Source organism: Variovorax sp. GW821-FHT09D05 (genome assembly GCF_059416325.1).
Genome location: NZ_JBWKOZ010000012.1, coordinates 111,280 through 166,938 on the forward strand (window position 1 = coordinate 111,280; position 55,659 = coordinate 166,938).

Annotated in this window: 49 protein-coding genes, 2 pseudogenes and 1 riboswitch (2 of these 52 cut by a window edge); of the genes and pseudogenes, 16 read left to right on the forward strand and 35 right to left on the reverse strand. The window is 67.1% G+C overall.

From position 1 onward, the window contains the following. Positions 1-912, forward strand: a pseudogene (locus AC07O3_RS29065) (DHA2 family efflux MFS transporter permease subunit); its annotated part reaches 654 nt to the left of the window's first position; the annotation flags it as partial. A gap of 56 nt (positions 913-968) precedes the next feature. Here the strand turns inward: AC07O3_RS29065 and AC07O3_RS29070 are convergent. Then, a complete protein-coding gene (locus tag AC07O3_RS29070) occupies positions 969-2,168 on the reverse strand; it encodes an AGE family epimerase/isomerase (protein WP_495340944.1) in 1,200 nt (399 codons plus the stop codon). Between the two features lie 256 nt (positions 2,169-2,424). Here AC07O3_RS29070 and AC07O3_RS29075 point away from each other — a divergent pair, with 256 nt between their 5' ends. The 6 genes from AC07O3_RS29075 to AC07O3_RS29100 all read left to right on the forward strand — a co-directional run bounded on the left by AC07O3_RS29075 (position 2,425) and on the right by AC07O3_RS29100 (position 8,330). Further along, positions 2,425-3,195: an ABC transporter ATP-binding protein gene (locus tag AC07O3_RS29075; protein ID WP_093079935.1), complete on the forward strand. Its 771-nt coding sequence runs from the start codon at positions 2,425-2,427 to the stop codon at positions 3,193-3,195. Then, positions 3,195-3,902, forward strand: coding sequence for an ABC transporter ATP-binding protein (locus AC07O3_RS29080; RefSeq protein ID WP_093177630.1), 708 nt, complete (start codon positions 3,195-3,197; stop codon positions 3,900-3,902). Before AC07O3_RS29075 ends, AC07O3_RS29080 begins: the two co-directional genes overlap by 1 nt. Before the next feature lie 113 nt (positions 3,903-4,015). Continuing rightward, positions 4,016-5,164, forward strand: coding sequence for an ABC transporter substrate-binding protein (locus AC07O3_RS29085; RefSeq protein WP_256216924.1), 1,149 nt, complete (start codon positions 4,016-4,018; stop codon positions 5,162-5,164). A gap of 54 nt (positions 5,165-5,218) precedes the next feature. After that, positions 5,219-6,415, forward strand: a complete 1,197-nt coding sequence (locus AC07O3_RS29090) for an ABC transporter substrate-binding protein (protein WP_093057829.1) — start codon at positions 5,219-5,221, stop codon at positions 6,413-6,415. Positions 6,416-6,457: 42 nt separating this feature from the next. Beyond that, a complete protein-coding gene (locus AC07O3_RS29095; RefSeq protein ID WP_093057828.1) occupies positions 6,458-7,333 on the forward strand; it encodes a branched-chain amino acid ABC transporter permease in 876 nt (291 codons plus the stop codon). Positions 7,334-7,343: 10 nt separating this feature from the next. Continuing rightward, on the forward strand, positions 7,344-8,330 hold the full coding sequence (locus tag AC07O3_RS29100; protein ID WP_176928912.1) for a branched-chain amino acid ABC transporter permease: 987 nt from the start codon (positions 7,344-7,346) through the stop codon (positions 8,328-8,330). 53 nt (positions 8,331-8,383) lie between these two features. Here AC07O3_RS29100 and AC07O3_RS29105 read toward each other — a convergent pair whose 3' ends face one another. From AC07O3_RS29105 to AC07O3_RS29115, 3 genes are all read right to left on the reverse strand, one after another. Continuing rightward, entirely contained in the window at positions 8,384-8,857 is a 474-nt protein-coding gene (locus AC07O3_RS29105; protein ID WP_093079945.1) for a YXWGXW repeat-containing protein, read from the reverse strand. 96 nt (positions 8,858-8,953) lie between these two features. Continuing rightward, positions 8,954-10,021: a lipocalin-like domain-containing protein gene (locus AC07O3_RS29110; protein WP_495340945.1), complete on the reverse strand. Its 1,068-nt coding sequence runs from the start codon at positions 10,019-10,021 to the stop codon at positions 8,954-8,956. Continuing rightward, the gene (locus AC07O3_RS29115) at positions 10,021-11,106 is read right to left on the reverse strand and encodes a PLP-dependent cysteine synthase family protein (protein WP_093177625.1); all 1,086 of its coding nucleotides are present in this window, start codon (positions 11,104-11,106) and stop codon (positions 10,021-10,023) included. The genes AC07O3_RS29110 and AC07O3_RS29115 overlap by 1 nt, the downstream gene beginning before the upstream one ends. A gap of 109 nt (positions 11,107-11,215) precedes the next feature. On the opposite strand from AC07O3_RS29115, the gene AC07O3_RS29120 reads away from it, so the two are divergent. Continuing rightward, a complete protein-coding gene (locus AC07O3_RS29120; protein ID WP_495340946.1) occupies positions 11,216-13,717 on the forward strand; it encodes a penicillin acylase family protein in 2,502 nt (833 codons plus the stop codon). A gap of 13 nt (positions 13,718-13,730) precedes the next feature. On the opposite strand, the gene AC07O3_RS29125 is transcribed toward AC07O3_RS29120, so the two are convergent. After that, positions 13,731-16,334 carry an FtsX-like permease family protein gene (locus AC07O3_RS29125; protein WP_495340947.1) on the reverse strand — a complete coding sequence of 868 codons (2,604 nt, stop codon included), beginning with the start codon at positions 16,332-16,334 and terminating at the stop codon, positions 13,731-13,733. A gap of 81 nt (positions 16,335-16,415) precedes the next feature. On the opposite strand from AC07O3_RS29125, the gene AC07O3_RS29130 reads away from it, so the two are divergent. After that, positions 16,416-17,840 (forward strand): serine hydrolase domain-containing protein, encoded by a 1,425-nt coding sequence (locus AC07O3_RS29130; RefSeq protein ID WP_495340948.1) that lies wholly within the window; start codon positions 16,416-16,418, stop codon positions 17,838-17,840. Between the two features lie 30 nt (positions 17,841-17,870). Here the strand turns inward: AC07O3_RS29130 and AC07O3_RS29135 are convergent, their stop codons facing one another. The 5 genes from AC07O3_RS29135 to AC07O3_RS29155 form a co-directional block, all read right to left on the reverse strand. Then, entirely contained in the window at positions 17,871-19,103 is a 1,233-nt protein-coding gene (locus tag AC07O3_RS29135; RefSeq protein ID WP_307617085.1) for an RNA polymerase sigma factor, read from the reverse strand. Beyond that, positions 19,100-19,462: a YciI family protein gene (locus AC07O3_RS29140; RefSeq protein ID WP_093057816.1), complete on the reverse strand. Its 363-nt coding sequence runs from the start codon at positions 19,460-19,462 to the stop codon at positions 19,100-19,102. The genes AC07O3_RS29135 and AC07O3_RS29140 overlap by 4 nt, the downstream gene beginning before the upstream one ends. A gap of 156 nt (positions 19,463-19,618) precedes the next feature. Further along, positions 19,619-20,980: an NAD(P)H-dependent oxidoreductase gene (locus AC07O3_RS29145; RefSeq protein ID WP_495340949.1), complete on the reverse strand. Its 1,362-nt coding sequence runs from the start codon at positions 20,978-20,980 to the stop codon at positions 19,619-19,621. Positions 20,981-20,984: 4 nt separating this feature from the next. Then, a complete protein-coding gene (locus AC07O3_RS29150) occupies positions 20,985-21,860 on the reverse strand; it encodes a phytanoyl-CoA dioxygenase family protein (protein ID WP_495340950.1) in 876 nt (291 codons plus the stop codon). After that, entirely contained in the window at positions 21,857-22,561 is a 705-nt protein-coding gene (locus AC07O3_RS29155) for a GntR family transcriptional regulator (protein ID WP_093177615.1), read from the reverse strand. Before AC07O3_RS29155 ends, AC07O3_RS29150 begins: the two co-directional genes overlap by 4 nt. A 115-nt stretch (positions 22,562-22,676) precedes the next feature. Between AC07O3_RS29155 and AC07O3_RS29160 the strand changes: the two genes are divergently transcribed. Continuing rightward, positions 22,677-23,642 (forward strand): threo-3-hydroxy-L-aspartate ammonia-lyase, encoded by a 966-nt coding sequence (locus AC07O3_RS29160; protein WP_495340951.1) that lies wholly within the window; start codon positions 22,677-22,679, stop codon positions 23,640-23,642. A gap of 4 nt (positions 23,643-23,646) precedes the next feature. Here AC07O3_RS29160 and AC07O3_RS29165 read toward each other — a convergent pair whose 3' ends face one another. From AC07O3_RS29165 to AC07O3_RS29180, 4 genes are all read right to left on the reverse strand, one after another. Further along, positions 23,647-24,987 (reverse strand): TIGR03118 family protein, encoded by a 1,341-nt coding sequence (locus AC07O3_RS29165; RefSeq protein ID WP_495340952.1) that lies wholly within the window; start codon positions 24,985-24,987, stop codon positions 23,647-23,649. Positions 24,988-25,214: 227 nt separating this feature from the next. After that, the gene (locus AC07O3_RS29170) at positions 25,215-25,868 is read right to left on the reverse strand and encodes an ABC transporter ATP-binding protein (RefSeq protein ID WP_495340953.1); all 654 of its coding nucleotides are present in this window, start codon (positions 25,866-25,868) and stop codon (positions 25,215-25,217) included. Continuing rightward, entirely contained in the window at positions 25,865-26,890 is a 1,026-nt protein-coding gene (gene miaA, locus AC07O3_RS29175; RefSeq protein WP_495340954.1) for a tRNA (adenosine(37)-N6)-dimethylallyltransferase MiaA, read from the reverse strand. The genes AC07O3_RS29170 and miaA overlap by 4 nt, the downstream gene beginning before the upstream one ends. A 52-nt stretch (positions 26,891-26,942) precedes the next feature. After that, complete coding sequence (locus tag AC07O3_RS29180) at positions 26,943-27,860, reverse strand: AraC family transcriptional regulator (RefSeq protein WP_495340955.1); 918 nt, start codon at positions 27,858-27,860, stop codon at positions 26,943-26,945. Between the two features lie 162 nt (positions 27,861-28,022). On the opposite strand from AC07O3_RS29180, the gene AC07O3_RS29185 reads away from it, so the two are divergent. From AC07O3_RS29185 to AC07O3_RS29200, 4 genes and pseudogenes are all read left to right on the forward strand, one after another. Beyond that, positions 28,023-28,874, forward strand: a complete 852-nt coding sequence (locus AC07O3_RS29185) for an SDR family oxidoreductase (RefSeq protein WP_495340956.1) — start codon at positions 28,023-28,025, stop codon at positions 28,872-28,874. Continuing rightward, positions 28,871-29,227, forward strand: coding sequence for a c-type cytochrome (locus tag AC07O3_RS29190; RefSeq protein ID WP_495340957.1), 357 nt, complete (start codon positions 28,871-28,873; stop codon positions 29,225-29,227). Before AC07O3_RS29185 ends, AC07O3_RS29190 begins: the two co-directional genes overlap by 4 nt. 35 nt (positions 29,228-29,262) lie before the next feature. Then, a complete protein-coding gene (locus tag AC07O3_RS29195) occupies positions 29,263-29,736 on the forward strand; it encodes a (2Fe-2S)-binding protein (RefSeq protein WP_093079993.1) in 474 nt (157 codons plus the stop codon). Positions 29,737-29,746: 10 nt separating this feature from the next. Beyond that, positions 29,747-32,003 (forward strand): annotated as a pseudogene (locus AC07O3_RS29200) (xanthine dehydrogenase family protein molybdopterin-binding subunit). 19 nt (positions 32,004-32,022) lie between these two features. Here the strand turns inward: AC07O3_RS29200 and AC07O3_RS29205 are convergent. The 4 genes from AC07O3_RS29205 to AC07O3_RS29220 form a co-directional block, all read right to left on the reverse strand. Beyond that, positions 32,023-33,000, reverse strand: coding sequence for an alpha/beta hydrolase (locus AC07O3_RS29205; protein ID WP_093079998.1), 978 nt, complete (start codon positions 32,998-33,000; stop codon positions 32,023-32,025). 187 nt (positions 33,001-33,187) lie between these two features. Then, positions 33,188-35,092 (reverse strand): DNA mismatch repair endonuclease MutL, encoded by a 1,905-nt coding sequence (gene mutL / locus AC07O3_RS29210; RefSeq protein WP_495340958.1) that lies wholly within the window; start codon positions 35,090-35,092, stop codon positions 33,188-33,190. A 27-nt stretch (positions 35,093-35,119) separates the two neighbouring features. Continuing rightward, entirely contained in the window at positions 35,120-36,337 is a 1,218-nt protein-coding gene (locus AC07O3_RS29215; RefSeq protein ID WP_495340959.1) for a dienelactone hydrolase family protein, read from the reverse strand. A gap of 31 nt (positions 36,338-36,368) precedes the next feature. Then, positions 36,369-36,866: a GNAT family N-acetyltransferase gene (locus tag AC07O3_RS29220; protein WP_093057802.1), complete on the reverse strand. Its 498-nt coding sequence runs from the start codon at positions 36,864-36,866 to the stop codon at positions 36,369-36,371. A gap of 47 nt (positions 36,867-36,913) precedes the next feature. Between AC07O3_RS29220 and AC07O3_RS29225 the strand changes: the two genes are divergently transcribed. Beyond that, a complete protein-coding gene (locus AC07O3_RS29225; protein ID WP_093057801.1) occupies positions 36,914-37,582 on the forward strand; it encodes a DedA family protein in 669 nt (222 codons plus the stop codon). 67 nt (positions 37,583-37,649) lie between these two features. Here AC07O3_RS29225 and AC07O3_RS29230 read toward each other — a convergent pair whose 3' ends face one another. The 3 genes from AC07O3_RS29230 to tsaE form a co-directional block, all read right to left on the reverse strand. Continuing rightward, the gene (locus AC07O3_RS29230; protein WP_093057920.1) at positions 37,650-37,937 is read right to left on the reverse strand and encodes a YMGG-like glycine zipper-containing protein; all 288 of its coding nucleotides are present in this window, start codon (positions 37,935-37,937) and stop codon (positions 37,650-37,652) included. A 151-nt stretch (positions 37,938-38,088) separates the two neighbouring features. Next, positions 38,089-39,555: an N-acetylmuramoyl-L-alanine amidase gene (locus AC07O3_RS29235; protein WP_093057800.1), complete on the reverse strand. Its 1,467-nt coding sequence runs from the start codon at positions 39,553-39,555 to the stop codon at positions 38,089-38,091. Continuing rightward, a complete protein-coding gene (gene tsaE, locus AC07O3_RS29240) occupies positions 39,552-40,058 on the reverse strand; it encodes a tRNA (adenosine(37)-N6)-threonylcarbamoyltransferase complex ATPase subunit type 1 TsaE (protein ID WP_495340960.1) in 507 nt (168 codons plus the stop codon). Before tsaE ends, AC07O3_RS29235 begins: the two co-directional genes overlap by 4 nt. Between tsaE and queG the strand changes: the two genes are divergently transcribed. Next, the gene (gene queG, locus AC07O3_RS29245; protein WP_495340961.1) at positions 40,044-41,117 is read left to right on the forward strand and encodes a tRNA epoxyqueuosine(34) reductase QueG; all 1,074 of its coding nucleotides are present in this window, start codon (positions 40,044-40,046) and stop codon (positions 41,115-41,117) included. The genes tsaE and queG overlap by 15 nt on opposite strands. 4 nt (positions 41,118-41,121) lie before the next feature. On the opposite strand, the gene arsC is transcribed toward queG, so the two are convergent. The 14 genes from arsC to AC07O3_RS29315 all read right to left on the reverse strand — a co-directional run. Continuing rightward, positions 41,122-41,502 carry an arsenate reductase (glutaredoxin) gene (gene arsC, locus AC07O3_RS29250; RefSeq protein ID WP_495340962.1) on the reverse strand — a complete coding sequence of 127 codons (381 nt, stop codon included), beginning with the start codon at positions 41,500-41,502 and terminating at the stop codon, positions 41,122-41,124. A gap of 24 nt (positions 41,503-41,526) precedes the next feature. Continuing rightward, on the reverse strand, positions 41,527-42,213 hold the full coding sequence (locus AC07O3_RS29255) for a glutathione S-transferase family protein (protein ID WP_495340963.1): 687 nt from the start codon (positions 42,211-42,213) through the stop codon (positions 41,527-41,529). A 32-nt stretch (positions 42,214-42,245) separates the two neighbouring features. After that, on the reverse strand, positions 42,246-42,761 hold the full coding sequence (locus tag AC07O3_RS29260) for a 6,7-dimethyl-8-ribityllumazine synthase (RefSeq protein ID WP_093180205.1): 516 nt from the start codon (positions 42,759-42,761) through the stop codon (positions 42,246-42,248). A 99-nt stretch (positions 42,762-42,860) separates the two neighbouring features. Continuing rightward, a riboswitch (FMN riboswitch) is annotated at positions 42,861-43,028 on the reverse strand. Positions 43,029-43,127: 99 nt separating this feature from the next. Further along, positions 43,128-45,314 carry a TonB-dependent siderophore receptor gene (locus AC07O3_RS29265; protein WP_495341003.1) on the reverse strand — a complete coding sequence of 729 codons (2,187 nt, stop codon included), beginning with the start codon at positions 45,312-45,314 and terminating at the stop codon, positions 43,128-43,130. Positions 45,315-45,578: 264 nt separating this feature from the next. Further along, positions 45,579-46,673, reverse strand: a complete 1,095-nt coding sequence (locus tag AC07O3_RS29270; RefSeq protein WP_495340964.1) for a DNA glycosylase AlkZ-like family protein — start codon at positions 46,671-46,673, stop codon at positions 45,579-45,581. 48 nt (positions 46,674-46,721) lie between these two features. Beyond that, complete coding sequence (locus tag AC07O3_RS29275) at positions 46,722-47,600, reverse strand: sugar phosphate isomerase/epimerase family protein (protein WP_495340965.1); 879 nt, start codon at positions 47,598-47,600, stop codon at positions 46,722-46,724. Between the two features lie 8 nt (positions 47,601-47,608). Beyond that, the gene (locus tag AC07O3_RS29280; RefSeq protein ID WP_495340966.1) at positions 47,609-48,796 is read right to left on the reverse strand and encodes a dihydrodipicolinate synthase family protein; all 1,188 of its coding nucleotides are present in this window, start codon (positions 48,794-48,796) and stop codon (positions 47,609-47,611) included. An 11-nt stretch (positions 48,797-48,807) separates the two neighbouring features. Then, positions 48,808-49,971, reverse strand: a complete 1,164-nt coding sequence (locus tag AC07O3_RS29285) for a Gfo/Idh/MocA family protein (RefSeq protein WP_495340967.1) — start codon at positions 49,969-49,971, stop codon at positions 48,808-48,810. A gap of 50 nt (positions 49,972-50,021) precedes the next feature. Next, positions 50,022-51,452: an enolase C-terminal domain-like protein gene (locus tag AC07O3_RS29290; RefSeq protein WP_495340968.1), complete on the reverse strand. Its 1,431-nt coding sequence runs from the start codon at positions 51,450-51,452 to the stop codon at positions 50,022-50,024. A gap of 11 nt (positions 51,453-51,463) precedes the next feature. Beyond that, positions 51,464-52,243, reverse strand: coding sequence for an ABC transporter ATP-binding protein (locus AC07O3_RS29295; protein WP_495340969.1), 780 nt, complete (start codon positions 52,241-52,243; stop codon positions 51,464-51,466). Positions 52,244-52,300: 57 nt separating this feature from the next. Beyond that, the gene (locus tag AC07O3_RS29300; protein ID WP_093053108.1) at positions 52,301-53,302 is read right to left on the reverse strand and encodes an ABC transporter substrate-binding protein; all 1,002 of its coding nucleotides are present in this window, start codon (positions 53,300-53,302) and stop codon (positions 52,301-52,303) included. Between the two features lie 52 nt (positions 53,303-53,354). Next, positions 53,355-54,128: an ABC transporter permease gene (locus AC07O3_RS29305; RefSeq protein ID WP_093053105.1), complete on the reverse strand. Its 774-nt coding sequence runs from the start codon at positions 54,126-54,128 to the stop codon at positions 53,355-53,357. Between the two features lie 34 nt (positions 54,129-54,162). Then, positions 54,163-55,155, reverse strand: a complete 993-nt coding sequence (locus AC07O3_RS29310; protein WP_093176431.1) for a tripartite tricarboxylate transporter substrate binding protein — start codon at positions 55,153-55,155, stop codon at positions 54,163-54,165. A gap of 145 nt (positions 55,156-55,300) precedes the next feature. Then, on the reverse strand, positions 55,301-55,659 hold the 3' portion of the coding sequence (locus tag AC07O3_RS29315) for a TetR/AcrR family transcriptional regulator (protein ID WP_093053100.1). It continues 307 nt past the right edge of the window; the window shows 359 of its 666 coding nt (coding positions 308-666); the start codon falls outside the window, past its right edge; the stop codon is at positions 55,301-55,303.

A 55,659-nucleotide genomic window follows, 5' to 3' on the forward strand; every position in this document is an offset into this window, starting at 1 on the left:
CTGTGGGTGGGCTCGCTGCAGCTGATGCTCGACAAGGGCAAGGAGCTCGACTGGTTCCACTCGGCGCAGATCGTCACGCTGGCGGTGGTGTCCGTGGTCGGCTTCGCGTTCTTCCTGGTCTGGGAGCTGACCGACAAGCACCCGGTGGTCGACCTGTCGCTGTTCAAGCGCCGCAACTTCTGGTCGGGCGCCGTGGCAACGGCCGTGGCCTACGGCCTGTTCTTCGGCAACGTGGTGCTGCTGCCGCTGTGGCTGCAGCAGTGGATGGGCTACACCGCCACGCAGGCGGGGATGATCATGGCGCCCGTGGGGCTGCTGGCGATCTTCTTCTCGCCGGTGGTGGGGCTCACGGTGGCCAAGATCGATCCGCGCCGCTACGCGACCTTCTCGTTCCTGGTGTTCGCACTGGTGCTGTGGATGCGGTCGAACTTCAACACGCAGGCCGACTTCGTCACCATCATCATCCCGACGGTGATCCAGGGCATCGCGATGGCGTTCTTCTTCATCCCGCTCGTGACCATCACGCTGTCGGGCCTCACGCCAGACCGGATCCCGGCCGCGTCGGGGCTGTCGAACTTCCTGCGGATCACGGCGGGTGCGATGGGCACGTCGATCACCACCACGCTGTGGGACAACCGTGCCACGCTGCACCATACGCAACTGGCCGAGACGATCAACCAGGGCAACAACGCAGCCACGAGCGCGATGTCCGGGCTCAACGCCAGCGGCTTCAGCGCTGACCAGGTGCTGGGGCAGATCAACCGCATCGTCGACCAGCAGGCCTACATGCTGGCCACGAACGACATCTTCTACGCGTCGGCGATCCTGTTCCTGCTGCTGATTCCGCTGGTGTGGCTGGCAAGGCCGCAGAAGGGCGGCGCCGGTGGCGACGCCGCAGCCGGAGCACACTGACCGCGCATCGTCCTCACACCAATCACCCCCAGCCTCCGCAAGGAGCCTGGGGGTTCTTATTTGCGCAGTGCCCTGAGCACGTTGTGGCACGCGCCCATGGTGTGATAGTCGGTCTTGCCGGCGGGGCTCTTCTCGTCGCTGATCTTCCGGTTCTGCGGCGTGAGGATGCGATACCACGCGCCGTGCCGGTGATCGACGAAGTGCTCCCAGCTATAGGCCCAGATGCTGTCGTACCAGTCCCAGTAGCTGGCCTCGCCGGTGCGCACCGCGAGCAGGGCGGCCGCCGCGAAGCTCTCGGCCTGTACCCAGAAGTACTTGTCGTCGTCGCACACTTTGCCGTCGGGGCCGAAGCCGTAGACCAGCCCGCCGTTGTCGGCGTCCCAGCCGCGGAACATGGCGGTGTCGAAGAAATGGCGCGCGCGCGGCACGATCCAGTCGGCCGTACGGTCCTTGGTGGCGAGATGGCCTTCGAGCTGCAGCAGCAGCTTGGCCCACTCGGTCAGGTGGCCGGTCTGGAAGCCCCAGGGCCTGAAGATGTTGCTCTTGTCTCCGCGGTTGTAGTCCCAGTCGACCGACCAGTCTTCGCGGTAGTGTTCCCAGACCAGTCCGTCAGCCAGCGCGGCCTGCTTGCCGGTCACTGATTCGGCCACAGCCAGCGCGCGGTCGAGGTAGCGCGTTTGCTGCGTGGCCTCGAATGCGGCCATGAGGGCCTCGCAGGCGTGCATGTTGGCGTTCTGTCCGCGATAGGCGCCGATGCGCCAGTCGGTGGTGGCCTCGTCGGCATAGAGCTGGTGCCGTGGCTCCCAGAAATGCTGTTCCATCAGTTGCCAGGTGTGCTCCAGCCCCGCATGCGCTTCCTCGATGCCGGCCATCAGCGCATGCGCTTGCGCGAGCAGCACGAAGTCCAGGCCGTAGCAGTGGTTGGTGCCGTCCTGCACGGTGGCGCGCTGCTGGTGCCAGTCGATCTGCCATGCATAGCCGCCACCCGGCTGCCGATGCGCATGCTCGACGAACGCAAGGCCGTGCCGCGCGGCTGCAAGATGCGCGGGAATGCCGAAGCGGCGATACGCCATCGCATGGTTGAACACGAAGCGCGTGCTGCTCACGAGATGGCGCGTACGCCGGTCGTACACCGTGCCGTCGTCCTTGAAGAAATGAAAGAAGCCGCCCGTGGCATCGAGGTCGCGCGGCTCGTAGAAAGCCAGCGTGTGCAGGATGTGGTCGGTCAGGAAGTCGGGAGAGCGGAAGTCCGGCATGTTGGTTGCAGTCTACGCAGACCCCTGCGCGCACCGGCTTGGGGTTTCCGATGCCGCCGGAGCTTTCTTTGTCGTCATAACGACAGTCCCCGATTCGAATGTGCGCCGGTCCGTGCAGGTTGCACTGCAGCATAGGCATTTGCCCCAGTATGCAAGCGGGGTAGGCCCACGAACAATCGGTCCGCGCTCGATGGTGGCGCATTGAGATGGACCGCATGACCGATATTCTTTTTCCGTACCCGGGCGACTTCGCGAGATGAGCGACGTCATTCTCGAAACACGCCAGCTCACCAAGGAATTCAAAGGGTTCACGGCGGTCAGCAAGGTCGACCTGTCGGTGGTGCGCGGATCCATCCACGCGCTCATCGGTCCGAACGGTGCCGGCAAGACGACCTGCTTCAACCTGCTCACCAAGTTCCTCGAACCGACCACCGGCACGATCCTGTTCAACGGGCAGGACATCACCGGCGAGCGGCCCGCGCAGATTGCGCGGCGCGGCATCATCCGCTCGTTCCAGATCTCGGCCGTGTTCCCGCACCTCACGCTGCTCGAGAACGTGCGGCTGGGCCTGCAAAGGCGCCTCGGCACCTCGTACCACTTCTGGAAGAGCGAGAAGTCGCTCAAGCCATTGGATGCCAGAGCCCGCGAGCTGCTGGCTGAAGTCGGCCTCGAAGAACTCGCCGACGAACAGACCGTGAACCTGCCCTACGGCCGCAAGCGCGCGCTCGAGATCGCGACCACGCTCGCAATGGAACCCGAGCTGATGCTGCTCGACGAACCTACGCAGGGCATGGGCCACGAAGACGTGCACCGCGTGGCTGAACTCATCAAGCGCGTGTCGGCTGGACGCACCATCCTGATGGTCGAACACAACATGAGCGTGGTCTCGACCATTGCCGACACCATCACCGTGCTGCAGCGCGGCGCCGTGCTGGCCGAAGGCCCGTACGCCGAAGTCTCGAAGAACCCGCAGGTGATGGAAGCCTACATGGGCACCACCGACGGCCAACTCCAAGGGGCCCACTGATGACCGCCGCATTGGAAATCAAGGGCCTTCAAGCCTGGTACGGCGAATCGCACGTGCTGCACGGCGTCGACATGGTCGTGCAGCCTGGCGAAGTCGTCACGCTGCTGGGCCGCAACGGCGCGGGCCGCACCACCACGCTGCGGGCCATCATGGGCCTGACCGGCGCACGCAAGGGCAGCATCGAGGTCAATGGCAAAGAGACCATCGGCATGCCGACGCACCGCATTGCGCACCTGGGCATTGGCTATTGCCCTGAAGAGCGCGGCATCTTCGCCAGCCTCTCGTGCGAGGAAAACCTTCTGCTGCCGCCCGAACTCAAAGGCGCGGGGCAGGGCATGTCGGTCGAAGAGATCTACACCATGTTCCCCAACCTGGCCGAGCGCCGCAACAGCCAGGGCACGCGCCTGTCGGGCGGCGAGCAGCAGATGCTGGCCGTGGCGCGCATCCTGCGTACGGGCGCCAAGCTGCTCTTGCTCGACGAGATTTCCGAAGGCCTCGCTCCCGTCATCGTGCAGGCGCTGGCCCGCATGATCACCACGCTGCGCTCCAAGGGCTACACCATCGTCATGGTGGAGCAGAACTTCCGCTTCGCCGCGCCGCTGGCCGACCGCTTCTACGTGATGGAGCACGGCCGCATCGTCGAGAAGTTCGGCGCTGCCGAGCTCGAAGCCAAGATGCCAGTGCTCACCGAGCTGCTCGGCGTCTGAAGCAAAAGACACGTCCACAAGACCTTTTCTCGCATCCCACAAAGATTTCTTCAGGAGACAACACCATGAACAAAAAACTCGGCCTCATCGCTACCGCCGTCGCCGTCCTCGCCATGGGCGCAGGCGCCGCGCAGGCGCAGGAAAAAGTGAAGATCGGCTTCGTCACCGACCTGTCGAGCCTGTATGCCGACCTCGAAGGCAAGGGCGGCGCCACCGCCATCCAGATGGCCATCGACGACTTCGGCGGCAAGGCGCTGGGCCAGCCCATCGAGCTGCTGGTTGCCGACCACCAGAACAAGGCCGACATCGCCGCCTCCAAGGCCCGCGAATGGATCGACACGGCCGGCGTGACCATGGTCTTCGGCGGCACCAACTCCGGTACCGCGCTGGCCACCGCCAAGGTTGCGGAAGAGAAGAAGCGCGTGTACTTCAACAACGGCGCGGGCAGCTCGGTGCTCACCAACGAGCAGTGCAGCCCCTACACCATCCACTACGCCTACGACACCGTGGCGCTGGCCAAAGGCACCGGTGCGGCGGTTGTAGACCGCGGCGGCAAGAGCTGGTTTTTCCTGACGGCCGACTACGCCTTCGGCCACGCGCTCGAAGCCGACACCACCAAGGTGGTGAAGGAAAAGGGCGGCACGGTGGTGGGCGCGGTGCGCCATCCGCTGAACGCTTCGGACTTCTCCTCGTTCCTGCTGCAGGCGCAGAACTCCAAGGCGCAGATCCTGGGCCTGGCCAACGCCGGTGGCGACACCATCAACTCGATCAAGGCGGCCAAGGAATTCGGCATCAACAAGACCATGAAGACCGCCGGCCTGCTGGTCTTTCTGAGCGACATCCACAGCCTGGGCCTGAAGAACACCGAAGGCCTGCTGCACACCACCAGCTGGTACTGGGACCTGAACGACGAATCGCGCAAGTTCGCCAACCGCTTCTTCGAGAAGACCAAGCGCATGCCGACCGACGTGCAGGCCGCCGACTACTCGGCCACCATGACCTACCTGAAGGCCGTGGCCGCCGCCAAGACCACAGACTCCGACAAGGTGATGGCGCAGCTCAAGAGCACGAAGGTCGACGACTTCTATGCCAAGGGCACCATCCGCGCCGACGGCAGCTTCATCCACGACATGTACCTGGTCGAGGTGAAGTCGCCCGCCGAATCGAAGAAGCCCTGGGACTACCTGAAGGTGCTCAAGACGCTGCCGGGCGACCAGGTCTTCACCACGAAGGCCGAGACGAAATGCGCTCTCTGGAAATAACCGGCTGACGCCGCGCCAGACCCTTCCACCGAAGTCAACCGAGAGAACCATCCCATGAAACGCACGCTCATCGCCTCTGCCTGCCTCGCCGCTACCTGCCTCATGGCCGTTGGCGCCGCGCAGGCCCAGGACAAGGTCAAGATCGGTTTCATCACCGACATGTCGAGCCTCTACGCGGACGTGGAGGGCAAGAACGGCGCCCTCGCGATCCAGATGGCCATCGACGACTTCGGCGGCAAGGTCAACGGCATGCCCATCGAGCTGCTGCAGGCCGACCACCAGAACAAGGCCGACATCGCCGCCTCCAAGGCTCGCGAATGGATCGACACGCAGGGCCTGACGATGCTGTTCGGCGGCACCAGCTCGGGCACAGCCCTGGCCATGGCCAAGGTGGCGCAGGAGAAGAAGCGCGTGTTCGTCGTGAACGGCGCGGGCAGCTCGGCGCTCACCAACGAGCAGTGCAGCCCCTACACCGTGCACTACGCCTACGACACCGTGGCGCTGGCCAAGGGCACCGGCAGCGCGGTGATTGCGCGCGGCGACAAGAGCTGGTATTTCCTCACCGCCGACTACGCCTTCGGCCAGGCGCTGGAGGCCGATGCCTCCAAGGTCGTGAAAGAGAAGGGCGGTACGGTGGTGGGCAGCGTGAAGCATCCGCTCAACACCTCCGACTTCTCTTCGTTCCTGCTGCAGGCGCAGAACTCCAAGGCCCAGGTGCTGGCGCTGGCCAATGCAGGCGGCGACACCATCAACTCGATCAAGGCGGCCAAGGAATTCGGCATCACCAAGACCATGAAGATGGTCGGCCTGCTGGTGTTCGTGACCGACGTGCACAGCCTGGGCCTGAAGAACACCGAAGGCCTGCTGCTCACCACCAGCTGGGACTGGAACCTCGACGACAAGACGCGCGCCTTCGGCAAGCGCTTCTTCGAGAAGACCAAGCGCATGCCCACCGACATCCAGGCCGCCGACTACTCGGCCACCATGACCTACCTGAAGGCCGTGCAGGCTGCCAAGACGGTCGATGCCGACAAGGTGATGGAGACCATCAAGGCCACGCCCATCGACGACTTCTACGCCAAGGGCACCGTGCGCGCCGACGGCCGCTTCGTGCACGACATGTACCTGGTGCAGGTCAAGTCGCCGGCCGAATCCAAGCAGCCGTGGGACTACTACAAGGTAATCCAGAAGCTCAAGGGCGAAGAGGTCTTCACGACGAAGGCCGAGAGCAAGTGCGCCCTCTGGAAGTGATCCCCCGCGGGCGCGCAGCCGCCCGGGTTCGTTGAAACGCTTATGACCATTTCCCTTCCCGCGCTTTTGAGCCAGCTCCTCCTGGGGCTGGTCAACGGCTCCTTCTACGCCATCCTGAGCCTCGGGCTGGCGGTGATCTTCGGCCTGCTCAACGTCATCAACTTCGCACATGGCGCGCTGTTCATGCTCGGCGCTGTCCTCACGTGGATGGCGATGGAGTACCTCGGCGTCAACTACTGGGTGATGCTGATTGCGGCGCCCGTCGTCATCGGCATCTTCGGCGTGCTCATCGAGCGCCTGCTGCTGCGCTGGATCTACAAGCTCGACCACCTCTACGGCCTGCTGCTCACGCTGGGGCTCACGCTGCTGATCGAGGGCGTGTTCCGCTCGATCTACGGCGTGTCGGGGCTGCCCTACGACGCGCCCGATGCGCTGTCGAGCGCCACCGACCTTGGCTTCATGGTGCTGCCGAACTACCGCGCCTGGGTGGTCGTCGCCTCGCTCGTGGTGTGCTTCGCCACCTGGTACGTGATCGAGAAGACGCGCCTGGGTGCCTACCTGCGCGCCGGCACCGAGAACCCGCGGCTCGTGGAAGCCTTCGGCGTCAACGTGCCGTTGATGATCACGCTGACCTACGCCTTTGGCTGCGCGCTCGCGGCCTTCGCAGGCGTGCTGGCCGCGCCGGTGATGCAGGTGTCGCCGCTGATGGGGCAGAACCTCATCATCGTGGTGTTCGCCGTGGTGGTGATCGGCGGGATGGGCTCCATCATGGGCGCCATCCTCACGGGCCTCGGGCTCGGTGTGATCGAAGGGCTCACCAAGGTTTTCTATCCCGAGGCATCGTCTACGGTTGTGTTCGTGATCATGGTCATCGTGCTGTTGATTCGCCCCGCCGGCCTGTTCGGCAAAGAGAAATAAGGCGAACGGCATGAACATGAAAAAAATCTCCACCGTCGTCTACGCCTTGCTGCTGGTTGCGCTGCTCCTGGCGCCGTTCTTCGGCGCCTACCCGGTGTTCGTGATGAAGCTGATGTGCTTCGCGCTGTTCGCCGCGGCCTTCAACCTGCTGCTGGGCTTCACGGGCCTGCTGTCGTTCGGGCATGCGGCCTTCCTTGGTGGCTCCGCGTACGTTGCGGGCCATGCGATCAAGGTCTGGGGCCTCACGCCCGAACTGGGCCTGATCGCGGGCACGCTCACTGGCGCTTTCCTCGGCTGGCTCTTCGGCGTGCTGGCCATTCGCCGGCAGGGCATCTACTTCGCGATGATCACGCTGGCGCTCGCGCAGATGATGTTCTTCGTCGCGCTGCAGGCCAAGTTCACGGGCGGCGAAGACGGCCTGCAGGGCGTGCCGCGCGGCAAGCTCTTCGGCCTGATCGACCTGTCGAACGACCTCACGATGTACTACGTCGCGCTGGTCATCGTGGTCGCGGCCTTCCTGCTGATCGTGCGTACCATCCACTCGCCCTTCGGCCAGGTGCTCAAGGGCATCAAGGAGAACGAGCCGCGCGCGCTGTCGCTGGGCTACGACGTGAGCCGCTTCAAGCTGCTGGCCTTCGTGATCTCCGCGGCGCTGTCGGGCCTGGCCGGTTCGCTCAAGACGCTGGTGCTGGGCTTCGCCACGCTGTCGGACGTGCACTGGACCGCCTCGGGCCAGGTCATCCTGATGACGCTGGTGGGCGGCCTCGGTACGCTGTCGGGTCCGCTGGTGGGCTCGGCAGTGGTGGTGCTGCTGGAGAACAAGATCGGCGAACTCGGCAACTTCCTGGCGCGCATCACGACGATCGACTGGTTCAACACGCTGGGCGAGTCGGTGACCATGGTCACGGGCCTGATCTTCGTGATCTGCGTGCTGGCGTTCCGCAAGGGGATCATGGGCGAGATCATTGCGTTCATCGAGCGGCGACGAGCCAAATAGCAAGCAAGGCAACTGCAATGAAAAAGGGAGCCGAGGCTCCCTTTTTCATTGCATCAGCAGTTGCCTTTTTTCGCCTGGCCGGGCGGGCAGAAATCGCCGCGGTCGCGATCGTGGTCATGGCCGCGCCGATAGTCGCGATCATGGTCGCGGCGGCGATGCTCTTCTTCCCATTCGCGTTCACGGCGCGCTTCACGGTACGCCTCGCGCCGGCGCCAGTCGCCTTCGGTCCAGCGCCAGCCGCCGCGGTCCTCGACCCAGCGGCCAGGGGCATAGGCGTAGCCTGCGCGCTCGGGCTGCCAGCCGCCCGGACGCCATCCGTAGGCACGGCCGTCCCAGGCCCAGCGGCCCGGCACCCAGACGAAGCCGCCGCGCGGCGGTGGCAGGGGTTCGTAGCGTGGCGGCGGCGGCGCCGTCATCACCAGCCCGGGCACATTGATGTTCACCGAGACCTGCGCGTTGGCGGCAAGGGGGCTCGCAAGGATGGAAAGGGCGCCGGCCACGGCCAGCACGGCAAGTCGAATCTTCATGGTGGGGATCCTCTGGTTTTCAGATGAGTTCTGGACATTATTCCCAACGCACGCGGGAGGCGGCTGGTTGTCAGTGCTTGTGCGCGGCTACAACGGTTACAGCTTCAGCGGTGCGGCGTAGCCGGTCATTTCCAGGTAGCCACGGCCCACACGGCGCCCCTGGGCGTCGAGCAGGTCGCTTACGCCTTCCCAATACACGCCGCCGGTCGAGCCGCGGCTGTCCAGCTCCTGGTCGTCGAGCAGGGCGCGCACCTCGAAGCTGCCAGAGGGCGTCTGTACGCGCCATTGCGTCGGGTACTTCGCCTGCGTGCGCGGGCTGTCCCAGGTCTTGAGGCTCTCGAAGCGGACTTCGTCGTTCTTGAAGATGCGAGCCACGCCATCGCGCGGGCGGAACGAGCCGCCGCCCCACTGCGCGCTGCCGTCGCTGCGCCGCAGGTGGAAGGCGGTGAGGGCGCTGCCGTCATCGAGGTTCATGCCGATCCAGTCCCAGCCCACGGCCTCGGGGTGCATCAGCGCTTCGCTCCATTCGTGGTCGAGCCATGCGGTTCCGCCCACGTCGAAAGCCTGTCCCTTCAGCGTGAGCTTGCCCTGCGCCTTGAGTTGCGGCTCGCTGTAGTAGTAGCTTGCCTGCGATTCATCGGGGCCCTTGCGCGAGAGGCCTGCGTTGCCTTGCAGCAGCACCGGCTGCGTGGGCGTGAAGCGCAGGTCGAGCGAGAACTCGCCTGCCGGAATGCGCGCGACGTAGAGGCCGTTTTCCCGCACCAGCGACCAGTCGCGGATGCGCACGTCGGTGTCGCTCGTGCTCGCCTCCGCCACGCCGAAGCCCGCGCGTGCGATGCGCTGGTCGTGCAGCAGCACGCGGCCTTGCAGGTCGGTGACGGCCGCATGCGCGAACACGAGGTGCTTCGCCGCGAAGGCCGAGCGCATGCCCTGCGTGGCCTCGACGCGCGAACGGAAGAAGGTCACCTGATAGCCGAACTCGCGCCCTGCCGGCGTCTTCGCATGGCCGGTGATGTACCACCACTCGGTGTGCAGATCAGGGTGGCTGCCGAAGTCGCGCGGAAACTCCAGCCGGTGCTCGGGCAACGCCCATGCCGCAAGCGGACCCGCCGCGAGCGCCGCCAGCAGCAGGCCGCGGCGCGACAGCAGTGGCATGGGAGACATCACGACGCCACCAGCGCATCGATGCGCTGCTGCGCCGGCCCGATGTCGCCGAAGGCGTTCTGCACCCAGGTCGCATCGTGGTAGCTCGGCAGGTAGCGCTCGCCCGCATCGCACAGCAGCGAAAGAATGGAACCCTGCTGCCCGGCCGCGCGCATCTCCTGCGCCACGGCCAGCATGCCGATGAAGTTGGTGCCCGTCGACGGCCCGACCTTGCGGCCCAGCAGCGCCGACAGCGCATGCATGGCCGCCACCGAATCGAGGTTGGGCACTTCGATCATCCGGTCGACCAGCGTGCGGATGAAGCTGGGCTCCACGCGCGGCCGGCCGATGCCCTCGATGCGCGAGCCGGCGGCCGTCAGCGTGGCGTCGCCCGTGCGGTGGTAGGCCGAGAACACCGAGCCCTCGGGGTCGGGCACGCACACCTGCGTGTCGTGGCAGCGATAGCGCAGGTAGCGCCCGATGGTCGCGCTGGTGCCGCCCGTGCCCGCACCCACCACGATCCACTTCGGCACCGGATGCCGCTCGCGCGACATCTGCTGGAACATGCTCTCGGCGATGTTGTTGTTGCCGCGCCAGTCGGTCGCGCGCTCGGCATACGTGAACTGGTCCATGTAGTGGCCACCGGTGCGCTCGGCCAGCGCACGGGCCTCTTCGTAAACCTGCGCAGCATGGTCGACGAAGTGGCAGCTCGCGCCGTAGAAGGCGATCTGCGCGATCTTTTCGGGCGAGGTGGTGCGCGGCATCACCGCGATGAAGGGCAGGCCCAGCAGCCGCGCGAAGTAGGCCTCGCTCACGGCCGTCGAGCCGCTCGATGCCTCGACGATGGTCGTGCCTTCGCGCACCCATCCGTTGCACAGCGCATAGAGAAAGAGCGAACGTGCGAGCCGGTGCTTGAGGCTGCCGGTCGGGTGCGTCGATTCGTCCTTCAGGTACATATCGATGCCGTGCGCCGCGAGCGAGGGCAGGGGCAGCGGGATCAGGTGCGTGTCGGCACTGCGCTGGTAGTCGGCTTCGATGCGGCGGATTGCGCCGCCGAGCCAGCCGCTGCAGTAGGACGAGGAGGTGGAAGGTGTTTGCTGCTGCATATCGGCGCCAGTCTACAAGTCATGCCTTGTAACGCCCACAAGGTGCGATGAGGCGCGCAAATCGGGATACTGTGCCCTGCCATCTACAACAAGGCAGGAGACGAGACACATGAAAAGAACAAACCTGCGCCCCGCATCGCGGCGCTCGTTAGGTCAAAGGCATTCCTTCGGCGTTGTTGCGCTCGCAGCTTTCGTGCTTGCGGGTTGCGCGTCGGGGCCTCCCGGTTCGCAGACGCCTACGCGTCCTTCCTCATCGTTCGCAGTGCCCGGCCTCGAGAAGCCGGCCGAGGTGCTGGTGGACCGCTGGGGCGTGCCGCATCTTTATGCGGGCACGCTCTACGACGCCTTCGTGGCGCAGGGCTTCATCGCCGCGCGCGACCGCCTGTGGCAAATGGACCTCTGGCGCAAGCGCGGCCTCGGCGAAATGGCGAAGGATTTCGGCCCCGCATGGGTCGAGAACGACCGCGCCGCGCGTGCCGTGCTCTATCGCGGCGAGATGTACCGCGAGTGGCTGGCCTACGGCTCCGACGCCAAGCGCGTGGCCGAGGCTTTCACGGCCGGCGTCAACGCCTATGTGGCGCAGGTGCGCGCGCAGCCTTCGTTGCTGCCGCCGGAATTCGCGCTGCTGGGCTACCAGCCGGCGACGTGGTCGCCCGAAGACGTGGTGCGCATCCGGCATCACGGCCTCACGCTCAACTTCACGTCGGAGATCGATCGCGCTCGTGCGTACTGCGCGGGCGGAGCCGGCATCAAGGCCGACTGGCTGCGCCGCGAGCTCGATCCGCCGATCAACCCGCGCGTGCCACCGGAGCTCGACCCGTGCACCATTCCTGCGGCCGAACTGCGCGCGGCCTACATGCGTGCAACAGAGTCGCCGCAGTTCACCAAGGCCAACACGCGGCTGGCATCACCGGTGGCCCAACTGCCGGGCAGCGACGAAGCAGAACAGCTGCAGGCATCGCAAGGCGACCCCACGGGCGCCTACGGCAGCAACAACTGGGTGATCTCGCCGAAGCTCACGTCCACCGGCCGTCCCATCCTGGCCAATGACCCGCACCGCGCCCACGGTGCGCCCAGCCTGCGCTACATGACGCACCTGAGCGCACCGGGCATGGACGCCATCGGCGCGGGCGAGCCCTTCCTGCCGGGCCTGTCGATCGGGCACAACGGCACCATCGCCTTCGGCCTCACGCGCTTCTACATGGACCAGGAAGACCTGTACGTGTACCAGCTCAACCCGCGCAATGCCAACGAGTACCGCTACCAGGGCCGTTGGGAGCCGATGGTGCGCGTCATCGAACGCATCGCGGTCAAGGGCGAGAGCGCGCCGCGCGAGGTGGTCAACACCTTCACGCGCCACGGCCCGGTGCTGCTGGCCGAGCCGGGCAAGCAGCGTGCGTATGCCTTGCGCGCGGCGTGGCTGGAGCCCGGCATGGCGCCGTACTTCGGTTCCATGGACTACATGCGCGCGCGCAACTGGGACCAGTTCCGCGCGGCCATGAACCGCTGGGGCGCGCCCGGCGAGAACCAGGTCTATGCGGACACCAGCGGCAACGTCGGCTGGATTCCCGGCGGCCTCACGCCCATCCGGCCCAACTGGGACGGGCTGATGCCGGTGCCGGGCGACGGGCGCTACGAATGGTCGGGCTTCCGCAACGGCGACGAGCTGCCTTCGGAGTTCAACCCGGCGCGCGGCTATGTGGTGACTGCCAACGAGAACAACATTCCGCCCGACCATCCCGCCGCGAAGAAGGGCGTGGGCTACGAGTGGAGCGACGCGGCGCGTGCGCGACGCCTCAAGGAGCTGTTCGCGGCCAAGGTGGCGGCGGGTTCGCGCTTCTCCGTCGAAGACTCGGAGCGCATGCAGAACGACATCGTCGCGACGCCCGCGCAGCGCGTGCTGAAGCTGCTGGCCGGCCTGCGCAGCGACGACGCGCAAACGGCAACAGCGCTGCGCATGCTGCAAAGCTGGGACGGCACCATGGACCGCGACAGCGCCGCCGCCGCGCTGTACGAGGTGTGGAGCAGCAAGCCGCTGCGTGCCGCCGTGCTCAAGGCCGGCGCAGGTGATGCAGGCGCCGCGCTGGCCGCGCCCGGCGACAACACGCGAATGGCGCTGCTGCTCGAAAACCCGTTCGGCTGGGTCACGAACGAGCAACGCGATGCACTGCTGCTCAAGACGCTGCCGGCAGCGATGCAGGAGCTCAGTGCCAAGCTCGGCCCCGACCCCGCGACCTGGAAGTGGGGCGCGCTGCATCGCGCCGAGTTCCGCCATCCGCTCGGCGGCGTGGTCGATGCCGCCACGCGCAAGAAGCTCGACGTGGGCGATTGGCCGATGTCCGGTTCTTCCTTCACGCCGATGGCGGCCACCTACCGGGCCAGCGACTACAAGCTGACGGCGGGCGCATCGTTCCGCATGGTGCTGGACGTGGGCAACTGGGACGCCTCGCGCGTCATCAACACGCCGGGCCAGTCGGGCAACCCGGAGAGCCCGAACTACCGTGACCTTGCGCCGCTGTGGCTCGAAGGCAAGTACGTGCCGCTGGTCTACAGCCGGGGGGCTGTCGAGAAGGAAACGGTGGAGCGGATCCAGTTGACTCCGGCGCGCTGAGACGCCGAGGGCGCTACCAGTCTTCCTTCACCGCCAGCACCACGTCCTTGCCGGCGGCGGCCCGGCCCGCCATCCAGGCCGTCACCGTGCCGGCGGCCACCACCGCCGCGCACAGCGCCAGCAGGCGGCCCCACGGCACCAGCAGGTCCATGCTCCAGTGGAAGCTCTGCGGGTTCACGACCTTCACGAGCACCACGGACACGGCCAGCCCCAGTCCCAATCCGGCCACGGCGCCGATGGCGGTCCACGCGGCGCCTTCACCGGCCACCACTGCCAGCACCTGCCTTCGCGTGAAGCCCAGGTGCGCGAGCAGCCCGAACTCCTTGCGCCGCGCCAGCACCTGCGCGCTGAAGCTCGCGGCAATGCCGAACAGCCCGATGGCGATGGCCACCGCCTGCAGCCAGTAGGTCACCGCGAAGCTGCGGTCGAAGATGCGCAGCGAGGTCGCGCGGATCTGCCCCACCGATGCGATCTCGACGGACTCGGCGGACGAGCCGCCCTGGCGTGCTGCCAAGGCGCGCACCGCAGTCTGCACCGCGCCTTCCGACGCTCCGGGCGCAAGCCACAGCGCCACGTCGCTCACATTGCGCTCGCCGGTGATGCGCTCGAAGTCCCGCGCATCCATCGTGACTGTGCCGAACTGCCGCGCATAGTCGCGCCACACGCCCGCCACGAAGAACGTTTGCGCCTTCTTCGAACCCGCCCGCAGGCCCATCGCATCCGACAGCGGCGTGAACGCCGTGCCCGGCTTCGCGCCATACAGCTCCACCATCGGCTCGCTCACGTAGATGCCGATCTGCCCCTCGGGTACGGGCAGTGCGGCACCCACCAGTGGCAACGACTGCGTCGCCCCGCCTTCCAGGCTGCGCGCAATCAGCGTCACGGTGGGCCGTGTCGCATCGAGCTGCAGCGATTGCGTGCGCAGCGTGCCCGTGCGCGCCACGCCGGGCAACTGCGCCAGCGACTGCACGAAGGCCGGCGAAAAGGTGGCGGTGTCGGTGCTGCTGCTGTTGCCGCTGTTGCTGCTGCGCCCGCCCGAGGTGGCGCGCACGTACAGGTCGGCCGGCAGCACCACGTCGAGCCAGTGCGTCACCGAATCACGAAAGCTCGCGACCATCACCGTGAGTGCGACGGCAAGGCTCAGGCTTGCCACCACGCCGCTGACCGCCACGGCGGCCGTGCCGCGCATGCGGCGCGCGCGCTCCACCGCCAGCATCGGCAGCACGCGTCGCGCGAACATCGGCGCCACTCGGTCGTACAGCAGCGCGATCAGCCAGGGCAGGGCGGTGATGCCTCCGACCAGCAGGCAGCCCACCGACAGGTATGCCGCCACCGGAATGCCGCCGATGGCCGGCACGTTGGCCAGCACCGCGCCCAGCGCGATCAGCCCCAGCGCCAGCCAGTGGCCGTTGCCCTGCGTGGGCGCGGCGCCCAGACCCTTGAGCGTCTGTGCTTCGGGCAGCGCCTGTGCCGCGCGCGCGGGCCACCAGCCGCCGACCAGCGCGGCCAGCACGCCCAGTCCGCCGTACAGCAACGCCGAGCCCGCGCTCCAGTGCAGCGTGGGCGCCACGCCTTCGAAGTACCCGCCACCGAGGTCGCCGCCCAGAACGCGCAACGCGAAGGCCGCGAGCGCCGTACCCAGCGCGAGACCCGCCGCGCTGCCGATCAGCCCCAGCACCAGCGATTCGGCCAGCACCAGCCGCAGCCGTTCCCGCGGCGTGAGGCCGAGCACGCCGAGCAGCGCGAACTGCTGCGCGCGCTTGGCCACGCTGAGTGCCAGCACCGAGAAGACCAGGAACGCGCCCGTGAACAGCGCCACAAGCGCCAGCACCGTCAGGTTCACGCGGTAGGCGCGCGACAGATTGCTCACGCGCTGCGCCGCATCACCGGGCTCGGCAAACTGCACGCCCGCTGGCCAGCCCGGCGACTGCTGCAGCGAGGCCATGAAGGCGGCCCTGTCCGTGCCGGGTGCCAACCGCAGGTCGATGCGGCTGAGCCGGCCGATCTGGCCGAACAGCTCTTGCGCCGCCGCGATGTCCATCACCGCGAGCGCAGTGCCGCTGGCGGCGACATGGCCGGCCACGTCGAGCTTGTGCCAGGCGTCGCCGCTGCGCAGTTGCATCGTCTCCGTCGTTCCGGCGGGCGTTTCCGCCGGCAGGCCCAGTGCGCTGCGTGCCGCGGCGTTGAGGAACACATGGCCCGGCGCGAACAGCGAGAAGCGGTCGGCACCGACCGCGGCCTGCGGCATCAGCGCGGACGCGATGGTCGGCAGCACCAGCGCATCGACGCCGATCACGCGCATCGGCACCTGGCGCTCGCCGGCCAGCGCCAGGCCCTGGAACTCGACCACGGGGCTCGCCAGCGCCACCTGCGGGTGCCGGGCCAGCCGCTCGAACACGGCCTCGTCGAAGCCGCCCTGCACGGCGCGCACTTCCAGGTCGGGCTGGCCGTTGACAGAGCGCACCGCGCTCGCGAACTCGTCGAGCGCCGACGCATTGATCAACTGCACCGAGAAGGCCAACGCCACGCCCAGCATCACGGCCAGCACAGCCGCCGCATTGCGCCAGGGGTGGTGGCGGAGTTCCTGCCAGGAGAAGGTGGTGAGCAATGCGCGCATCGGGCAATTGTCGCGGCGCGCGCGGTGTTACGCCGCCGTGGCACGATGACGCCTCTTCGACGACGCCTGAGGAATCCGACGATGCGGCTCTTGCCCCGTGCCCTGTACCGCCCCTGGCTTGCGGCCTGGCTCATCGCACCGCTGCTGGCAGGCCACGCCGCCGCACAGCTTCAGCAACCCCTGACACTCGCCAGTGACCCGACGGTGCTGGCCAAAGCCGCCCTCGGCGCCGAGCGGGGCACGCTGGTGGTGGGCACGCTGCGCAACGGCCAGGCGTCCTACGGCGCCGCCTACAACCCCGAGCCTCCGTCGTCGCCGCGCGCCATCGCTGCTGGCAGTGCCGAGCAGCCGATGTTCGAGATCGGCTCCGTCACCAAGGTCTTCACCGGCCTCCTGCTCGCGCAGTCGGTGGAGCGCGGCGACCTCAAGCTCGACGACACCGTGGGCAAGCTGCTCGCCGGCAAGGTCGAAGGCCTATCGTCCGCCGTGGCCTCGGTCACGCTGCGCCAGCTCGTCACGCATACGGGCTGCATGCCCGTGATGGCCGATGGCGTAACAGGCGGCGCGCCGCTCGCCGAACAGTTCCGCACCTTCGACAAGCCCATGTTCTGGGCGTCCCTCGCGCGCATCAAGCTCACTGCCGCCGCACCGCCGTGCGAGGGCGCGTACAGCAACTTCGGCATGGCGTTGCTCGGCCAGTTGCTGGCCGAGCACTACAACACCTCGTGGGGCGAACTGGTGCGCGCGCGCATCACCGAGCCGCTGGGCATGAACGACACCGTGATCTCGCTCGGCGACAAGGCCTCGCGCATGGCCCCGGCCTTTGCCGGCGACCGCCGCCAGCCGCTGTTCGACATGCTGGCCTACGCACCGGCCAGCGCGTTGCGCTCCACAGCCGCCGACATGATGACCTTCAGCCGCGCCATCCTCGCGGGCGCCGGCGGCCCTCTCGGCCCGGCCGCCGCGCGCATGCTCACCCCGCTGGCGCGCTACGAGGGCGCCGATATCGGCTACGCAGTGATGGTGCGCGGCCCCGAAGGCGGCCGGCGCACCTACTGGCACGCAGGCGTCACCGAGGGCTACCGCACGCTATGGTTGCTCGCGCCCGACACCGGCGAAGCGATGATCGTGCTCAGCAGCAACGCACGCGCGCCGATGCAGCCCGTGATGCTGGCCATCGGCAAGAGCCGCTACCCGGTGCCGACGGTGGAGGTGCCGGTCGATCCGAAGCAGCTGGAAGACTACAAGGGCGAGTTTCGCGTGACGAAGGCCAAGTCGCTGAGCTTCACCGTGCGCAGCGGCAAGCTGCTGGTGCGCGAGACCGGGCGCGGCTACAACGCGCTCACGCCCACCGGCAACGACCGGTTTGCCGTGACCGGCATCGGCGCGCAGTTCGTGTTCCGGCGGGATGCGGGGAACGCGGTGGTTGCGGTGTCTCTGACGCAGGGTGGCAGCCAGCTCGATGCGAAGCGGGTGGGGGAATCGGTCGCTGTGCCGCAGGAGTGAGTTCGGCGGATTCACCGAAAAGCCGGCCGCTCAGAGCCGATCCGACATCGCATGCAGATACGCGCGAACCGCCGCGCTGGCGCTCAGGCCGATGGCGCGGTCATAGGCCTGCCGCGAGGCGGAACGTGCGCCGCCGGCCGCAAGCAGGTGCGCACGCGCCGCCCAGAACGGCTGGTAGTTCGCTACCTCCAGCGCGGGAATGGCTTCGAGCGCCCGCAGGCCGATCTCGGGGCCGCGCGCGTTCGCCAGCGCGCAGGCCCGGCTGACCTGGGCACCGATGCTGGGCCGCAGCGCCAGCAGGCCTTCGTACAGCGACACCAGCACTTCGGGCGCGACCGGCGCGCCCACGCGGCGTTCGCAATGGGCCGACTGGATGGCCGCTTCAAGCTGGTATGCACCGAGAGATTTCATGTCCGATGCCAGCCGCAGACAACGTTCGGCCTCCGCGAGCAGATCCGGGTCCCAGCGCAGCGGGTCTTGCTGGTCGAGCGGCACGTAGGCGCCGGTCTCGCTGCGACGGGCCGCGGCGCGGCTTTCGCAGAACAGCATCAGCGCGAGCAGGCCCAGCGGCTCGGGCTCGTTCGGCATCAGGCCGCACAGGATGCGGCAGAGGTCGATGGCCTCGGCCGTGAGGCCGCGGGGCAGGGCGTCGGCGCCGTCCACGTCGTCCCAGCCGGTGCCGTAGGCGGCGTAGATGCCGTCGAGCACGTCCTGCAGCCGCTGCGGCAGGTCGCGCGCCTGCGGGTATTCGAATGGAATGCCGGCCGCGCGGATACGGGCCTTGGCACGCACCAGCCGTTGGCCGAGCGTGGCCGGCGCGGTGAGAAAGGCGCCGGCCATGCGTGCCGCGTCGAGGCCGAGCACGGTTTGCAGCATGAGCGGCGCGCGCGCCGGCGCGTCAATGGCCGGGTGCGCGCACACGAAGAGCAGGCGCAGCCGCTCGTCGGGCACGGCCGCGCCGTCGGTGGTGCCTTCGTCGACCTCGCCGGCCAGCAGCAGCAGGCTCTGCGTGGCCGCGTCCTGCACACGGGTGTGGCGCCAGGCGTCGAGCTTGCGGTGCCGGGCCACGCTCAGCAGCCAGGCATCGGGCTGCACGGGGATGCCGTCGGACGGCCAGCGCTCGAGCGCCCGCGCAAAGGCGTCGGCGAGCGCGTCTTCCGATGCGGCGATATCGTGCGTGCGCGCCGACAGGATGGCCAGCAGCCGCCCGTACGAATCGCGCGCCGCACGTTCGGCGGCCCGGTGAGCCGCCGGCTCGCTCATGCTGCTACAGCCGTCGCCATGAAGACAGGCCGTATCTCGACCCCGCCGCTGGTCGCGCAGGGCGCGCGCGCCGCCCATTCGAGCGCGGCGTCGATGTCGGGCACGTCGACCACGAAGTAGCCGCCGAGTTGCTCCTTGGTGTCGGCGAAGGGGCCGTCCTGCACCTGGCGCTTGTCGCCGCGCACGCGCAGCGTGGTGCCGGTCATGGGCGGGAAGAGGCCGTGGCCGCCGAGCGAGATGCCGGCCTGGCGCACGGCGTCGGCATACGCGACCCAGCTGGCCCGGTAGGCCTGCGAGGACGCGTTGTCGCGCTGTTCGAATTCGGCCGCGGGCTGATAGAACATCAACATGTACTGCATGGTGTCTCTCCGTCAAGGAAAAGGCTGTTGAGCAAGATCGCTCACCACAATGACGGCCCGCAGCCAGTCATTTCGACACAGGGTTTGTGTCGAGCAGAATATTTTTTATGCGATTGCCGTTTGGCGCAACGGTTGCACCACCTATGCCCTAGGCCGTCATGCCGCCCTGGCCCTGATGGAGGGCGCGAACATGGCTTCCATCTCGTTGCGCAGCTTGTAGGCGGCAGTCGTCGTGTCGATCGCCACGTCGGCCCAGCTCAGGCTCTGGCCCTTCTTCACGGGGCGCACCAGCTTGACGTTGTGCGCCAGCCCGAGCGGCAGGCCGCCCAGGCGCAGCGAGCGCTCGGCAGGCAGCAGCTTGCCCCAGACCGTGTAGCCGCCTTCGCCGTCGAGCATCTCGCCCGCTGCGAGGTCGCGCTTGGCTGTGGCGACCACGTCGGCGTTCCAGCAGGTGGCCACGCCGGTGGGCTCGCCGCGCAACGCCACGCTGGCCACCGACATGCCGACTTCCAGGCCGATCAGGTGCCAGCGCTTGTAGAGCGTGAAGTAGCGCCCGCTCGGGTCGGTGTGGGCGTTGTATTCCTCGAAGCAGTTCTTGATGTAGTCGGTCTCGGCCTCTACCGTGACCCACACGCCCATGCGGATGTCGTAGGGAATCTTCCGGCCATCGGCTTCGAGCGAGGACACCACCTCGACCATGCCTTTGCGTTCGAGCACGCCGCCTTCGCTTTTCGGCCGCGTGACGAAGGGAATGTCTTCCACGCTCGCGGGCGGGTAGAGCAGGCCGTCCGAAGGCACTGTGAGGCCGGTGGCGTTGGCCACTGCCGAGCTTTCTATCGACGGCTTGGAGCCGTCGAGAAAGCTGTTGAACATCTTCGGGTTGAGCCCGCCGCGTTTTGCCTGCTCGGGCGTGAGGCCGTAGTTGCCCCACACCGTCTCGGGCGTCGATTCGGTGAAGTGCGGCAGCCACTTGTGGCCGCGCCCGGCCGCCACCACCGGAAAGCCGCAGGTGCGCGCCCAGTCGACCAAGTCGCAGATCAGCGCGGGCTGGTCGCCGAAGGCCAGCGAATAGATCACGCCGGCCTGCTGCGCCCTGTGCGCGAGCAGCGGGCCGCAGAAGGCGTCGGCCTCCACCGTCACGTTGACCACGTGCTTGCCGTGCGCGAAGGCGTCGAGGCAGTGGTCCACCGCCGCAATGGGGTTGCCGGTGCACTCGACCACGATGTCGATGGAAGGTTCGCGCGTCACGGCCTGCCAGTCGTCGGTGATCCAGGTGGTGCCGTGCTTCAGCGCCTCTTGCACCGAGCCAGCCGCGGCGCGCTCGGGCTGCCAGCCCACGCGTTCGAGGTTGACGCGGGCAGCGTCAGGCGAAAGATCAGCAATCGCCACCAGCTGCACGCCGGGCGTGCGTGGAATCTGTGCGAGGTACATCGAGCCGAACTTGCCGGCACCGATCAGGCCGATGCGGATGGGGCGGCCTTCGGCGGCACGTTGTTGCAGGCGGGTGTGCAGGCTCATGGGGTCAGGCCTCCGCGGTGTCGAGCCCGTCGAGCGAGGTGCGCAGTGCGCTCTCGGGCAGGCCGTTTTTCCACGGCACATCGACCGGGTACGGCTTCAGCAGGCAGTCGTCGGGCAGCATCTCGATGGGCGTGAAGTCGCGGTGCGCGATGTACTCGGGCCGCTTGTGGCGCCGGATGTGGTTGCTGACCGCGCACAGGCTCAGGTACACCGCCACGCGGTTGAAGGGCGACAGATTGCTGCCCGAGGCATGCACCAGGCAGCTGTGGAACAGGATCATCGAACCGGCCGGCCCCTTGGGCGAGACGATGCCGCCGTGCTTGCCGCCCGCGCGATCGGCCAGTTGGCGGATCAGGTCGTTGTCCACGGTCCACAGCGGGTAGCTGGTGGTCGTGAGGTCATGCTTCGCATCGACCACGCCCTTGCGGTGGCTGCCCGGAATGAACATCAGCGGGCCGTTGTGCTCGGTCACCTCGTCGAGAAAGATCGCGACGTTCATCGCGCGCTCGGTGGGCATCAGGTCGTCGTTGAGCCAGGTGCCGTAGTCCTGGTGCCACTGCCACACGTCGCCCTCGAAGGCCATCTTGCCGTTGATCTTGAACTGGTGCATGTAGACCTCTTCCTCGAAGAGATCAGTCACCGGGCCGACCATGCGCGGGTGTCGCGCCAGCCGCGCGAAGGGCTCGCTGATGAGGTGCGCGGCGAAGTTCGTGCGCACGGCGTCGGAGCCTTTCTCGCGCACGTTGAAGGCCTCGCGCCTGCTGTAGAGATCGGGCACCGCGTCGGTCAGCACCTTCGTCTCTTCGGCCGAGAAGTGGCTGGGGAAGAACAGATAGCCGTCGCGCTCGAACTGCGCGCGTTGCTCGGGGGTCAGCTTCATGCCTTGTCTCCTTTTTTCGTGGGAATGACGGATGCGGCTCGCGCCAGTTGCTGCGCGAGCCGTTCGCTCAGTGCCTCGCTGGCCCGCGAGACGTGTTCTTCGCTCAGGCGCGAGGCGCGCTCGACGTTGCCGGCGGCAATGGCCGCGGCAATCGCCTCGTGCTCGTCCCACAGCGACTCGCGCTGCGGCTCGGCCTGCAGCACCGCGCCCATCGCGCGGCGCAGGTGGCGCCAGTGCGGATCGGCGCTCTGGCCGATCAGCGGGTTGCCCGATGCCTCGTAGATGGCCTGGTGAAAGGCCACGTCGGCGTCGATCATGGCTTCGACATTGCGCCCGCGCGCTGCGCGCCGGCCGCGCTCGATGAGTTTCGGGTCGATGCGAAAACGCTGCTGCGCCGCCAGCCGAGCGGCCAGCACGTCGAGCGCGCCGCGCACCTGGTAGACCTTGCGCATCGCCTCGGCTTCGAGCGGCGCTACCAGCACGCCGCGGCCGGGTGCGTCGAGCACGAAGCCGTCTTTCTTCAGCAGCCGCAGCGCCTGCAGCACGGGCTGTCGCGACACCGAAAGGCGGGAGGCGATGTCCTCCTGGGTAAGGCGCTCGCCGGGCGCGAGCGTGCCGCTGCTGATGGCGCCGAGCAGGGCGCGGTAGACCTGGTCGACGAGGTCGGGGGCGGCTTCGATGCTGACGAGCTGGGCGGGCATGGGCGGCTTTCTTTGAACTCTGTATACAGAGTACGGAGTTCGCGGCCGACGCGTATCCCGGGTTTTTACCCATCGGGGCTGCAAAAATTTGCAAGCCGCCGCTAAGCTCGGACACATGCAACTACCTACCTACGACGACGTCATCGCCGCGGCCGCGCGGCTCGAAGGCCATGCCCACCGCACGCCGGTGCTGCGCTCTACCACCGCCAACGAACGCTGGGGCGCCAGCTTCTTCTTCAAGTGCGAGAACTTCCAGCGCATGGGCGCGTTCAAGTTCCGTGGCGCGTTCAATGCGCTGTCGAAGTTCGACGCAACGCAGCGCAAGGGCGGCGTGATCGCGTTCTCATCGGGCAACCATGCGCAGGCCATTGCGCTGTCGGCGCGCCTGCTGTCGATGCCGGCCGTGATCGTGATGCCGAAAGACGCACCAGCCGCCAAGGTCGCCGCCACCAAGGGCTACGGCGCCGAAGTGGTGATGTACGACCGCTTCACCGAAGACCGTGAGGCGCTCACCAAGCAGCTCGCACAGGAGCGCGGCATGACGATGATTCCGCCCTATGACCACCCCGACGTGCTGACGGGGCAGGGCACGGCGGTGAAGGAGCTGATCGAGGAAACAGGCCCGCTCGACCACCTGTTCGTGTGCCTGGGTGGCGGCGGGTTGCTGGCGGGCTCGGCGCTGTCGGCGCGTGCGCTGGCGCCTGATTGCAAGGTCTACGGCGTGGAGCCCGAAGCGGGCAACGATGGCCAGCAGTCGTTTCGCGCGGGGGAGATCGTGCACATCGAAACGCCGAAGACCATTGCCGATGGCGCGCAGACGCAGCATCTGGGCGAGTACACCTTCGGCATCATCCGCCGCGACGTGGACGACATCTTCACCGTTACCGACGAGCAGCTCGTCAATGCGATGCGCTTCTTTGCCGAGCGCATGAAGATGGTGGTGGAGCCGACCGGCTGCCTTGCCTTTGCGGGTGCGATTGCAGCGGGCAAGGCGATTGCCGGCAAGCGCGTGGGCATCGTGATCAGCGGCGGCAACGTCGACCTGTCGCGCTACGCGACCTTCCTCGCGCCGCAGACATAAGGCTTCAGGCCGTGCGCAGCGAACCGAAGAGCCCTTCGGTTTCGTCCTGCGGCCCGGCCGCGAAGTACAGCGCATTGCTGTCGCCGAGCGCCACGCCATTGCCGAACTGCAGGCCCCAGAGGCCGGCGATGGACACGGGCCGGTCCTGCGCATCGCGCAAGTCGTCCACATACTGGCCGCTGGCCGGATCGAAAGCGCAGATGCGGCCCGCCCCGCCGAAATTGCCGACCAGCAGCAAGCCCGACAGCGCGCCGAAGTCAGCGGGCGCAATGGCCACGCCCCAGGGCGCGTTGAGCCGGCCGTCATCCGCATAGACGCGCAGCAGACGACCATCCAGATCGAATTCGGCGAGCCTGCCGCGCGAGGGGCGATTGCCCGTTGCGGCTTCGGCCGCGGCATCCAGCGCATCTTCCTCGCCGGCGTGGAAGGCATGCGCTTCGGCTGGGCCGGCCTGGCTGATCGCATACAGCACGAACACCCGGTCCCGGGTTCCGTCGTTCACCACCTGGATGTTGAAAGGCACTGGGTCGCCCGGCCGTGCCGCGCCTGCCGGTCCGCTCGCGAAGGGGTTGGCGAAGCCCTGCGTCGGCACCAACTGCCACTGCGCGTCCAGTGTGCGTATCTGCGGTTGCGCGCCGAAGTCGGCCAGCCACAGCCGGTCCCAGCGGCCGGTGTGGATGGCGGCGCCGAAGAAGGCCATGCCCTGATCGGCACCGTTGAAGACCTCCACGGCCGGGCCGTCCATGCGCACGATGGCGCCGCTGTCTGCATCGCGCTCGGTCCAGGCGCTGACGCTACCGCTGTCGGTGACGAAGACGAAGCGCGCCGAACCGTCCAGCGTGCGCTCGCCGGCCGGCTGGCCTTGCACCCGGAACAGGTCCGAAGTCAGGGCCGCGCCGTTGAACACGACGCCGGTGACCTTGCCTGCGCTGTCGTCGGTCGTGCTGGCATCCGAGCCCGGTACGGTCACTTCGCGCAGGCCGTCTTGGTGCAGTGCGCGCAATGCCGAGTCGGCCGAACGCGTGACGTCGCCGAGGTATTGCCAGGAGATGCCACCGCCGCCAACCCAGAAATGGCCGCCGGCACCGGCCGGGCGGATGGCGATGCCCCAGCCGTTGATGAATTCCGGCTCCGTGAAGGAAGCGCCGTAGCGGGTGTGGCTGGCCAGTAAATTGGCCTGGCGGTATCGGTTGACAGCGGCGCTATTGCTGCTGCCGCTGTTGCCGCCACCACAGGCGGCCGGCGCTGATGAACATTGGTTGGCAGCGGTGTCGTTGCCCCCGCCACAGGCGACTAGCGCCGATGAAGCGAGCGTGCCTAGAACGAAGTTTCTTCTGTCGAGCATGAGTGATCCCCCTGATTGCATTGCAAAGCCGTTTTATGAATTGGCTGAGCACGCGGGACCACCATGCCTTTGAAGCAGATGAACTGCAGGCGTCGGTGTGTTCGCAGGTGGCTTGGCTACGGGCCGTCGAATGCTATGAGCACCCGTCTTGGAGGTTCAAAAATCCGGCTCTGTTTCTGCCAACTTTTGCCGGACTTGGCGATGGCATTGGGCGTAGCCAGGAAGTCTCAGGTGGCGATGCCGTCGGCGCGCAGATGCAGCAGGCGGTCCGCGCGGGCGGCCGCGCTCTCGGAGTGCGTCACCAGCACCAGCGAGGCGCCGTGCTCGCGGGTCTGCCCGATCAGCAGTTCCATCACCTTCGCGGCGGTGGTCGGGTCGAGGTTGCCCGTGGGCTCGTCGGCCAGCAGCAGGGCAGGGCGGTGCACCAGCGCGCGCGCAATCGCCACGCGCTGCAACTGACCGCCCGACAGCGTCTGCGGCAGCCGCGCGCCCATGCCGGGCAGTCCCACCGCTTCGAGCATGTGGGCGACGCGGCCGTCGTTGTCCTTCTGCTGGCCCAGCAGCATCAGCGGCAGCGATACGTTCTGCGCCACGTCGAGGTGCGGCAGCACATGGAAGGCCTGGAACACGAAGCCCACGTGGCGCCGCCGCCAGAGCGCGCAGGCTTCGCCGTCGAGCGCGCCGATGTCGGTGCCGTCGTGCGTCACCGTGCCCTGGTTCCAGCTGTCGAGGCCGGCCATGCAGTTGAGCAGCGTCGACTTGCCGACGCCCGATTCGCCCACGATGGCGACGAATTCGCCGGGCTCGACGCCCAACGTCACGTTCTCGAAGACAGGCGCATCACCGTAGTGCTTGCCGAGGTTGGAAATGCGCAGCGTCATCCGAGTTGAGTGGTCTTGGCGATCAGTTGAACGGCGGTCTGCACCGCGTCGGGGGCGTCGCAGGCGATCACGGTGCGTTGCGGCATGCTGCGCAGCCAGGTGATCTGCCGCTTGGCAAGCTGGCGCGTGGCGGCGATGCCGCGTTCGCGCAGATCGGCGATGGCTTTGGCGTCGGGAGCGGCGTCGCCGCAGGCGTCGAGCGTTTCCCAAGCCTGCCGGTAGCCGACGCAGCGCATCGAGGGCAGGTCGGTCGACAGGTCGCCGCGCTTGCGCAGTGCGCGTACTTCGTCGAGGAAGCCGGCTGCCAGCATCGCATCGAAGCGCTCGGCAATGCGCGTGTGCAGCCAGGCGCGGTCGGTCGGTTCGAGCGAGAACAGCACGCCGCCTTCGACTGCGCTGGCAGTCTTGTTGTCGCGCGCATGAAAGCTCGACAGCGGCTGGCCGCTGCTCTCCCACACTTCGAGCGCGCGCTGGATGCGCTGGCTGTCCTGCGGCGCCAGCCGCGCGGCCGTGACCGGGTCGACCTGCGCAAGCCGCGCGTGCATGGCGGGCCAGCCGAGCGTGGCGGCATCGGCGTCGATGCGCGCGCGCACCGCGGCATCGGCTGCGGGCATGGCGTCGATGCCGTCGAACAGCGCCTTGAAATACAGCATGGTGCCGCCCACCAGCAGCGGCAGCGCGCCGCGCGCGCGAATCTCGCCGATGAGCCGCGTGGCGTCAGCCACGAAGGCGGCCGCGCTGTAGCTGTCGCGCGCATCGAGGATGTCGATCAGGTGATGCGGCGCGGCAGCCTGCTCGGTGGCCGTGGGCTTGGCGGTGCCGATGTCCATGCCGCGGTAGACCAGTGCCGAGTCGACGCTGATGATTTCGACCGGCTGCAGCCGCGCCAGCGCCAATGCGGCGGCCGTCTTGCCCGAAGCGGTGGGGCCGGCAAGCGCCACGTAGCGCGGCGAACCGGAACGCGCAGCGGCGGGCGATGCCGGGGGAGCGGCCTCGGCGGCCGGTGCGGAGCTGGGAAACATGATGCGCCGAGGGTAGCAAATGGCGCGCGCCGGTCTGCAGCGCGGGTCTTGCTCAGGTCGTTTCCCGCATCCGCTTGATGTCGCGCAGCGGCGGCGCTCCAAACAGACGGGCGTATTCGCGGCTGAACTGCGAGGCGCTTTCGTATCCCACGCGCACTCCCGCGGTGCCGGCATCGATGCCCTGGTTCAGCATCAGTTGCCGGGCCTCTTGCAGGCGCAGCTGCTTCAGGTATTGCATGGGACTCATGCCCGCCACGGCACGGAAGTGCTGCCGGAACGTCGATGGACTCATATGCACGGAAGCGGCCAGTTCGTCCGCCAGCACAGGCTGCGCGAAATTCATCTTGAGCCAGGCCATGCTCTGCGCCACCTGCTGGCCTGGAGAGCCGACTGCCACGAGGCGCTGCAACTGCTGGCCGTGGCGCCCGGCGAGCAGGCGAACGGCGATTTCCTGCTGAAGCAGTGGAGCGATCTGGGGAATCAGTTTGGGCTCGGCCAGCAGCTCGACGAGCCGCGTCACTGTGCCGAGCAGTGTCGGATCGAGATCGCCGAGCGACATGGCTCGATAGCTGTAGTCCTTTGTCGGTTGGGGCAACGCCATCTCGGCTGCAGCCTGCACGATGGCGCGCGAGTCGAGCTTGAGCATGAGGCCCAGAAAGGGCCGCGCGGCGCTGGCCTGAGTGACATGCGCCACGACGGGAAGGTCGGCCGTGGTCAGCAGCGATTGCCCCGCGGCGTAGTCGAAGAATTCCTCGCCGAGCGCAACCCGCTTCTGCCCACTGACAGTGATGCCCACACCAAAGCCATAGATGCAATGAACAGGCTCGGTCGTGGCGCTGCGACGGTGGAGCGAGAGTTCGGGAATGGCGGTGATGAAGTCGCCGTCATTTTTGACAATGCTTCCGACCGCTTTGGCCAAGCCGCTCAGGACGGCCGATTCGCTTTGCTGCGTCAGCTGCGGCGCTTCCATTTGAATCCTTTCGGGGTGCTCCGGCAAAGTCTAGCTCGCGCATTTCGCTCGGTCCGCATTTCTGGCGCAGTCTCATCGTTTCAGGCAAGAACACGCGCGCTTTCGGCAAACGGGTCGACGGTTCCTGGGCAGACACTGGCACCAACCGAAAGGAACATTCCCATGACCGACAAGAAAATCTGGTTCATCACCGGCGCAGGCCGGGGCCTGGGCGTCGACATCGCCAAAGCAGCGCTGGCCGCCGGCCATGCTGTCGTGGCCACTGGCCGCGACCCCGCGAAGGTGGCTGCGGCCATCGGCTCCCATGCAGACCTGTTGAGCGTCAAGCTCGACGTTACCCGCCTCGACGAGGCACAGGCCGCAGTGGAGGCCGCCATCGCGAAGTTCGGGCGCATCGACGTCCTGGTGAACAACGCAGGCAACTTCTACGCCGGTTTCTTCGAGGAGCTGAGCCCCGAGCAGGTCCGCAACCAGATCGAGACGCTGTTGTTCGGCCCGATGAACGTCACCCGCGCCGTGCTGCCGATGATGCGCAAACAGCGCTCGGGTCTGGTGCTCACCATCTCTTCGACTGCGGGGATTGCCGGCGGAATGTTCTGCACTGCCTATGCCGCGGCAAAGTTTGGCGTCGAAGGATGGATGGAGTCGCTTGCCCCTGAGCTTGCCCCCTTCGGCATACGCACCATGCTGGTGGAGCCGGGCTTCTTTCGCACCGAGCTGCTCACCGCCGGTTCGACCACTTTCGCCGAGCCGAACATCGACGACTACGCCGAGCGCACCAGGGAAACCGTTGCCGCCTGGAGCAGCATGAGCGGCAAGCAGGGCGGCGACCCCGCCAAGCTCGCCGACGCCATCGTGCGGCTTGCCGCGCTCGAAGAGCCGCCGGCCCGGTTCGCCGCAGGTGCCGATGCCGTGCAGACCTTCGAGGCCAAGGCTAACGCGCTGCTTGCGCAGGCGGGCGCCCATCGCGGCCTGTCCACGTCTCTTGCCCACGACGACCGGGGACAGCAATGACCAACGATCGCACCGCAGCTGTCCACGGTTCCTTTGCCGCTTCCCTCGTCGTGGCGCTGGGGATTGGCGTGAGCGTCGTCGCGTGGCCGGCACGCGCAGTGGCCAGCCAGGCGCTGGCGCAGAAGTACGCGTGCGTCGCATGCCACCAGGCCACAGCCAAAGTGGTGGGTCCGTCCTGGAAAGACATCGGGGCAAGGTACGGCGAAGGAAAGGGAACGGCCGCGCAGCTGGCTGCAAGCATCAAGGCCGGCAGCTCGGGAAAGTGGGGCCCGATGCCGATGCCGCCGCAAACCCAGATCCCCGATGCCGACGTGCAGTCGCTCGCGCAATGGGTGCTCGACGGGGCCAAGTGAATCCGATCCAACCTACTACCTAGGAAGAACCGAACATGAGCGTGCTCCACATCAACGGCCGTGAACACACGGTCGACGCCGACCCCGGCACTCCCATCCTCTGGGCCCTGCGCGACACGCTGGGCATGACCGGCACCAAGTTCGGCTGCGGCGCGGCGCTGTGCGGCGCCTGTACCGTGCATCTGGACGACCAGGCCATCCGCTCGTGCATCACACCCATCTCGGCCGCCGAGGGCAAGAAGATCACCACCATCGAAGCAACGACCAGCGGCAGCGATCGGGTCGGCGCAGCCGTGCACACTGCATGGGTCAAGCACGACGTGGCGCAATGCGGCTACTGCCAGAGCGGCCAGATCATGAGCGCGACGGCCTTCCTCAAATCGCTGCCGCGAGGCAAGCAGCCCAGCGCGGAGGAGATCGATTCGGCTATGGTCGGCAACATCTGTCGCTGCGGCACCTACGCCCGCATTCGCGCCGCCGTGGCCGATGCGGCCAAGACCCTCGCTTGAAGGAGCCGCCATGCTGACCAACATCGCCAACTTCGATTACCGCGAACTGCCGCGCGCCATGCAGCGCCTGATGGCCCAAGGCTCAGTTCATGAAGTCGCCACACTGCCTCGCCGCAGCTTCCTGAAGATGGCCGGGGCTGGCGGCCTCGCGCTCGGCGCCTTTCCTCACCTGGCCATGGCGCAGGCCGACGGTGCGGCGCAGGCGGCTGGCGCGCTCAAGCCGACGCAGCAGCCATCGGCCTTCGTGCAGATCGCTTCCAATGGCGAAGTCACGGTGACCATTAACCGGCTGGAATTCGGCCAGGGTGTGCAGACCGGCTTGCCAATGATCCTGGCCGAGGAACTCGACGCGGACTGGGCCCTGGTGCGCAGCCGCAATGGCTCGAACGACGACGCCTACGTCGACCCGCTCTTCGGCATCAACATGACCGGCGGCTCCCACTCGATCAAGAACAGCTTCACGCAGTACCGCGAACTGGGTGCCCGTGCCCGGGCCATGCTGCTGTCGGCGGCAGCGGCGCGCTGGAAGGCCGATGTGGCCACGCTGCGCACGCAGGCCGGCATGGTGCTCGGCCCGGGCGGCCGCAAGCTGGGCTACGGAGAGTTGGCTGAAGCTGCCATGGCCCTGCCGGTGCCGGAGAAGGTCACGCTGAAGAATCCCAAGGACTTCCGGATCATCGGCCGTCCGACCACGCGCCTGGACGCGCGCGCCAAGAGCAGCGGGCGCCAGGACTTCGGCATCGACGTGCGGCATCCCGGTCAACTCACGGCGGTTGTGGCGCATCCGCCGGTGTTCGGCGCTCGCCTGACCTCGGTGGACGACAGCGCGGCGCGCGCCGTCAAGGGCGTGAAGGCCGTGCTGCGCGTGCCGCTGGACCGCGGCGCCGAAGGCGTAGCCGTGGTGGCCGATGGCTACTGGCCTGCCAAGCTGGGCCGCGACGCGCTGAAGCTGCAGTGGGACACGGCCTCCGTCGAGAAGGTGGACACCGAAAAGCAACTGGCGCAGTACCGCGAGTTGGCCGGCCGCCCAGGCTCACGCAAGTTCGACGCCGACATGGCACCGCTGGCCACCGCGCCTCGCCAACTGGAAGCCGAGTTCGTCTTCCCCTATCTCGCTCACGCACCCATGGAGCCGCTGAACTGCACTGTCAAGCTGTCGAACGGGCGCGCCGAGCTTTGGGTCGGCACTCAATGCGCCGGGCTGGACGCTGCCGCCGCGGCGCGCGTGCTGAGCCTCAAGCCCGAGCAGGTGACGGTGCATGTGCAGATGGCGGGCGGTGGCTTCGGCCGGCGTTTCGTGGGCACCAGCGACTTCGTGGTCGAGGCCTGCGAGATCGCCAAGGCCGCGCGTGCCGCCGGCTTCGACGTGCCGGTGCGCCTGCTGTGGAGCCGCGAAGACGACATCAAGGGCGGCTACTACCGCCCCATGCATCTGCACCGCGCACGCATCGGCTTCGACGAGCGCGGCAGGATCCTGGCGTGGGACCACGTCATCGTCGGCCAGTCGATCACCACGGGCACGGTGTTCGGGCAATTCCAGGTGAAGGACGGCATCGACGCCACGGCCACCGAGGGCATGCGCGATCCGTACCCGCTGCCGATGCGCTTGACGGTGCATCACCCCCAGGTCAACGTGCCTGTGCTGTGGTGGCGCAGCGTGGGTTCCACCCACACCGCCTTCGTGATGGAGACCCTGATCGACGAGATCGCCCGCAGCACGAAGCAGGACCCGGTGGCCTATCGGATGCAGCTCTTCGCAGACAAGCACCCACGCCACCGCGCTGCGCTGCAACTGGCCGTGGACAAGAGCGGCTACGGCAAGAAGCAGCTGCCGGACGGTCGTGCCTGGGGCGTAGCCGTGCACGAGTCATTCGACTCCGTGGTGGCCTATGTGGTGGAAGCTTCGGTGAAGGACGGCCAGCCGGTGCTGCATCGCGTCACCAGCGGCGTGCACTGCAACCTGGCGGTCAACCCGCGCAGTGTGGAGGCGCAAGTGCAGGGCGCGGCGGTGATGGGGCTGTCGACGTGCCTGTCCGGCGGTGCGATCACGTTGAAGGACGGCGTCGTGCAGCAGAGCAACTTCGGCGATTTCACCGTAGCCCGAATCACCAACATGCCGGAGTTCGATATCCACATCGTGCCCAGCGCCGATGCGCCCACCGGCATGGGCGAGCCCGGCCTGCCTCCACTGGCGCCTGGCGTTCGCCAACGCCATTGCACGGTTGACGGGCAAGCCCTTGCGCCAGCTGCCCTTCAACCTGGCTTGACGGCGGGCGCGGACTAAACCTAGATGGCGGCCGGTGCCGGCGCGCGCACCTCGCCCCGCACATCCTGCGGCGCAAGCGCGGCGGAGGGCGGCGCAAGCCGTGGCTGCGGCCGGTTCGCCGCGCCGCCATTGCTGGCGACCATGCTCTCCGGCTTCATGCGGAACAGCTGCGTCAGCGCCGCGCGGTACTGCGCTTCGCCGATCGAATTGGTGTTGTGGTGCGAACCACCCTCGACCAGCACGAACAGCTTGGGCACGGTGGCCGCGTCATACAGCTTGCGGCCCAGCGTCGGGTTGATGAGGCTGTCGGCCGTGCCATGCACCACCAGCAGCGGCGAGCCGATGTCCTTGACCGTGTTGATCGCTTCGAATCGCTGCGTGATGAACGGGCCGAAGGGCAGCCAGCCCCACTTGAAGCCGCTGACCACGTCGGCGATCGAGGTGAAGGTGCTCTCGACGATGGTGCCGCTCTCGTCGTTCACATGCGCCGCCAGGTCGATGCCGATGGCGCCGCCGAGCGAGTGGCCGAAGATGTAGCGGTGCTGTTTGGGGTGGCGCGCGGCCAGCCAGGTCCAGGCGGCGCGGGCGTCTTCGCGGGCCGACTCTTCCGAGGGCAGGCCCTTGGAGCTCTTGCCGAAGCCGCGGTAGTCGATGGCCAGCACCGAGAAGCCCAGTTCGTGCATGCGCTGGATGCGCGGCGCCGAGCCGGCCACGTTGTAACGGGCACCGTGCAGGTACAGCATCACGGGGGTGTCGGTGGTTTCGGGCGCGCCGCCCAGCCACAGGCCGTGCAGGCGAGCGGGCTCACCGGTGAGGGAAGACTGGAAATCGATCCACACGTCTTCCATGCCCTGGGTCATGGAGGCAGTGTTGCCCCAGCTGCGGTCGCTGGGCTGGAAGATCCATTCGCGTTGCTGTTCGTCGAGCGTCGAGCAACCGGCTGCCAGCAGGGCACAAAGCGAGAGGACAGACGCGAGGAGGGTCCAGCGTTTCATCATGGGGTTGAGGGACAGCGAAGTCGGCGGAAAAGTTCACCTGCTTTCACCTTGGTGCGCCGACACTGCACCTTGGTAACCCCCCGAAACAACGCTCACTGGCGCTTTACCGAGCCTATGCAACGTGCGTGCCCGCAATCCCGATGACTGCGGAAAACCCTAGAAAAAAGGCTTAAAGCGCCGATTTGCCCTATCGGCCGCGCATGAACAGCGAATCCAGCTCGCGAACCGACAGCTGGCGCCAGGTCGGCCGGCCGTGGTTGCACTGGTCCGAACGTTCTGTTGCTTCCATCTGACGTAACAGTGCGTTCATCTCGTCGATGGTGAGCTTGCGGTTGGCCCGCACCGCCCCGTGGCAGGCCATTGTGGACAGCAATTCGTTCTGGGCGCGCTGAACCACCGTGCTCGCGTCGTGCTGGCCCAGTTCGGCCAGTACGCTGCGCGCCAGCTCCACCGGATCGCCGTCGGCCAGCGTTCCGGGCACGGCGCGCACCGCTAGCGTGCGTGCCGAGAAGGGGGTTATTTCCAGGCCCAGCGTCGGCAGCACCTCGGCGCAGGCCTCGGCCGTGGCCACTTCCTGCGGCGTGGCCGCGAAAGTGGCCGGAATCAGCAGCGGCTGGCTGCTGATGGACGCACCGTCGAGCTGCGTCTTGAGCCGCTCGTAGACGATGCGCTCGTGCGCCGCGTGCATGTCGACGATCACGAGGCCCTGGCTGTTCTCGGCCAGGATGTAGATGCCCTGCAGCTGGGCCAGCGCGCGGCCCAGCGGCCAGGCTTGTTCGTTGGTGGCGAGGGCGGCAGCCTCCGCGTTTGCCGCGGCCACGGGCAGCCCGACAGGGGCCTGGAACGTTGCCGCCGCCGCACTGGCCTGGGGCCAAAGAGACGATGCGGTCGATTCCGCCGCATGCTGCGCCGGCTGCTCGCTGCGCCGGGGCCACATCGCCTCGAAATCGCCGGCGCCGCGCTCCTGCGATGTGAAATTGATGGCGGGCTGAGCCCAGCTGGCGTTCGACGGCAGCGGGGTCTGCTTGAAAAATGGCTGCGGAGCCGCACCCGCTGGCGCGACTGCATCTCCGGCACGCGGGGCGGCCAGCGCGTCCTCGATGGCATGGCGCACCGCCTGGTGCACTTCGCGCCCGTCGCGAAAGCGCACCTCGATCTTGGTCGGGTGCACGTTCACGTCGACCCGTGCCGGATCGATCTCCAGGTACAGCGCGTAAATCGGCTGGCGCTGGCCGTGCAGCACGTCTTCGTATGCGCTGCGCACCGCGTGCGACAGCACCTTGTCGCGCACGAAGCGGCCATTGACGTAGAAGAACTGCTGGTCGCCACGCGAGCGCGCCGCATCCGGAATGCCGGCACGGCCGACCACGCGCACCGGGCCGCCTTCGCGATAGACGGCCACGCTCTGCGCCACGAACTCGTCGCTCAGCGCATCGGCCAGCCGCTGCTCGCGCGTGGTGGCAGCGCGCCACTGCTCGACCAATTTGCCGTCATGCCACACCGAAAAGCCCACCTCGGGCCGTGCCAGCGCATGGCGGCGCACCGCCTCGATGCAATGGGCCAGCTCGGTGGCGTCGGTCTTCAGGAACTTGCGGCGCGCGGGTGTCGCAAAGAACAGTTCGCGCACCTCGACTGTGGTGCCGGTGGAGCGGGCCACCGGCCGCAGCTCGCCAGTGCGTCCATCGAGCGCGAAGGCCGTGTCAGAGCCAGTGAAGCGCGAAAGAATGCTGAGCTCGGCAATCGCATTGATGGCGGCCAGCGCCTCGCCGCGAAAGCCCATCGTGCCGACCGTTTCGAGGTCGTTGAGGCTGGCGATCTTGCTGGTTGCGTGGCGGCGCAGGGCCACCGTGAGTTCCTCGCGCGGAATGCCCAGGCCGTCGTCTTCCACCGAGATCAGCCGTACGCCACCCGAGGCCAGCCGCACCGTGATCTGGCCGGCGCCCGCGTCGAGCGCGTTGTCCAGCAGCTCGCGCACCACCGATGCGGGGCGCTCGACGACTTCACCGGCGGCGATCTGGCTGATCAGTTCGTCGGGGAGTTCGCGGATCGGGCGGCGTTCGGTGGGGGTGATGGAAGTGGGGAGGGCGCTCACCGGGGCATTCTAAAAGCCGTGTCGTTTTCAGCGTGGCATCAGGGTGTTCGACGGCAGCGTCTCGTCCAGCAGCTTGCGCGCCGTCTCGATTCCGGCCACCGGCAACAGCTTCGCATCGAGCAGGCCCACCTGCACCAGCACGCTGGCCTGGTCCCAGTAGATGTGCTCGTGATAGAGCTTGTCGCCGCGGAACTTGATGACCGCGAGCAGTGGCACCTCCACGCGCTTGCCCGTCGGCGCGACGCCCGGGAGCATCCACGGGATTTCGGTGGTGTGGGTGAAGCAGAACAGCATCTCGTCGACCACCTGCGTGGCGCCCACCGTGCGCGAGATCGGCACCAGCGCGGTGTCGGGCGGATTGCTGTTCACGAAGTGATTCGTATAGAACGCATGCAGCGCCTTGTAGCCCACGCCGCCGGTCATGGTCGGGATGTGGTTGACGTACGGCTCGGCCACCATGGTCGACATGGTGTCGTCGACGTTGCGGGTGGCGAACTCGTATTCGCAGTGCTTGTCCCACAGCGCCGAGAGGTCGTAGTGCGGGCCGATGGCGTCCTTCAGCGTGGCGATGCTGCGCTCGTGCGCCATCAGCGCCGAGGGCTTGTGGAAGTGCTCGCCGCCGGCGCGTGCGAAGGCGTGGTCCATGCCGGGGTACACGTACAGCGAGACACCGGGCCGGCCCCGGAGCGTGGCGACGATGCGGTCGCGCGCCTCGGGTGGGCAGAACTTGTCGAGCTCTGCGATGTGCAGCGTGAGCGGGCGCTTGATCTTGTCGGCTTCGTCGAGTGCGGCGTCGATGCCCACGCCGTAGTAGCCGACGGCAACGTCCGCATCGGTGCGGCAGGCCGCCAGGTAGGCCAGCTTGCCGCCCAGGCAGAAGCCGAGCACGCCGACTTTCTTCGAAGGCACCTCGGCGCGGCCGCGCAGCGCATCGATGGCGGTCTGCATGTCTTCCATGCCCTTGGCCTCGTCGAAGCCGCCGTAGAGCGCGAAGGCGCGTTGCCAGTCGGCTTCGCTGTAGCCGAGCTCCACGTTCGGCTCCTGGCGCCAGAACAGGTCGGGCACCAGCGCCACGTAGCCTTCTTCGGCGTAGTAGTCGGCCACCTCGCGCATCGTGTGATTGATGCCGAAGATTTCCTGCGCGATCACCAGGCCCGGGCCGGTGCCGGCTTCGGGCAAGGCGAGGTAGCCGCGGAAGGTGCCGCTGCCGTCGGCGGCTTTCATCTGGATGTACTGGCCTGTCATCGTGTGTTTCTCCGGGTGGGGTAAGTAAGTCTTATGGCTGCTGCAGTTGCTTGAACATGACGAAGGCATCCACGAAGCCATGCTGCGGATGCCTGAACGCGCCAGGCAGTGTGCCGACGATGGCAAAGCCCAGCTTGCGCCAGAGGCGCACCGCGCCTTCGTTGGTGGACACCACGAAGTTGAACTGCATCGCGCGAAAGCCCATGCGCACGGCCTCCTGCTGCGAGTGTTCGCAGAGCGCCGATGCCACGCCCAGGCCGCGCGCGGCCTCGGACACCACGTAGCCGCAGTTGCTCACGTGCGAGCCGTGCCCGGGCTGGTTGGCCTTGATGACGTAGGTGCCGAGCACCGCGCCCTGCGCGTCGCAGGCCACGAAAGTGGCGGCGGGCAGGTTCATCCACGCATGACGGGCCTCGGCTTCGGTGACGTCGGTCGCGAAGGTGTAGGTGTCGCCGCGGCGGAAGGTGGGTTCGAGCACGGACCAGATGGCCGGCCAGTCTGCGTCGGTGGCAGCGCGTATGTGCAGCATGGGGTGATTCACAGGGCGTTCGGTTTCAACAAGGATAATCCGCGGCCATGGAAATCATCAGCTTTCTCGTCGACTTCATCCTTCACGTCGACAAACACCTCGAGGCCTTTGTCATTGCCTATGGCCCCTGGGTCTATGCCTTGCTGTTCCTCATCGTCTTCGTCGAGACCGGTGCGGTGGTGATGCCGTTCCTGCCCGGGGACTCGCTGCTCTTCATCGTTGGCGCACTGTGCGGCGCGGGGCTCATGAACTTCCCGCTCGCCTGCGGGGTCCTGATTGCGGCGGCCATTCTGGGCGACCAGTGCAACTATTCGATCGGCCGCTACTTCGGGCCGAAGGTGTTCCAGTGGGAGAACTCGCGCTTCTTCAACCGCAAGGCCTTCGACCAGGCCCACGGCTTCTACGAGCGCTATGGCGGCATCACGATCATTCTTGCGCGCTTCATGCCGTTCATTCGCACCTTTGCGCCATTCGTGGCCGGCGTGGCCGAGATGAGCCGCGCGAAGTTCACCATGTTCAACGTGGTGGGCGGGCTGATCTGGGTGCTGGGCATTGCAACAGCGGGTTACTTTTTCGGCAATCTGCCGTTCGTGCGCCAGCATCTCGACAAGATCATCTGGGCGCTGATCTTCGTGCCGGGGTTGCTCGCGATCTTCGGCGCATGGCGCGCCTCGAAGGCCGAGAAGGCACGCGAGGCGCAGGCCTCGCAGGCCTGACGATTGCCTGGCCGATCAACCAGTAAAAAAGCGCGCCACTGGCGCGCTTTTTCGTTCAGGCCGTATCTCAGTAGTTCGGGCCGTTGCTCGGGTAGTAGCCGCTGCCTTGCGGATAGCGCTGCTGGTTGTAGTAGTTGCGTTCGTCGGCATTGCGGCCGACCTGGTTGCCGATGATGCCGCCGATGGCCGCGCCACCCACCGTGCTTGCAGTGTTGCCGCCGATGGCGTGACCTACCAGCGCGCCGCCGACGGCGCCCACACCAGTCCCGAGGTTCTGGTTGGGGCCGCTCGCGCAGCCTGCAATCGTCATGACCGAAGTGGCTGCGAATGCAGCGATCCAGAGACGTGTGTTCATGATGTCCACCTTTCGAGGAGTGATGAGTCATCATGTCCAGAAGGCCGGTGGCATCTGTGTAGGAGCCTGCCGCGCCTGCCTGTGCGGACTCGTGGGCCGCACGGCGTGGGACAGCAGTGCACGCTTTGGCTTTACAAAGTCGCGCGGCCGATCAGAGTTGCCGGCTGCGCGCCAGGGGCGGGTTCTGCGCAAAGTAGCGCTGGATGCCGCGCATCAGCGCGTCGGCCAGGTTCTCCTGGTAGTCGACGCGGCGCAGGTTGGCTTCTTCTTCCGGATTGCTGATGAAGGCTGTCTCCACCAGCACGCTCGGGATGTCCGGCGCCTTCAGCACCGCGAAGCCGGCCTGTTCGACCTGCCCCTTGTGCAGCCGCGCGCCGATGTTCTTGATCTCGCCGAGCATCGCGCCGCCGAGCTTCAGGCTGTCGTTGATCTGAGCGGTGGTGCTCATGTCGAGCAGGGCACGCTGCACCTGCGCTTCGTGGCCGCCGACGTTCACGCCGCCGACCTTGTCGGCATCGTTTTCCTTGTTGGCCATCCAGCGTGCCGCGCTGCTCGACGCGCCGCTCTGGCTCAGCGCGAACACGCTGGCGCCGCGCGCGGCGGGCGTGGTGAAGGCGTCGGCATGGATGCTCACGAACAGGTCGGCCTGCACGCGCCGCGCCTTCTGCACGCGCACGCCCAGCGGCACGAAGAAGTCGGCGTCGCGCGTGAGAAAGGCGCGCATCGGGCTGCCGTTCACGCTGCTCGCGTTGATGCGCTCGCGCAGCCGGTGCGCCACCTGCAGCACGATGTCTTTCTCGCGCGTGCCGTTGGGGCCGATGGCGCCGGGGTCTTCACCGCCGTGGCCGGGGTCGAGCGCCACGATGATGATGCGGTCGGTGCGGCTGGCCGTGGCGGCGGTGCTGCTGCCGCCGCGTGCGGCAGCCACCGGGGGAGGGGGCGCCACAGGCCTGACGGGCGCGGTGCCCACCACGGGCGGTGGCGGCGTGATTAGCACGGGTGGCGGCGTCTGCGGGCCGGGGCGCATCGACTGTTGCGCCATCAGCTCGCCGAGCGGATCGGCCGCAGGTGCGGCCGGGGCCGAGGGCACGATGCCGGCCACGGCCGGGGCGTTGTTCGTGTTGCTGCCGCTGCCCGCGCGAGGCGCATCGCGCAGGCGCTCGGCAATCAGCGCTTCCATCGGGTCGATCGCCTGCTCGGGGTACAGGTCGAGCACCAGCCGGTGCTTGTACGCGGCCACGGGCGCGAGCGAGAACACCTGCGGCACCACGGCCTGCTTCAGGTCGAACACGATGCGCACCACCTTCGGCGCGTTCTGCCCGACGCGCAGGCCGTTGATGAACGGGTCGCCCGGCTTGATCTTGCCGACCAGCTCGCGCAGTTCGGGGCTGAGGTCGATGCCCTCGATGTCGACGGCAAGCCGCGGCGGGCTGCCCACCACGAGCTGCTGCGAGTTGAGGCGGGCATCGGACTCGATGGTCACGCGCGTGTAGTCGGCGGCGGGCCACACGCGCACGGCGAGGATGGTGGCGCCGCGGGCGATCTGGTGCACGCCGAGCATCAGCGCGATGCTGCCGCCTTGCAGCAGCACGCGCCGTTTCAGGCCGGTCGCCTTCATGCGGCGATGCGCGCCAGCAGATCGCTGCCGCGAGGGGTGTTCGTGAGGAGGGTCACGCTGCGTGTGTCGTCAGTCATTGCTTCTATTTTAATAGCGAGGTCGGCAACCGGTGTGCGGCCCGCGGCGTTTTCCGGCCATTCGGCCAGCTTGAGGCCCGGTCCCGCGAAGATGTCGCGGAAGCCGGCGTCGTCCCATTCGCGCGGATCGGCGAAGCGGTAGAAGTCGAAATGGAAGATCTGCAGGCCGTCGGGCGCCTCGTGGGGCTCGACCACCGCGTATGTGGGGCTCTTGATGCGGCCTGCGATGCCGAGCGCGCGCAGCAGGTGTCGAACGAAAGTGGTCTTGCCGGCGCCAAGGTTGCCTTGCAGCGCGATGAAGGCATCGCGCAATGCGGGCGAGGACGCGAGGGCCAGCGCGAAAGCGTCGGTGTCGTCCTCGCTGCGCCAGCGCAGGGTGCGGGCGTTCTGGGTCGTTTCTACAATCGGCAAGTGATCGTCAGCCATCCACTCGTTGTTCGTATTCAGGCTTTGGCCCGGGAACTCGGATTCTCCCAAATCGGAATCGCGGGCGTCGATTTATCGAGCGCCGAGGCCGGTCTGATGCAATGGCTGGCCCATGGGTTCCATGGCGAGATGCAATACATGGAAACACACGGCACGCGCCGCGCCCGTCCGGCCGAGCTGGTGCCGGGCACGGTGAGCGTGATCACCGCGCGCATGGACTACCTGCCGCGCAGCACGCAGCCCGAGTGGCAGGCCATCGAGTTCGACCGCCTCACGCGGCCCGGCGAGGCCATCGTGTCGGTCTATGCGCGGGGCCGCGACTATCACAAGGTGCTGCGCAACCGGCTCGCCAAGCTGGCCGAGCGCATTGCCGAAGAGGTCGGCCCCTTCGGCCACCGCGCCTTCACCGACTCGGCCCCCGTGCTCGAAGCCGAGCTGGCCTCGCGCAGCGGGCAGGGCTGGCGCGGCAAGCACACGCTGGTGCTCGACCGCGACGCGGGCTCGATGTTCTTCCTGGGCGAGATCTACGTCGACATGGAACTGCCGCCGAGCGAACCCGTCACTGCGCATTGCGGCAGCTGCAGTGCCTGCATCGACATCTGCCCGACGCAGGCCATCATCGCGCCGCAGCGGCTGGATGCGCGGCGCTGCATCTCCTACCTGACCATCGAGCACAGCGGGCCCATTCCGCTGGAGCTGCGTCCGCTGATGGGCAACCGCATCTACGGCTGCGACGACTGCCAGCTGATCTGCCCCTGGAACAAGTTCGCGAAGAAGAGCGAGCTGCCCGACTTCGATGCGCGCGAAGGGCTCACGGGGCGCACGCTGGCCGAGCTTTTTGCGTGGACCGAAGAAGACTTCCTGCGCCGCACCGAAGGCAGCCCGATCCGCCGCATCGGGCATGAGCGCTGGCTGCGCAACATCGCCGTGGCGCTGGGCAATGCGGCGCGAGCGGGCGAGGGCGATGCGCAGGAGGCACTGGCGACACGGGCCGAACACCCGAGCGAACTCGTGCGCGAGCATGTCGCGTGGGGCCTGGCGCAGCGGGCCACGAGCTGACGCTTCAGGCCGGCAGGATCTCGCGCACGTGCCCCCATGGCCGGCACATCAGCGTGCCGCGCGGCGACACCACGATGGGACGCTGCAGCAGGATGGGGTGCTCGACGATGGCGTCGAACAGCTGGTCGACGGTCCACTTCGAATCGGCCAGCTTCAGTTCTTCGTACGGCGCTTCCTTGGTGCGCAGCAGTTCGCGCGCGCCCATGCCCATCGCCTTCGCGAGCTCGCGCAGCTTTTTCTTCGGCGGCGGCGTTTCCAGGTACAGGACGATCTCGGGCTCCACGCCGCTTTCGCGGATCAACGTCAGCACGTTGCGCGAGGTGCTGCAGTTGGGCTTGTGATAAATCGTCATCGGGTAGACGGTGGTCGGTGTGCGTGCGGTCATGGTGTCGATGATAGAAAACAGGACTCAGCCTCCCGGAGCGCTCGGGTCCATCGTGAAGGGAAAGCGCGCCGCCCAGAATTCCGCCAACCGAGGATCGGCATCCACGCGGCGCACCACCCGGGCCATGCGCGGCGCCACGCGGTAGAAGCGCCTGCGGCCCGGCGTCCAGCGCGACATCACGGTCACGTACAGGTCGAGCATGCTCAGCTTCTCCCCCAGAAGGTAAGGCGCGGGCTCGTCGATCTGCGTGTCCATCAGTTGCCAGCAGTGCGCGATGCGCTCGGCAGAGCGTTCGAGCATCGCGGCTTGTGCGGCGGGGTCGGGCACGAGGCGCTGCGGGTCGTCGCGCACCCAGAACAGCGAGTAGATGGCCGCCGGCAGGTAGACCATCCAGCGCAGGTAGCGCGAGCGCAGCGGGTCGTCGGGTGCGGGGCAGAGCCCGGCTTGCGGATAACGGTCGCCGAGCCAGATCAGGATGGCCGCGCTTTCGGTCATCACCTCGCCCGAAGGCAGCACCAGCGCGGGCACCTGGCGCATCGGGTTGACGCCCGACACGCGCTCGCGCTCGGCATCGCTCTCCCACGTGGCGACGTCGACAGTTTCGACCTGCGCGCCGATCAGCGTCAGCGCGGCGTGTATCGGCGTGGCGCCCGAGCCAGGGGCGCCGTAGAGGGTGTAGCGGTCTTCGCGGGCGGATGATGAAGAGCTCATCCGCCCAGATTACTGCAGGCCTGCGCCTGTTGTCACGCAGCGGCCAGCAGCGCGTCGACCTTCTTCAGCCCTTCGAGCGTCTTGAAGCAGGCCTCGGCCACTTCCGTGCCCTTGACCGCGAAGTGGCGGTGGAAGTACTTGCGATGCTCCACGTGCTCGTGGAAGTGATGCGGCGTGAGCACGGCCGAGAAGATCGGCACGTCGGTTTCCAGCTGCAGCGACATCAGCGTGCTGACCACCGTGTTCGCGACGAACTCGTGGCGGTAGATGCCGCCGTCGACCACCAGTGCGCAGCCGATGATGGCCGCGTACTTGCCCGAGTTGGCGAGCCGCTTGGCATGCAGCGGGATCTCGAAGGCACCGGGCACGTCGAAGATGTCGATGAGCTCGCGCGCCACGCCGAGGCGGTCCATTTCTTCGAGGAAGGCGTCGCGTGCCTGGTGGACGATGTCGGAATGCCACTGCGCCTCGACGAATGCGATGCGCGTGCCGCGCGGCGAACCCGACGCGGTAACGGCAGAAAGGGGAAGGTCGTTGATCTGACTCATGGTGTGCCTCTTGAAAGCAGGTTTCCTGAATCAGGGCGCACGAAACCGCAAGGCTACCTGCGCGCACGACAAAGCAATGCACGCGGGCGAGCCCGCATTTCGCGCTCTCTTTCATCCGGACTGTGACCGTCGGCTTCGGAATCGCACCGAAATCTGCTGACCCTGGAGCTTGTTGCAAGCCCCAGGCGCTCGCGGGCTTGTGCGGCTTTTTTCAGAAGAGCCACCATTACCGCCGGTGGGGAATTGCACCCCGCCCTGAGAACGCTTGCCGCCCGGCGAACCGGACAGCGGGGGCGATTCTAGGAGCCCATCGCCGTACGGACCTGTCGCCCGCGTGGCAGACCTTCGCTCGAGCGGGGATTTTCTTCAGAAACGATACGTGGCGGCCGCAGTCACTGTACGGCGCTGGCCGTAGAAGCAGTCGCCGCGCGCCAGGCAGGTGGTGATCTGCACCTTGTCGGTCAGGTTGCCCACGTTGAGCGACAGGCGCAGTGGGCCGTTGTCCCAGGCGACCATCGCATCCAGCAGCGTGACAGAGGGCACGGGGTTGGCGTCCATGCCGTCCCATGACTTGCCGAGGTAGCGCACGCCGCCGCCCACCGAGAAACCCGACACGCCGCCGATCGTGAAGCGGCGCATCAGCCAGGCCGAGGCCGTGTGCTTCGGCACGCCCGAGATGCGCTTGCCCAGGTCGGCGCCGTTGCTGCGCGACACGCGCGCGTCGGTATAGGCGTACGAGGCGATCCAGTCCCAGTCGCGCCCGATGCTGCCCTTGTACTCGAGCTCCAGGCCCTTCACGTGCACCTCGCCGAGCTGGATGCTGTTGAGCGGGTTGGTCGGGTCGGTGGTCTTGCGATTGGTGTCGCGCAGGTCGTACACCGCCGCCATGAACGAGGTGCGCTGGCCTTCGGGCTCCCACTTCACGCCAGCCTCCCACTGCTTGCCGCGCTGCGGCTTGAAGGGCGTGTTGTTCACGTCCGCGCCGCCCAGCGGCAGGAAGGACTCGGCATAGCTCAGGTACGGCGCCCAGCCGCCGTCGGCCAGGTAGACGATGCCGGCGCGCTTGGTGGTGGCCTTGTCGTCGACCGCCACCGCGGGGCGGCCCTCGGTGTCGGTGGTGGCTTTGTCGTGGCGCAGGCCGAGCAGGCCGATCCAGCGGCCGTACTTGACCTGGTCCTGCACGTACATGCCGGCCTGCTTCTGCAGCACCGCGGGCTGCCGCGTGAGGAAGGTGGGCGCCGTGTAGTTGCCATACACCGGCGCATACACATCGAGCGCGCCCGCGCGGCCGCGGCCGGTGAGCTGCGAGGTCTCGTTGCGCTGGAAGTCCGCGCCGACGAGCAGCGTGTGCTCCACCGCGCCGGTCTTGAAGTGCGCCTCGGCCTGGTTGTCGATCAGCAGCATCTTGCCGCCGTTGAGCTGCACCACCAGGTCGCGCTCGATGGTGCGCTGGTCGGCGTTGAACACCGGTCGCGCCGGGCGACCGGTGAGCCGGTTGGCCGTGAAGCTGGTGTAGGAGGAGTTGTAGACTACCTTGCTCTCGGTCGAGCGCAGGTTCTGCCTGAAGGTCCAGGTGTCGTTGAAGCGGTGGCTGAACAGGTAGCCCAGCGAGGTGTTGCGCGTGTCGTAGCGGTCGAAGCCCGGCTCGCCGGTGAAGGTCGAGGTGGGAATCTGGCCGTACAGCGACGGCAGCAGCGTGCCCTGCCATGGGAAGAAGCCGATCAGCGAGCCGCTCTTGTCCTTCTGGTAGAGCGCCTGCAGCGTGAGCGAGGTGTCGGCGTTCGGGCGCCAGGTGAGCGAGGGCGCCAGCAGGATGCGGTCGTCGGGCACATGGTCGACCTGCGTGCCGCTGTCGCGGTTCACGGCCACCAGGCGATAGAGCCACTTGCCTTCGGTATCGAGCGGACCGGTGAAGTCGGCCGCGACCTGCTTGCGGTTGTGGCTGCCCAGCTGCACCTGCACCTCGCGCTGTTGCTCGGCCTGCGGCCGCTTCGACACCAGGTTCAGCACGCCGCCGATGCCGCCCTGGCCATAGAGCACGGAAGAGGGCCCGCGCAGCAGCTCGACGCGCTCCAGCATGTACGGATCTACGCGCGTGGTGTTGTAGGTGCCGTAGCTGCGCTGCAGCCCGTCGAGGTACTGGATGGCGTCGCCGCCGCGCACCTTGAACGAGTCGACGCGGCTGTCGAAGTAGCTCGACACCACGCCGGCCGTGTAGTTGGTGGTCTCGCGCAGCGTGAGCGCGCTCTGCGCCTCCATCTGGTCGCGCGTGACCACCGAGATGGCCTGCGGCGTTTCGATCAGCGGCGTGTCGGTCTTGGTTGCCGAGCTTCCGCGCTTCGCGACGAAGCCGGTCACCGGGCCGGTTGCGGTCTCGCCCGAATCGCCCGATACGGTGACGGTGGGCAGTGCCCTGCGGGGCTCGCCGGCTTCGTCTTTTTCTTCGGCATAGGCCGGTACGGCGGCGCTCAGCGCCACGGCGGTGGCCGCGAGCGTGGCGCGGCGGGTGTGTGAAAGGTGCCACGTCGGGCGGCGATGCTTCTTCGATGTCATGTGCAGCTTCTCCTGAGTCCTGCGGTAAGGGGAGTGGCTGCGGCGCGCAGCGGGGCGTGCCATGGCTTCTCGGATTCGGTTCAATCCGGACGAGCGCTACCGGCGGCTCGCTCAATCAAGGCTGGCGGCCGGTGGGTGTTGTAGGTTTTTCTTGCGTCGTCGGGGGGAGCAGCCGTTGCGGCTGCGGTCTTCGTTCCTTCGAAGACGGCTGGCGGCCCGTTGCGGGCGGCTGGCTGAGGCCGCGCGATTATAGGAAGAAAGGTGTCAGCGTCCGGAGAGGAACTGCGTCATGCGCTGCAGTTCGTCGTCGAGCGCCGCGCGAAAGGCCGCGTCGCGCGGCTTCTTGCCGGCATAGCCGAAGGCTGGCTTCAACCGGCCTTCGGGCGCGGTGACGTTGGCCCACCCGATCACGCGGTCATGCCACAGCATCGGCAGCGCGTAGTAGCCGAACTGGCGCTTGGGCGCAGGCGTGTAGGCCTCGAACTTGTACGTCCAGTCCCAGAGCAGTTCGAAGCGGCGGCGGTCCCACACGACGGGGTCGAAGGGCGCGAGCAGTCGCACCGCGTCGTCGGGCGCGTGGCGGCGCGAGGCCGGGTTTTCGTCAGCGGGCCAGTACCAGGTCGTGTCGTCGATGCGGCGGCTTGCGAGCAGTTCTTCGCGGGCGATGCGCAGGGCGGCCTGCGTTTGCGTCGAGAGATGCGGCGCGCCGTAGCCGAGCAGGCGCACGAGGTAGGTGAGGCTCGCGGCAGGCAGCGGTGCGTACTTGCGCACCACCAGTTCGATCAGCGCGGTGGCGCGCTGTGCGCGGCCGGCAGGGCTGTCGTCGGCGGGCTGGTGCGTCACGGCCTCATAGACCCGCGTGCCGCTGTCGCGCCGCACCACGCGCAGCATGCCGCGATAGTGCATTTCGTCGAGCAGGTGCGTGGTCGCGTTGCTCGAGCCGCCCCAGTAGTTCTTGATGCGGCCGTGCGCGAAGTGCTGCTCTACCTGTCGTGGATGTACTTGGCCGTGTTCCTGCACATAGGCCAGCACATCGGCGGCCTTGCGCCGCGTGTCGGCGTCCCATGCGCGCTTGGCTTCGCGCGGGTGCATCAGCGCAAGGTGCTCGCGCGGCAGAAAGCCGTAGTTGACGAGGCAGTCTTCTTCGACGGCGAGGCGGGTGTAGCGGCTTTCGAGATCGCCTGCGCGGTAGTCCTTCACACGGTGGCGCAGCGTGAGGTCTTGCGCGCGTGCGGGCGCGCGGATCGGGTCGGCCTGCACGAAGCCGAGCTGGCGGATCGCGGCGGGCAGCGTGGTGGGCTTGAACAGGGTGCGTGCTACCGCGTAGCGGCGCAGGTCGTCGAGGGTCGGGGTAGCCATGCTGCGGATTGCAGCACAAGCGGCCGCGTTCCGCTCGAGGCCATCCGGTCAGACGGCGCTTCGGTGCCGCTCGATGCAGACGTCCAGCGTTTCCGCGCCGGGCCGCTGCCACCAGTCAAGGTTCGAAAAGATCTCGACCTCGCTGAAGCCGGCGAAGCCCGCGTCCTCGACCCACCCGCGGATCTTCTTCAGCTCGACCACGCCGTCTCCCATCATTCCTCGATCACTCAGCAGGTCGCGCGTGGGCGTGAGCCAGTCGCAGACGTGGTACGCCAGCAGACGCTCGCGGCCGGCGCGGGCAATCTGCTGTTGCAGCTTCGGGTCCCACCACACGTGATAGATGTCGAGGGCCACGCCGAGCATGCCGCTCTTGCCTGCGTCGAGTTCGTCGCAGAGGTCGAGTGCGTGTTCCAGCGTGTTGATGCAAGCGCGGTCGGCCGCCTGCATCGGGTGCAGGGGTTCGATGGCGAGCGGCATGCCGACTTCACGGGCGTATTCGAGCGATGCGGCGATGCCGTCGCGCACCTCGCCGCGTGCGCGGCCGATGTTCTTGTAGGCGACCTTGCCTTCGAGCGCGCCGGGCAGGGCGCCGACCACCAGCACGAGACAGGGCGCATCGAGCGTCTTCGCTTCGTCGATGGCGCGGCGGTTGTCGTCGAGCGCGGCCTTGAGGCCAGCCGCGTCGGGCGCGGGGAAGAAACCGCCGCGGCAATAGCCCGAGAGGCCGATGCCGTGCGCCTTCAGTTGCTTCGCCACCTTGTCGAGCCCGACGGCTGCCACCTGGTCGCGCCAGGGGCTGATCGCGCGGATGCCGCGTTCGGCGCACTGGTCGATGATGCGGTCGAGCGGCACCTCGGCGCCAGATTGCTTGCGCACCGTGGCGGTGTTGATCGACAGCCAGTCGTGGTTTTGCGAGAAATCGCGCATGAGTTGCTTCAGCCTTCCACGCCGTGCAAAGCCAGCAGCGTCTTCATGCGCTGAACCGCCAGCTCCGGCTGCTCCAGCAGGTTGGCCGCATCAGCCAGCCGGAACAGCTCGGCGAAGTGGGGCAGCGAGCGCGTGCTCTGCTGACCACCCACCATCGTGAAATGCTTCTGGTGGCCGTTGAGCCAGGCCATGAACACCACACCGGTCTTGTAGAAGCGCGTAGGCGCCGCGAAGATGTGGCGCGACAGCGGCACCGTGGGGCCGAGGATGGCGTGGAACTTCTCGGTGTTGCCCTGCGCAAGCGCACCGAGGGCGGCGCTCGCGGCGGGGGCGATGGCGTCGAAGATGCCCAGCAGCGCATCGCTCTTGCCGTGCGTCGGTTCGCTGCCGAAGCCGTCACCGGCAATCAGCTCGGCGTAGTTGAAGTCGTCGCCCGTGTACATGCGCACGCCCTTCGGCAGGCGCCGGCGCATCGCAATTTCCTTGTCCTTGTCGAGCAGCGAGATCTTGATGCCATCGACCTTCTCCGGATGCGCCGCGATGATGCCCAGCGCCGTGTCCATCGCCGCATCGACATCCTTCGTGCCCCAATAGCCTGCCAGCGCAGGGTCGAACATGTCGCCCAGCCAGTGCAGCACCACAGGCTGCTTCGCCTGGCTCAGGATGCGGTCGTACACGCGCTCGTAGTCGGCCGGGCTCTTGGCCACGCGGGCCAGCGCGCGGCTGGCCATCACGATCAGCTTGCCGCCGAGCGCCTCGATGGCGGCCATCTGCTCTTCGTAGCCGCGGATCACGTCGTCGACGCTCTTCACGTCGTCGATGTTCAGGTGGTCGGTGCCGCAGCCTGACGCAACCAGTGCGCCCGGCATGTCCTTGGCTGCATCGAGAGACCGGCGGATCAACTCGAGCGAGGTCGGCCAGTCCAGGCCCATGCCGCGCTGCGCGGTGTCCATGGCCTCGGCCACGCCCAGGCCCAGCGAGAACAGGTGGCGGCGGTAGGCGATGGTGGTGTCCCAGTCGACTGCGCATTGCAGCCACGGGTCGATGGCCGCCAGCGGATCGGCCACCACGTGCGCGGCCGAGTAGGCGATGCGGTTGAACTTGATGCCCGCATCGGGCTTCACCGGTGCGGTGCCGCGCAGCGCGTAGGGCGCGAGCGTGCCGCCGGCGGTAGGGAGGTTCAGCGAAAGAGCCATGGCGAGGAACCTCAGACCTTCAGCGACGGCACATCGACCCAGCGGCGGTCCTTCCACGATTCGAGCGCCGCCTCGACCAGTTGCACGCCCTTGGCGCCTTCGGGCAGCGTCCACTTGTACGGCTCGTTCTCGACCACGTGGCGAATGAAGTGCTCCCACTGGATCTTGAAGCCGTTGTCGTAGACCTGCGAGTCCGGAATCTCCTGCCACTGGTCGAAGAAATTCATCATCTGCTTCTCGTCGGGGTTCCACACCGGGCGCGGCGTGGCCACGCGCGACTGGGCACGGCAGCTCGACAGGCCCGCCACGGCCGAGCCGTCGGTGCCGTCGACGTGGAAGGTCACAAGATCGTCGCGGCGCACGCGCGTGACCCAGCTCATGTTGATCTGCGCGATGACGGGTTCGCCGTTGTGGCCGGTGAGCTCGCAGGTGGCGTAGGCCGCGTCGTCGGCGGTGGCTTCATACGGCTTGCCGGCTTCGTCCCAGCGCTTGGGGATGTGGGTGGCGCCAATGCACGACACCGACTTCACCTCGCCGAACAGGTTGTCCAGCACGTAGCGCCAGTGGCACATCATGTCCAGGATCATGCCGCCGCCGTCTTCCTTGCGGTAGTTCCAGCTCGGGCGCTGGATGGGCTGCAGGTCGCCTTCGAACACCCAGTAGCCGAACTCCAGGCGCACGCTGAGCATGCGACCGAAGAAGCCGGCGCGGCGCAGCATGTCGAGCTTGCGCAGGCCGGGCAGGAAGAGCTTGTCTTGCACTGCGCCGTGCTTCAGGCCCGAGCCTTCGGCCAGGCGTGCGATCTCGACGGCTTCGTTGAGGTTGGTGGCAATCGGCTTCTCGCAGTAGACGTGCTTGCCGGCGCGGATGGCCTTGGCCAGCAGCGTGGGGCGCATCTGCGTGGTGCCGGCGTCGAAGAAGATGGTGTCGTCCTTGTTCTCCAGGGCCTTGTCGAGGTCGGTGCCCCAGCGCGCGATGTTGTGAGCCTTGGCCAGCGCTTCCATCTTCTCGGCGTTGCGGCCGATGAGGATCGGGTCAGGCATGACCTTGTCGCCATTCGACAGCGTGACGCCGCCTTGCACGCGGATGGCGCAGATCGAGCGGATCAGATGCTGGTTCATGCCCATGCGGCCGGTGACGCCGTGCATGATGATTCCTAGACGTTGGGTGGCCATCGTTTTCTTCCTTGAGATGCGAGAGAGATTGCAGATCGAAGCGGGGGGCTTCAGTAGACGGAACGCATGGCGTCCCACGAGATGCCGGCGCCGGGTTTGCCGGTGGCAAAGCCGGGCGCGGTGGCGAGCGAGGACGGGTCGAGCTGCCCGTCGCGGATGGCGAGGCGCACTGCGCCGTCGCTTTGTTCGTACAGGCCCGGGTGGGCGCGCAGCAGTGCCTGCTGTTCAGCTTCGGGAGCCGCGGCAAGGCCGTTGACGTAGTGGTGGCCGTTGCGCTCCACGTGCGAGAGGCTGAGCCAGGAGACCAGCGCCAGGTCTTGTTGCACGCCGATGCCGGCCTGCATGGTGAGGTCTTCGCCGGAGAGGAAGTAGCGCGGTTTTTCCTCGGAGGCGTTCCAATGCGCGCAGCGCGCCGCGTTGATGACCGACTTGTAGAAACCCTTGCAGCTCTTGCTCGAAACACCGGTGTAGCCGAGCGCGCGGGCCTGCACGAAGGCGTCGAGCGTGGCGTCGGATTCATCGATGAGCAGCGGAATGCGCTTGCCGAGCGCTGACACGTCGCGCTGCAGGGCTGCATCGCGGCGGATCGGCTGTTCGACGAAGACCGTCTTCTGCGCGAGCTTCCACAGCATGGGCGTGGACAGCATGCGGTCGAGGAAGACGCCGAAGTCGTCCGCATCGGCGTATTGCTCATTGCCGTCGAGCGTCACGAGCTGTGCGTGGCCGTCTATCACGCGGGCGATGCGTTGGAGTCGGTCGATGTCCTGCGCGGTGTTGCCGCACAGCTTGAGCTTGAAGTGCGTGAGACCGTAGCGGCGCACGGCCGCTGCGAGCGTCGTGGGCAGGCCGTCGGTTGGGGCGTCGGGCACGGCGTCGCTGTCGTCGATGGCATCGGCGAGGCCCACCGTGTGGCGCGCCGCGATGCGCGTGCGCGGCGATTGCCTCGCCAGAAAGCTTGGCATATCGGAGCCTGCGAGGTCATCCGCCAGGCCGCTGCCTGCGATGTCGATGCCGCTCAGGTTGCCGCTCATCGCCGTCGCGAAGCTCACGCCGCTGTGCAGGCATAGTGCGTCGAGCAGCGCGCGGTCGATCAGCGCCGGGCCGTAGCTGGCCACGAGCGGCTGCAGGCCCTTGGCCTTGGCGCGCGCCTGCAGTGCGGCGTAGTTAGACGCGAAGTGAGTCCAGGCGGTCTGTGCATCGGGCTCGGCCGTGTAGGCCTCGCGCGCGTCGCGCAAGGCGAAACGTAGTTGCTCGAAGTTCTGTTCATTGGTGAGGGCTGGGTTCTTGTCGAACCACTTGGGCACCATCATCTCGGCGGCGCAGCCCTCGTCCGTGCGGCCGTCCGAAAAGCGGATGCGGGCCTTCACGTAGACCTGCGGGCAGGCGGTGACGGTGGCCGCGCCGAAGCGGAACGGCAGCCGCAGCGTGACGTTGCGCTCGGCAAAGCGGATCTCCTCGACGTGAAAACGGATGGCATCCATGGCTGGCGCTTTCAGTGGTCCAGGATGCCCTGCGAGAAGAAATGCGCGCGCACCAGCTTCGTATATGCGCCGAACTCGGCCGAGGCCATCATGTCGAGCGTGCGCGGGCGCGGGAGGTCGATGTCGTACACCGCGGCAATGGAGCCGGGCCGCTCGCTCATCACGATCACGCGGTCCGACAGGAAGATGGCTTCCGGAATGCTGTGGGTGATGAGCATCACCGTCTTCTTCGACGCCATCCAGATGCGCTGCAACTCCAGGTTCATCTTCTCGCGCGTCATCGCGTCGAGCGCGCCGAAGGGCTCGTCCATCAGCAGCACCGACGGGTCGTGCAACAGGGCACGGCAGATCGACGCGCGTTGCTGCATCCCGCCCGAGAGCTGCCAGGGGTATTTGCCCTCGAAGCCCTTCAGGCCGGCCATTGCCATCAGCTCGCGTGCCCGGGCCCGCGAAGCCTCCTTGGGCAGATGGCGCATCTCGGCCTGAAGCAGGATGTTGTCTTCCACGCTGCGCCAGGGCAGCAGCACCGCGCTCTGGAACACGATGCCCACGTCCTTCTGCGGACCCTTGATCGGCTTGCCGGCCAGCGTGAGACTGCCGCCGCTGATGGGCAGCAGGCCCGCCACCATCTTCAGCAGCGTGCTCTTGCCGCAGCCCGAGGGGCCGACGACGGAGACGAACTCGCCTTCCTTGATGGCGAAGTCGAGTGGCTTCAGCGACTCGACCGGGCCGTCCTTGCTTTGGTAGATCTTCGAGACGCCGCGCGCTTCGATCAGGTTGACTTGGGACATTGAATGCGTGAGAGGTGGCGGCAGCGAAAGGCGCGCGGGTTCGAAGGCAGTGGCAGGTCAGGGCAGGAAGTCGAGGGTCACGTAGTCTTCGGGCTTGCCGCGCGTCGATGCATCCATGCCGCCGTACTGCACCAGCAGGTCGAGCGAGTCGCTCACGTTCTTCATCGCCACGCGGTACGGGCGCTGGTTGGCCGTTTCCTTCGTGTGATAGAGCGCCACGCTCTGCTTCATGCCGACGATCAGGGTGTCGCGCACGCCAGCCTTGGGGTTGGCCTTGAGCATTGCGTCGACCGCGGCCTCGGGGCTCTTCTCGGCAGCTTCGGCGGCCTTGGTGGAGGCGCGCATGAAGCGCTTCACCAGGTCGGGGTTCTCGGTCAGCAGGTTCTTGTTGGTGATGATCCCGGAGCTGATCTGGTTCACGCCGGAGTCGGCGAAGCGGATCGGCGTCACGGGCTTGCCGGTGGCGTCCTGCAGCTTGATGGCCTGGTCCATCACGTAGCCCAGCAGCAGGTCGGCCTGGCCGTTGGTCACGGCATTGAGCTTGGTCTGGCCGTCACCCGAGACGATCTTCACCTGGTCGGCCGTGATGTTGTTGACCTTGAGGAAGAGGGGCCACATCTGCGACATCGAGTCGCCGGGCGTGACGGCCACCGTCTTGCCGATGATGTCCTTCGGCGTCTTGATGTTCTTCTCGGTGAAGCCCATCACCGACATCGGGCTCACCTGGAACAGCACGCCGGTCGACTTCAGCGGCGCGCCCTTGGCGGCGGCCTTGATCATGGTCGTGACGTCGATGTAGCCGAAGGTTGCCGACTTGGCGGCCACCGCCTGCGCGGTGACGGCGGAGCCGCGGCCTTCCTGGATGTCGAGGTCGATGCCTTCCTCGGCGTAGAAGCCCTTTTCCTTGCCGAGGAAGAAGGGCGCGTGCTCGCTGTACAGGTACCAGTTGAGCATCAGCGTGACTTTGTCCTTGGGCTTGTCGCCCTGGGCCTGCGCAGGAGCGATGGCGAAGGTGGCGAGCGCTGCTGCAGCGAGCAGCGAGGGAAGCAGTTTCTTCATGGTCTTGTCTCCGGGAGTTGTTGGCTTTGCGAAGGAACTTGAAACGGAAAACTCAGTTCGCGTGGCGCTGCGAGGCGTGCCAGGGAATCATCACGCGCTCGACCAGGTCGACCGCGACGAAAAGAATGACGCCGATGCTCGAGAGAACCACCAGCGCGGCGAACATCAGCGGCAGGTCGAAGTTGCCGTTGGCAACCTGCAGCACGTAGCCGATGCCCGAGTTGGAGCCGACGAATTCACCGACCACCGCGCCCACCACGGCCAGCGTGACCGACACCTTCAGGCCGCTGAAGATCGAAGGCAGCGCCTGCGGCAGGCTGATCTTGAGAAAGGTCTGCAGGCGGCTCGCACCCATCGAGCGCGAGAGGTCGAGCATGTCGGGCTCGACCGACTTGAAGCCCATCACCGTGGACACCACCACAGGGAAGAAACCCAGCAGGAAGGCGCTGATCACCTTCGGGAAGATGCCGAAGCCGAACCACACCACGAACAGCGGCGCGATGGCGACCTTCGGGATGCTCTGCGAGAACACCAGCAGTGGATAAACGTACGACTCGACGACGCGCGAGTAGGCGATGACCATCGCAATCGGAATGCCGATCAAGATCGTCAGGCCGAAGCCGCCCAGCGTGGCGAGCGTGGTCTTCCAGCTTTCGGCGAGCAGGCGCGGCCACTCGGCGACGAGCTGCTTCACGACCTCCCACGGCGGGGGAATCAGGTAGGCCGGAATCTTGAAGAGGCGGATCGCCAGGTCCCACAGCACCAGCAGCAGCAAGATGAGGATGAAAGGGCGCAGGGCCGGGGAGAGCAGGAGCTTGCGGAACATGGCGAGGGCCGGGGCTTTCAGGGGACTTGCTTGCTTACTGTTGAACCGAGAGCCCGGCTGCCTTCACGAGCTGTGCGTTGCTCGCGATCTCTTCCTTGATGTAGGCGTCGAACTGCTCGGGCTTGAGCGTCCAGGCGTCGGCGCCGAGCTTGGCGAAGCGCTCCTTCACCTCGGGCGTGGCCAGCGCCTTCGCCACCTCGGCGTGCAGGCGCTCGACGATGTCGCGCGGCGTCTTGGCGGGCGCCATCATTCCGATCCAGAAGTTGAACTCGGAGCCGGGCACGCCGGCCTCGGTGGTGGTGGGCACGTCGGGCAGGGCTGCGGCGCGCTTGGGCGAACCGACGGCCAACGCCAGCAACTGGCCTTCCTTGATCTGGCCGATGACCGGAGCAATGGGCGAGAAGTAGTAGTCGACGCGGCCCGAAAGCACTTCGGTCACGGCCTCGCCCGATCCCTTGAAGGGAATGTTGGTAGCGTCGATCTTGGCGGCCATCTTGAACTTCTCGGCGTTCAGGTGCGTGGCGCTGCCCTGACCGGCAGAGGCGAAGTTCATGCTGCCGGGCTTGGCGCGCGCGGCGGCCAGCAACTGGGGCAGCGTCTTGATGTTCTTGCTGGGCGAGATCACCAGCGCATTGGGCAGCGACGAGATTGGCGTGACCCCCGCGAAATCGTGCACCGTGTCGAACGGCAGCTTGGCGAAGGTCGAAGGGCTGACCGTGTGCGACGACGAATGGATCATCACCGTGTAGCCGTCGGGCGCGGCCGTGGCCACCGCCTGCTGGCCGATGGTGCCGCTGGCGCCGCCGCGGTTGTCGACCACCAGCGTCTGGCCCATGCTGGCGCTCATCTTGTCGGTGATGGCGCGGGCAATGATGTCGGTGGTGCTGCCGGCCGCGAAGGGGACGATCACGCGGATGGGCTTGCTGGGGTAGCCGTTCTGCGCGGCGGCCAGGCCCGGTAGCAGTGCAGCGATGCAGGTCAGCGAGGCAACGACGGTGGTGCGTGCAGTGCTGGCAAAGAGCTTCATGGATGTCTCCGCGCGGTCGGGCCGCTTTCTTGAATCAATCAATTCACCAATGAGTGAATTATCGATTGTAGGAACGGCTGCGCCGCAGCGTCAACGGCCGCTGCCTAGTAGATACCCGGAGAGTGCGAAGACGCGCTGATGAAGCTCAGTGCAGGACGTAGCCCAGCACGAGATCAGTCATGTGCGAGAGGCGTTGCGCCATTGCCTTGGGCGCGCGCAGGTCACGGCCGAAGATGGCCGAGAGCGTGTGGTTGTTCGAGAGGTAGAAGTAGCAGAGCGACGCGATGGAGATATAGAGCTGCACAGGGTCCACGCCGGCGCGGAACAGGTTGTCGCGCCGGCCGCGCTCCAGCACGGTGTCGAGCAGCTGTACCAGCGGCGAGTTCATCTCCTGGATGCGCTCGGAGCGCTTGAGGTGCGCCGCGCAATGCAGGTTCTCGCTGTTGAGCAGCGTGATGAACTCGGGGTGCTCGAGGTAGTAGTGCCAGGTGAACGAAACCAGCT

Excerpts from the sequence above, each read along its gene's own strand:
- AC07O3_RS29135 (WP_307617085.1), bottom strand. The coding sequence starts at position 19,103 with ATGAGCGAGCCGGCGGCTCACCGGGCCGCCGAACGTGCGGCGCGCGAT.
- tsaE (WP_495340960.1), bottom strand. The coding sequence starts at position 40,058 with ATGGCTGACGATCACTTGCCGATTGTAGAAACGACCCAGAACGCCCGC.
- AC07O3_RS29185 (WP_495340956.1), top strand. The coding sequence starts at position 28,023 with ATGACCGACAAGAAAATCTGGTTCATCACCGGCGCAGGCCGGGGCCTG.
- AC07O3_RS29105 (WP_093079945.1), bottom strand. The coding sequence starts at position 8,857 with ATGAAGATTCGACTTGCCGTGCTGGCCGTGGCCGGCGCCCTTTCCATC.
- AC07O3_RS29075 (WP_093079935.1), top strand. The coding sequence starts at position 2,425 with ATGAGCGACGTCATTCTCGAAACACGCCAGCTCACCAAGGAATTCAAA.
- AC07O3_RS29130 (WP_495340948.1), top strand. The coding sequence starts at position 16,416 with ATGCGGCTCTTGCCCCGTGCCCTGTACCGCCCCTGGCTTGCGGCCTGG.
- AC07O3_RS29165 (WP_495340952.1), bottom strand. The coding sequence starts at position 24,987 with ATGCTCGACAGAAGAAACTTCGTTCTAGGCACGCTCGCTTCATCGGCG.
- AC07O3_RS29080 (WP_093177630.1), top strand. The coding sequence starts at position 3,195 with ATGACCGCCGCATTGGAAATCAAGGGCCTTCAAGCCTGGTACGGCGAA.
- AC07O3_RS29155 (WP_093177615.1), bottom strand. The coding sequence starts at position 22,561 with ATGCCCGCCCAGCTCGTCAGCATCGAAGCCGCCCCCGACCTCGTCGAC.
- AC07O3_RS29100 (WP_176928912.1), top strand. The coding sequence starts at position 7,344 with ATGAACATGAAAAAAATCTCCACCGTCGTCTACGCCTTGCTGCTGGTT.
- AC07O3_RS29275 (WP_495340965.1), bottom strand. The coding sequence starts at position 47,600 with ATGCGCGATTTCTCGCAAAACCACGACTGGCTGTCGATCAACACCGCC.
- AC07O3_RS29115 (WP_093177625.1), bottom strand. The coding sequence starts at position 11,106 with ATGCAGCAGCAAACACCTTCCACCTCCTCGTCCTACTGCAGCGGCTGG.
- AC07O3_RS29195 (WP_093079993.1), top strand. The coding sequence starts at position 29,263 with ATGAGCGTGCTCCACATCAACGGCCGTGAACACACGGTCGACGCCGAC.
- AC07O3_RS29120 (WP_495340946.1), top strand. The coding sequence starts at position 11,216 with ATGAAAAGAACAAACCTGCGCCCCGCATCGCGGCGCTCGTTAGGTCAA.
- AC07O3_RS29145 (WP_495340949.1), bottom strand. The coding sequence starts at position 20,980 with ATGAGCCTGCACACCCGCCTGCAACAACGTGCCGCCGAAGGCCGCCCC.
- AC07O3_RS29150 (WP_495340950.1), bottom strand. The coding sequence starts at position 21,860 with ATGAAGCTGACCCCCGAGCAACGCGCGCAGTTCGAGCGCGACGGCTAT.
- AC07O3_RS29140 (WP_093057816.1), bottom strand. The coding sequence starts at position 19,462 with ATGCAGTACATGTTGATGTTCTATCAGCCCGCGGCCGAATTCGAACAG.
- AC07O3_RS29285 (WP_495340967.1), bottom strand. The coding sequence starts at position 49,971 with ATGGCCACCCAACGTCTAGGAATCATCATGCACGGCGTCACCGGCCGC.
- AC07O3_RS29235 (WP_093057800.1), bottom strand. The coding sequence starts at position 39,555 with ATGAAGGCGACCGGCCTGAAACGGCGCGTGCTGCTGCAAGGCGGCAGC.
- AC07O3_RS29190 (WP_495340957.1), top strand. The coding sequence starts at position 28,871 with ATGACCAACGATCGCACCGCAGCTGTCCACGGTTCCTTTGCCGCTTCC.
- AC07O3_RS29280 (WP_495340966.1), bottom strand. The coding sequence starts at position 48,796 with ATGGCTCTTTCGCTGAACCTCCCTACCGCCGGCGGCACGCTCGCGCCC.
- AC07O3_RS29095 (WP_093057828.1), top strand. The coding sequence starts at position 6,458 with ATGACCATTTCCCTTCCCGCGCTTTTGAGCCAGCTCCTCCTGGGGCTG.
- AC07O3_RS29170 (WP_495340953.1), bottom strand. The coding sequence starts at position 25,868 with ATGACGCTGCGCATTTCCAACCTCGGCAAGCACTACGGTGATGCGCCT.
- AC07O3_RS29225 (WP_093057801.1), top strand. The coding sequence starts at position 36,914 with ATGGAAATCATCAGCTTTCTCGTCGACTTCATCCTTCACGTCGACAAA.
- AC07O3_RS29205 (WP_093079998.1), bottom strand. The coding sequence starts at position 33,000 with ATGATGAAACGCTGGACCCTCCTCGCGTCTGTCCTCTCGCTTTGTGCC.
- AC07O3_RS29070 (WP_495340944.1), bottom strand. The coding sequence starts at position 2,168 with ATGCCGGACTTCCGCTCTCCCGACTTCCTGACCGACCACATCCTGCAC.
- arsC (WP_495340962.1), bottom strand. The coding sequence starts at position 41,502 with ATGACCGCACGCACACCGACCACCGTCTACCCGATGACGATTTATCAC.
- AC07O3_RS29230 (WP_093057920.1), bottom strand. The coding sequence starts at position 37,937 with ATGAACACACGTCTCTGGATCGCTGCATTCGCAGCCACTTCGGTCATG.
- AC07O3_RS29260 (WP_093180205.1), bottom strand. The coding sequence starts at position 42,761 with ATGAGTCAGATCAACGACCTTCCCCTTTCTGCCGTTACCGCGTCGGGT.
- AC07O3_RS29270 (WP_495340964.1), bottom strand. The coding sequence starts at position 46,673 with ATGGCTACCCCGACCCTCGACGACCTGCGCCGCTACGCGGTAGCACGC.
- AC07O3_RS29220 (WP_093057802.1), bottom strand. The coding sequence starts at position 36,866 with ATGCTGCACATACGCGCTGCCACCGACGCAGACTGGCCGGCCATCTGG.
- miaA (WP_495340954.1), bottom strand. The coding sequence starts at position 26,890 with ATGTTTCCCAGCTCCGCACCGGCCGCCGAGGCCGCTCCCCCGGCATCG.
- AC07O3_RS29305 (WP_093053105.1), bottom strand. The coding sequence starts at position 54,128 with ATGTTCCGCAAGCTCCTGCTCTCCCCGGCCCTGCGCCCTTTCATCCTC.
- AC07O3_RS29310 (WP_093176431.1), bottom strand. The coding sequence starts at position 55,155 with ATGAAGCTCTTTGCCAGCACTGCACGCACCACCGTCGTTGCCTCGCTG.
- AC07O3_RS29215 (WP_495340959.1), bottom strand. The coding sequence starts at position 36,337 with ATGACAGGCCAGTACATCCAGATGAAAGCCGCCGACGGCAGCGGCACC.
- AC07O3_RS29295 (WP_495340969.1), bottom strand. The coding sequence starts at position 52,243 with ATGTCCCAAGTCAACCTGATCGAAGCGCGCGGCGTCTCGAAGATCTAC.
- AC07O3_RS29110 (WP_495340945.1), bottom strand. The coding sequence starts at position 10,021 with ATGTCTCCCATGCCACTGCTGTCGCGCCGCGGCCTGCTGCTGGCGGCG.
- AC07O3_RS29085 (WP_256216924.1), top strand. The coding sequence starts at position 4,016 with ATGGGCGCAGGCGCCGCGCAGGCGCAGGAAAAAGTGAAGATCGGCTTC.
- AC07O3_RS29160 (WP_495340951.1), top strand. The coding sequence starts at position 22,677 with ATGCAACTACCTACCTACGACGACGTCATCGCCGCGGCCGCGCGGCTC.
- AC07O3_RS29300 (WP_093053108.1), bottom strand. The coding sequence starts at position 53,302 with ATGAAGAAACTGCTTCCCTCGCTGCTCGCTGCAGCAGCGCTCGCCACC.
- AC07O3_RS29180 (WP_495340955.1), bottom strand. The coding sequence starts at position 27,860 with ATGGAAGCGCCGCAGCTGACGCAGCAAAGCGAATCGGCCGTCCTGAGC.
- AC07O3_RS29290 (WP_495340968.1), bottom strand. The coding sequence starts at position 51,452 with ATGGATGCCATCCGTTTTCACGTCGAGGAGATCCGCTTTGCCGAGCGC.
- AC07O3_RS29125 (WP_495340947.1), bottom strand. The coding sequence starts at position 16,334 with ATGCGCGCATTGCTCACCACCTTCTCCTGGCAGGAACTCCGCCACCAC.
- AC07O3_RS29255 (WP_495340963.1), bottom strand. The coding sequence starts at position 42,213 with ATGAGCTCTTCATCATCCGCCCGCGAAGACCGCTACACCCTCTACGGC.
- AC07O3_RS29265 (WP_495341003.1), bottom strand. The coding sequence starts at position 45,314 with ATGACATCGAAGAAGCATCGCCGCCCGACGTGGCACCTTTCACACACC.
- AC07O3_RS29090 (WP_093057829.1), top strand. The coding sequence starts at position 5,219 with ATGAAACGCACGCTCATCGCCTCTGCCTGCCTCGCCGCTACCTGCCTC.